Raw genomic sequence first — 42054 nt, forward strand, 5'->3', positions numbered from 1 at the left:
GACTCGTCAGCCCGGCCATGCTCGAAGCTGCCACGTCGACGATGTCGACCCCGGCATCGACTGCGCGCGCGTACGTATAGATTCCGTTCCCGCTCGCGTCGTGCGTATGGAGGTGGATCGGGATGTCAACCGCGTCTTTCAGTGCAGACACGAGGGCGTATGCCGCTTCCGGCTTGAGCAGTCCTGCCATGTCCTTGATCGCAAGGATATGCGCACCGCTCGCCTCAAGCTGCTTCGCGAGCTTGACGTAGTATGGCAGATGGTATTTCGGCCGGTTCTGATCGAACAGATCACCCGTATAGCAGACGGCCGCTTCTGCGACCTTCCCCGTCGGCAACACGGCGTCAATCGCAAGTTGGATCGATTCCGGGTTGTTCAGACTGTCGAAGATCCGGAAGACATCTACCCCCGCCTGCGCAGCTTCCTTGACGAATGAATGGACGACGTTGTCAGGATAGTTTTTGTATCCGACCGCGTTCGCGCCGCGGAGCAGCATCTGGATGAGCACGTTCGGCATCTTCTCTCGCAGCTGCATCAGGCGTACCCATGGATCCTCAGAGAGGAAACGATAGGCGACATCGAACGTCGCGCCTCCCCATGCTTCGACCGAGAACAGCTCAGGCATGAGCTTCGCAGTCGGTTCTGCGATCGCCACGAGATCCTTCGTCCGCATCCGTGTCGCGAGCAGCGATTGATGCGCATCACGGAACGTCGTGTCCGTCAAAAGGACTTCATTCTGCTCCTTGACCCAGCGGGCGAGTGCTTCCGGACCTTCCGAATCAAGCAGGTTCTTCGTTCCGAGCGGAAATTCGCTCGGCAGGTCTTTCGGAATCCGAACCGCCCGTGCGAGCGGCTTCTCGACTTTCCCGATGCCCGGGAATCCATTGACTGCGACCTCACCGACGTAAGTCAAAATTTTCGTTCCCCGGTCTTGACGTTTCGGGAAAGCGAACAATTCCTGTGTATCGTCGATGAAGGACGTGTTGTACTCGCCCGAGATGAACGAGCGGTGTTTCAACACGTTGCTCAGGAACGGAATGTTCGTCTTGATGCCGCGAATCCGGAACTCGCTCAGGTTTCGGCTCATCTTCGCGACAGCCTGCTCGTATGTCAGGCCATGCGTCGAAATCTTGACGAGCAGTGAATCGTAGTAAGGGGAGATCTCTGACCCGACATATGCGTTTCCGCCGTCAAGTCGGACACCGAAACCGCCCGGCGAACGGTAAGCCTTGATTTTACCCGTGTCCGGCAAGAAGCCGTTCTCCGGATCTTCAGACGTGATCCGGCTTTGAATCGCATATCCGATCATCTTGATGTCTTCCTGCTTTGGAAGACCGATTCTGTCACCGTGCAGGTTCTCTCCTTCTGCGACGAGTATTTGTGTCTGCACGATGTCGATGCCTGTGATCATCTCAGTGATCGTATGCTCGACCTGGACGCGCGGGTTGACCTCGATGAAGAAGAACTCCTCATCCTGTGTCACGAGGAATTCGACCGTCCCTGCGTTCTCATAACCGACGTGCTTCATCAAATTGACGGCAGCGTCACAGATTTTCTTGCGCCCTGCTTCTGACAACGTCACGCAAGGCGCCACTTCGACGACCTTCTGATGGCGTCGTTGAACCGAACAGTCGCGTTCGAACAGATGAACGATGTTGCCGTGCGCGTCACCGAAAATCTGGATTTCGATGTGCTTCGGCCGTTCGATCAGCCGCTCCACGTATACTTCATCGGAACCGAACGCCTTGAGCGCCTCCGATTTCGCACGCTCGATCATGTCTGCAAGCTCATCTTCGCTTCTGACGACACGCATGCCGCGCCCGCCGCCGCCGAGAGCCGCCTTCACCATGAGCGGGTAACCGTTCTTACGGCCGAATTCGATTGCTTCCTCGACCGAACTGATCGGACCGTCCGTACCCGGAATGACCGGAATACCAGCCTCGATCGCACGTGTCCGCGCCCTTACCTTGTCTCCGAAGCTGTGCAGGTGCTCCTCACGCGGTCCGATGAAGATGATTCCTTCTTCCCGGCAGCGTTTCGCGAGTTCGATGTTCTCGGACAGGAAGCCGTATCCCGGATGGATCGCGTCGCACTCCGAGCGCTTCGCGATTTCGATGATTCCCTCGATATCTAGATATGCCTCGATCGGCTTCTTTCCTTCTCCGACACGATACGCCTCGTCCGCCTTGTAGCGGTGAAGCGAACTCATGTCCTCTCGTGAATAGATCGCGACCGTCCGAATCCCTAGTTCGGTCGCCGCGCGGAATACGCGAATCGCGATTTCCCCCCGGTTTGCAACAAGAAGTTTTTTGATTTTCGCCACCTGAAGTTCCCCCTTTGATCACTCTTATTGCGCCTGTGACTGCGCACGTCGTACTTCTTTATGATACGCCAAACGATGCTTATTTTGCATGGAAATGTTTGCCAACACGCCAAGCATCGCACTCATCATGATGAGCGATGATCCGCCGTAACTGATGAATGGCAAGGTCACACCTGTCCCTGGGAACAAGCCGGACATCGCACCGACATTGATTCCCGTCTGAATGACGATGATCGTCGTGATACCGAACGCAAGCAGCGTCGAAAAGAGTGAGACGGACTGCGTCGCGATTTTCATGCCTTGAAAAATCATGAAGAACAGCAAGGCAAGTACGGTCATCACACCGATATAACCGAGCTCCTCTGCGATGATCGCCATGATGTAGTCGGTCTCAGGCTCGGGCAAGTAGCCGTATTTCTGATAGCTGTTCCCGAGTCCGACCCCTGTCAATCCTCCGTGGGCAATCGAGATGACCGAGTTGATGAGCTGATAGCCCTTCCCCTCTTCATCAATGAACGGGTTGAAAATGACACGAATACGTTGCAGCTGATTTTCCGTGAATGTCGAGTAGAACCAAATACCGGCCGCCGGGAGCAAGACCAGTCCAAGGGCGACATATCCACGCGGTAATCCTGCGACGAACCACATCAGAACGAGGATTGACATGAAGATGAACAATGCCCCGACGTCGGGCTGCGTCTTGATGACTGCACCAAACGGGACGAACAGGACGAGCCCCGGAATCATGATCCAGTCCGATACTTTAAGTAAAAGAAACTTCGACGTGTTGTCCGGCTTGACGCGCGAATGCAGCGCTTCGTGCACGAACCCGATCAAGCCGTTGATTTGATAGTTTTTATTGTGATTAAACTGCTGAAGCTGATCGAAATAGCTGGCCAGACAGACGACGAAGACGAACTTGCAGAGCTCGGCCGGCTGAACCAGCATGAAGCCGAGATTGATCCATGCCCGCGCTCCGTTGAGAGGCTCTGCGAAGAGCGTGGCTGCGAGCAGCAAAAAACCAATCGTATAGAGCGTCAGTCGAACGACCGGATGCTTGTAGACCTGATGATTGAAGAATGCACAGAACATGAAGGTTGCTATCGCCATCAAGTCGAACCTGATCTGTTTGATAAAGAAGGAGGTATTCGCGTATTCCCCTCCGTTCCAGACACTCGCGCTATAGACCATGACCGTACTGACGCCCATCAATATGAGCATCGTGAAGAAAAGCGTATAGTCGAAGAACGCCCGCTTTTCCTTGAGATTCGATTGCATATGTACACTTCCTTTTTTCCTGTTCTAAAAAAAAATACCCAAACGCCACATTCCACGTTTGAGTAAAAAATCAGCATGCTCCTGCGTCATGCAAATCAGACAGCTGCTGTTCGAGTGAATCGAGCAAACGTTTCCCTTCTGCTGCTTCGATCAATTCTAAACGAACGGCAAAATCGATTTGCCGTGATAGGCCGAACATTTGTGTATCCAACACTTCCTCATATAGAGGACATTGTGGCATCGTTAAATTCGCAAGCTGGACCTCGATCAACCGGCGGATCTTATGTGCATCCGCTTCTAGTAGCTCAAGAGCGCGCTGGCGATGAACTGTCCCGATTTCAGTTGACAATCCAATCCCTCCTCATCGAATGACGCGTTCTCGTTATAGCTAAACTTTACCTTACTTTCGCCAACAATTCAACGTTTCGGTATAATGGATTTGTAGCATTCAAACATTTAGGGGGAGTAGACATGATTTTTCCGATTCGAGGTCTCGTCCGCTATCCATTGACGATCGATCCGACCGTCTGGATATTCGACGACCGAAAAATCCCGGTCGAGGAGATCGGGAAGGAACAGGCATTTGACGCATCAGAAGCATACTATGCCAAAATGGGGGCGGCATGGGATAAAGGAATCACGGAAGGGACGAGAACGGACCACAACAAGCCGATGACACGCGAAGAGAAGGACGCCGCGCTGACAGGATCGTTCGCAGTGCCGCTCGCACCGTTCGTCGGTAATGCCGAGCCTGCCGCTGAGGCACGCATGATCGTGTTCGAAGGCGAGGAGACGATCGAACTCCCGCTCAGCGAACTTTCCGCCTGTTATCTCCAGTTCTCACACGAAGGAAAGGTGCTATCTGACGGACCGGTCTATCTGATCCATGAAGGCTCCGTCACGAGAAGGATTTCTGCGATAACGCTCGTTTGATAAGATGAAGATAAGGTGTTCACTCCCATCGATGGAGCGAACACCTTATCTTTTTTCGTATATAGGTATCTAGAGCAGATCGGCAGCGAGACGGGCGAGTGACGATCGTTCGCCTTTGACCAATTTGACGTGTCCCGTCATCTTCTCAGCCTTCATCCGTTCGACTGCATAGGAGAGGCCGTTCGAGTATTCATCGAGGTAAGGATGATCGATTTGCTGCGGGTCTCCGACTAGAACGATCTTCGAGTTGTCGCCGACACGAGTCAGAATCGTCTTCACCTCATGCTTCGTCAGGTTTTGCGCCTCATCGATGATGATGAACTGATCCGGCATGCTTCTGCCGCGAATGTAGGTGAGTGCTTCGAGCTGGATCGACTTCATGCCGGCAAGGATGTTCCCGAGTTCATCCCCGGAACTCGTGTTGAACAGATACTCAAGGTTATCGTAGATTGGTTGCATCCAAGGGCGAAGCTTCTCCTCCATCTCTCCTGGCAAGTAACCGATATCATTGCCCATCGGCACGACCGGTCTTGCGACGACGAGCTTCTTATAACGGTGTTCATCCTCGACCTGGAGCAATCCTGCTGCGAGGGCGAGCAGCGTCTTTCCGGTTCCCGCCTTACCGACGAGCGTCACGAGCGGTACGTCATCCCGAAGCAACAGTTCGAACGCCATCCGTTGCTGGACGTTTCGCGGTGAGACGCCCCAGACTTGATCGACATCGATTGAAAGCGAACGGATGATCGGGAGCTCCTGGTCGACCACTGCGATCGCAGATGCTTTCGAGACGTTGCTCTTCAAAATGACGAACTGATTCGGATAGAGTTTTTCCGGTACGACATCGACAGATATCCGCTTGTCCTTATAGAAGGCATCGATATACTCCTGGTCGACCGCGATTTCGACGAATCCGGTATAAAGTCCTGTGATATCAGCGATGTGATCGGTCAAGTAATCCTCTGCGACGAGTCCGTACGCATCCGCCTTCACTCGAACGAGGATATCCTTCGAGACGACGAATACGTCCCGGCCCGACTCGAGTCGACCTTGTTCCTGCTGGATCGACCAGGCAAGCTCAAGGATGCGATTGTCATTCGTGTCATGTGTAAACGGAGAACCTTCCGCGATCTTATCCCCGATATCGACCCGGAGCGTACCGCCATTCCCGAGAGGCACACCTGTATGAAGATGCCCCGCCTCGCGAAGTTGGTCTAGAATGCGCGAGGTCTCCCGTGCGTTCCTTCCGACCTCGTCCATATTGCGCTTCTTGCCATCAAGCTCTTCAAGGACGATCGCCGGAATGACGACATCGTGCTCCTGGAATTGGAAGAGCGAAAGCGGATCATGCAACATCACGTTCGTATCGAGCACATATATTTTCTTCATCCAAGCTTCTCCCCTTATTAAGAAAGTGGGTGTTGAATGTCAGATGCGTTTCAGCGCTTCGTGCACCTGTTCGTCGAGCCGTTTCGCTGCTTCCTCATCGTATGCCTTGACGACTTCCGGACCTTCCTTGATTTCTGCCCCGTAAAACAGGATGTCCCTGACCTCTTCGACGTGACCTTCGAAGAACGCAAGTGCAAGGGGCAGGTCATTCTTCGGTTCGTAGCGGGTGACATCCGTACAAGTCAGGCTGTAGGCGGATTTCGTGGCGAAGAAGATCAGTGTGAAAATCGGGTGTGACTTCAGCGTCGAGACGAGATGAGACTCTTCCTCGATCGCGAAGCGGACCGTCTTCTCGTCCGCGGCATGGACCCAGCTGATCGCGTGGGTGATCGGCCACTGCTTCGAGCTGTCATGGGTGATCAAGAAGACGAGAGGCAAAGAAGAGAGCGCCCTCAGTTGCTCGTCGTTCAGGCGCTGCTCCATCTTGTTCGCCATGTTCACTTCCCCCTTTCATCTTTTACTATTTCTTACTTCGTGTTTACCTACTCAGTTCCCTTTTTTTCAGGCGGATAATCGCCCTGTATGCTATACTAAGAAAAAAAGAGGAGGGATGCCGGATGCGTGTTAAATGCACTATTTGCGACCAGCGTTACACGATCGACGACTGGTCTTTCGAGGCGAAACGCCTTCGCAATAAACCCGTCCGTGTCTATCTCTGCGATGAATGCCGAGCCCGAATCACTGAACGGACAGAGGCTCGTCAGAAGACCGGACACTTCCACCTCTTCCCGACTTGGGATTTGCCTAAGAGAAGATGGTAAGCTACTTCATATTCTGAAGTAGCTTTTTTAATCCTTCATCCGGATCAGCCGATCGTCGCCTCCTTTTGGAGAACCTCTTCCGTCCGTGTTGTTCGTGATGAAATAGACACCCTCGTCAACAAGGACGTCTCGGATTCGGCCATAGCCGTCTGTCAGGACATCTACCTTTTTGGTATTCAGGTCGATTTGTCTCAAGCTTTGCCCGACGAGCGTAGCGAACAGCAGCTTCCCATCCTTTGTGTCGATCCCACTCGGCGCCTTCGACTGTTCCCCGACCTCATACCAGGGAGTGACGAGCCCTTCCTGTTCTTGCTTCCCCTCGATCAGTGGCCACCCGTAATTTTTCCCTTTTTCGATCCGATTGATTTCATCGTGTCCGCTTTGGCCATGCTCAGAGGCGTAGAGCACATTCCTGATGAAGACGAGTCCCTGCGGATTGCGATGTCCATAACTGTATACGTATCCCTGCATGTTCCCTTCAGCCGGTCTTCCGTCAAGTTGCATCCGCAGTATCTTGCCAGCGAGCGACTCTGCGTCCTGTGCGAGGTCCGGATTTCCTGCGTCACCCGCCGTCGCGTACAATAAACCGTCCGGACCAATCTCGAGACGGCCGCCGTTGTGGATGCGCCCGCCGGGAATGCCCTCGAGAAGCGTCACTTTCTCCTCCCAGCTGTCTTGTTCCCGGACGATCGCGACGATCCTGTTCGCGATTCCCCTGTCAGTTCGATAAGAGTGATAGACATATGCCTGCTTGTTTTTCGTAAACCCCGGGTCGAGTACCATGCCGAGCAGCCCGCCTTCACCTTGCGCCGCTACGGGACGTGTCAGCTCGACTGGCAATCTCCTTTTCCTGTCGGCTCCTTCGACGATGTTCCCTTCACGTTCCGTAATATAGAACGTCCCCGCCTCCCTTATGACGTTCCAAGGGGTCCGAAGTCCATCGAAGACGACAGCGCTCGACACGTCACCTTCCCCATCGTCTTTTCCTTCCCGTTCCTTAGTCTGTTCCTGCTCCTCCGTACGTTCCTGCGTCCGCTCCTGATCCTCCGCTTCTTGTCCGTTTCCGCAGCCGAATAAGAAAATGAGACACGCGGCCATTATCGTCCTCCTCATTGTTCTCAGCCTCCTTTCTTTCTAGTTTCCCGGATTCAGCCGAAAGGAAAACAACGAAAAAACGTGCATCCCTTTAGAGGGACACACGTTTAATCAGGAAACCGTTTTTTCGCGTTCGCGGCGCACCATCCACATACGGGCACGGTAAATGCCGAGGATGAGCACCATCGCGATAAGCACTTCCGGAATCGGCATCATCCAGAATGCGAGTTCAAGCGATGCCGACAAGACGATCAGGAGGAGGTAGACGATGAGCGACTTCCACCAGGCAAGCTCCTTCGCGAATCCTAGTTTATAGACGACGAGCGTCAGGACGACGGTCGTAATCAACAGCGGCACGAAGCCGGCTTCGATATTGTTCGGGTCGGAACCGACACCGACCAATTTCGCGATTGCCGGAATGTCATACTTCGACAAATCGAGTGCCTCAGCGGCCTTTGCGTTCATTGCTATTCCCCCTAAAAGCTTGAGTTGTGCTTAGTCTTTGCCGAGCTTACGGCGTTTTTCTTGCTTTTCACGTTCGTTCTTGTTGAGAACCTGTTTACGGAGACGAACCGATTGCGGTGTGATCTCACAGTACTCATCCTCGTTCAGGAACGTCAATGATTCTTCAAGCGAGAAGACGCGCGGGCGCTTCAGGACGTTTGTAGAATCCTTCGCTGATGCACGCATGTTCGTCAATTGTTTCGCTTTGACGACGTTGACTGCGAGATCGACGTCACGGTTACATTCACCGATGATCATTCCTTCGTATACTTCAAGGCCTGGTTCGATGAAAATCGTACCGCGGTCTTCAAGAGCAGAGATCGCGTAAGCTGTCGCTTTACCAGTCTCGATCGAGACCATAACGCCGCTGCGGCGTCCGCCGATGTCAGCTTGGATGAACGGACGGTACTCTTCGAACGTATGGTTCATGATTCCGTATCCGCGAGTCGCTGACAGGAATTCGTTACGGTATCCGATGAGTCCGCGTGAAGGAACGAGGAACTCCATTTTCGTCTGACCGTTGTCTTGCGTCATCATGTTGATGAGTTCGCCTTTACGGAGACCGATCGATTCCATGACGCTGCCTGTGTATTCTTCAGGCGTATCGATGACGACGCGCTCGAATGGCTCGACTTTGATGCCGTCCTCTTCCTTGATGATTACCTGCGGTTTAGAGACTTGAATCTCGTAACCTTCACGGCGCATGTTCTCGATCAGGATACCGAGGTGAAGCTCACCGCGTCCTGATACGATCCAGCGGTCCGGCGAATCCGTATTCTCGATGCGGAGCGAGACGTCTGTCTCGAGTTCCTTCTCAAGGCGCTCTTCGATTTTACGTGAAGTGACGAGGTCGCCTTCACGTCCAGCGAACGGCGAGTTGTTGACGATGAACGTCATTTGGAGCGTCGGCTCATCGATACGGAGAAGCGGGAGTGGATCTTCCTTGCCAGTCGGGCAGACCGTCTCACCGACGTTGATGTCTTCCATACCAGCGATCGCGATCAAGTCGCCTGCTTTCGCAGTCTGGATTTCGATTCGTTTCAGTCCGAAGTAACCGAACAGCTTCGTTACGCGGAATTGTTTGACAGAACCGTCGAGCTTAGAGAGCGAGACGCTGTCGCCGACTTTGATTTCTCCGCGGAATACGCGTCCGACACCGATACGGCCCAAGTAGTTGTCGTAGTCGAGCATCGTCACTTGGAACTGAAGCGGTTCAGCCGAGTTGTCGACTGGTGCCGGTGTGTGCTCGAGAATCATGTCGAGTACGTTTGTGATCGTGTCTTGCTGGTTCTCAGGTTCTGGATCGAACGAGCTCGAGCCGTTGACTGCCGATGCATAAACGACTGGGAACTCAAGTTGGTCCTCATCTGCGCCGAGGTCGATCAGAAGGTCGACGACTTCATCGACGACTTCGAGCGGACGAACCATCGGCTTGTCAATCTTGTTGACGACGACGATAGGCTGGAGTCCTTGCTCGAGCGCCTTCTTCAAGACGAACCGCGTTTGCGGCATGCACCCTTCACGAGCATCGACGACGAGGATTACGCCGTCAACCATACGCATGATTCGCTCAACTTCTCCCCCGAAGTCAGCGTGACCAGGTGTGTCAACGATGTTGATGCGAGTGTTCTTGTAGTCGATCGCCGTGTTTTTCGCGAGGATCGTGATTCCGCGCTCACGCTCGATATCGTTCGAGTCCATTGCGCGTTCTTCGACTTGTTCGTTCGTCCGGAATGTACCAGACTGCTTCAGGAGTTCATCGACGAGTGTCGTTTTCCCGTGGTCAACGTGGGCGATGATCGCGACGTTGCGTAAATCGTTTCGTACTGTTGTCATAGGTGTGTACCTCTTTCTATTCATTTAAATAAAACCTTCATTACTTTCGGTCAACTTTATGAGTATAGCACAGGTTGAGCCGGAGTTGGCAACGACTTCGATTCAAGGCGTTTCGGAAAGCCTTTTCAACCTCGCGAAATAGCGGTAAACTGAAAGGGATTCCGGGTAACCGGCTGAAAGGAGCGTTCATAGTGCGTATCGTATTTTTACTTCTGGCTATTCTCGCCGTCGCTTCGATGGCATCAATCGGCATCTTCGTCGCAGAACAGAATGTGGTGATGATCATCCTTTCACTGCTCGTCATGACGGCAGTGATGGGAGCAGGCTTTGTCCTGAAGGGCAAACTGCGAAAGAACGTCTAAAACGCCTCTCAGGCGTTTTTTTCATCGCCTAGATACGTCAGCACGTCTTCGACGAACGTCCGGCTTCCAGCGAGCACGCTCGTCTGCCCCATGAAGTCCATCGGGGTTCCTTCGATCGAACCGACCACGCCGCCAAGCTCCTCGATCAACAACTGACCGGCCGCATAATCCCATGGCATGTTCCGCATCGTGATGTATCCGTCGACACGTCCGGCTGCAACCCAGGCAAGTTCGAGCGACGCGGCTCCGATGGCACGGCAACCGATCGAATCCGTCACGACCGGACCGAGCAACGACGGATCGATCCGCCTATTACGCGTCACCCAGGTCGCGTTCATGCAAAGCAGCGCGTCCTTGACCTCCTTCTCCTCAAGCCGCGCGAGCCGGACGCCGTTCATGAACGAACCGCCGCCGCGCCGTGCATGAAATAACTCGTCAGCCATGACGTCGTAGACGAACCCGAACATCAAGACCCCGTCGACCATGATGGCAATCGAGATGGCGAACAACCGCTTTTGCCGGATGAAGTTCATCGTTCCGTCGATCGGGTCGACGAACCATACTGTCCCGTCTAACGTCTTAGGACGTTCCGCCATCCCTTCCTCACCGAATATCCCGTGGTCCGGATATACTTCCCCGATACCCTTGATGAGCATCCGCTCGACTTCCTTGTCGATTTCAGTGACGAGATCACTCCGGTTCGTCTTCTCCTCGATCGCATATGCGTGATCGATCTCCTTACGAATATAGTTCCCTGCCCGCTTGATCAAATCGATCGCAAGCTCCTGCATCTCAATCATCCGTATCACCCCGGCTTCATTAATAGTCCAATGATATCATTCTGAACAAAAAAGAAAACCAGCGAAACGATCCGCTGGTCGCACTTCTTCCATTTTATTCCTTGTTTAAGCTTCGAGTCGCACCATCTCTTGCCGGTACTTTTCGAGGCGTTCCTTGCTTGCTCCTACAGCGTCATTGTCTTTCGCGACGATTGCATCATGGAGCGTCGCAAGCTCGTAGTCGATTTCTAAACGCAATACAGGAATGCGTTTTTCTGCATCTTTTCTTTTGAATGCTTCAATCACTTGTTTCACAGGTTCCACACTCCTTTGCGAGTTGAAGGGCATATGTTGTCAGATAATTATGAAAATTGTTAAGGTTTCATCTATATTAGTACTTTTGAAGTTAGATGTAAACCCTCCAATTTTTAAAAATGTGTTTTTGTTTTCTAGTGTTGTATGTAGTATATAGCCGTCATTCGAAATGTTTAAACTGAATTAAAGACAATTCATTACTTCAAGAAAGGATTTTTTCGATTCTTATATAAGAAAAGACGGCCCACCAATGGGAGCCGCCTCTTTCGTCCTCGTCTGTTGATCACTTCTTCAAGCGCAACTTTTCTGCGGAGCTGCTGCGAGCCTCCTGCACTGCCTTATAGCTTGAGCAGCCAGTCTCTTCATAATAGAACTGATCAAGCTGCTTCTCTTCCGACTTCGAGGTGACGATCGCCTTGAACGCACGATAAGCCTCGAGCAGTTCGGTACGCTTGACCCCTTCCTCGTAGGTCTGTTCGACTTTCCCGAAAAATTCGATGACCGTGACGATCTCATCGGTCGACCAATCCGGGTTGAGCGGATAATTGATTCTCACTCCAAAACACTTCCTTCCTCACTGAACATTTTCTATTCTACCCTGAACTTGAGACACAAAACAGTTGCAACCTTTCAGAAACTTGGTATAGTTAGCTTGTTTGATTGTTTTTTATTCGGTTTTAAGGGGGGAAATCTGGTGCAAACAAAAAGCTTAACACAGCTCGATACACCTCTATTCGATGCGCTGCTCGCGCATGCGAAACGTCAACCAATTCAATTTCATATTCCCGGTCATAAAAATGGTCAAGGGATGGATCCTGCGTTCCGTGACTTCATCGGTCAGAACGCACTCGATATCGATTTGATCAATATCGCTCCGCTCGATGATCTCCACCATCCGAAAGGAATCATCCGCGAAGCACATCAACTCGCTGCGAACGCATTCCATGCAGACGAGACGTTCTTCTCCGTCCAAGGGACCTCGACTGCCATCATGGCGATGATCATGAGCGTGGTCGGCCCGGACGATAAGATCCTTGTCCCGCGCAACGTCCATAAGTCGGTGATGTCGGCAATCGTTCTTTCTGGAGCGCACCCGATTTTCATTCACCCTGAATTCGACGAGACGTTCGGCATCGCTCACGGTATCACTCCGAGCGCCGTCGAACGGGCGCTCAGTCTCCATCCGGACACGAAGGCGCTCCTCGTCATCAATCCGACCTATTTCGGCGTCGCTGGCGACCTCGAGAGCATCGTGCGAGTGGCGCATAACAAAGGAATCCCAGTGCTCGTCGACGAGGCGCACGGCGTCCACATCGGCTTCCATGAGGGTATGCCGCTGTCTGCTATGCAGGCCGGCGCTGACCTCGCCGCGACGAGCGTCCACAAGCTCGGCGGGTCTCTGACAGGCAGCTCGATCCTCAACGTCCGGCGCGGCCTTGTCTCGCCTGATAAGGTGAAGGCCGTGCTCTCGATGCTGACGACGACTTCGACGTCCTATCTTCTGCTCGCATCGCTCGACTGTGCGCGACGTCACCTTGCCGTCAATGGTGAGGCGATGAACCGCCGATCGCTCGAACTCGCGACACGGATGCGCCTTGGTCTCGCGAAGCTCCCGTACCTCGCCGTCTTCGGTGAAGCGGACCTTCATTCGAGCGCGACGTTCGCGTTCGACCCGACGAAGGTGCTGATCTCGGTCAAGGGACTCGGTATCACTGGTCACCTCGTCGAGGAGTACCTGCGCGACGAACACCGGATCGAAGTCGAACTGTCAGACTTGAACAACATTCTCCTCATCATCACGTCCGGAGATTCGGAAGAGACGGTCGATGCCCTTTTGCAGGCGATGGCCGCTCTCGTCGAGAGATTCAAGGACTCTGGCGCACAGACGACAGATCACTCGATCGTGTTGCCGGACATCCCGGCCCTCGCCCTCAGCCCGCGTGACGCTTTTTATGAAGAGACGGAGACGATCCCGCTCATGAGCGCGGTAGGACGCATTTCAGCCGAGTTCATGATGGTCTATCCGCCCGGAATCCCGATTTTCATCCCGGGAGAGATGATCACGGCAGACAACCTCGCCTATATCAAGCAAAACATCGAAGCGGGTCTTCCGGTACAGGGACTTGAGGATCATACGCTTCAGACGATCAAGGTCATCCAGCAGTCAAACGCTATTCGTTGATCGACCAAAAAAAGGGCAGTGCTTCCATCTGGAGGCACTGCCCTTTTCGTCTTAGTCTGCCTGTTCGTAATGCGGGACGTACGGCAGTAGCTCGCTTAGGAACTCTCCTACGCTCTCCTCGTCGACTGCGGCGACGTCAAGCAGGCGAACGAGCGTCCCTTCCTCGAGCACGTCATCATGGTCGAGGAGTGCTGCCTTCCCGCTCTCGATGCAGACGACAAGTGTCTTGCCGAAAAATTGTGACGTGAAGACGATGCCAAAGTCATACCGCGAAAGTTCCGTCGTTATACCGATGAAGCGAACTTGATCCATCTCTGAGAAGGTGTACAGTTCCTCTAAGCCGATCTCCTCCATCGCGGCCATCTCCTCTTTTTTCTGACTTTTCCTTCTTTGAAGCATGTTGAAACCAGGCAGGAGAGCACACATGCCGTCACGAATGAGATGAACAGGACGTTCAATTGGAGGAATCATACATGCAATTCTATCGCGCTATGCAACATGATGCAGCAGACATCGCATCACTCGCGCTGCAGCTTTGGCCACACGCTTCCTATGATGAGCTGCTCGACGAACTAGACTTCGATGATCCGATGCAGAGCTACATCCTCGCCCGCGTCGACCTCGAAGCGATCGGTTTTTGTCACGTCGCGCTCCGCTTCGACTATGTCGAGGGGACTTCTTCATCTCCGGTCGCCTACCTCGAAGGAATCTTCGTCGTTCCACAGTGGAGAAATCAAAAGGTAGCGGCCGGCCTCATCGAGCAAGCAACCCGCTTCGGCCGTGAACAAGGATGTACCGAGCTCGCATCCGATACCGAACTTTCAAACACCGAGAGCCAAGCTTTCCATGAAGCACTCGGGTTCAAGGAAGCGAATCGCATCGTCTGCTATACGAAACGGATATGAACATGAAAAAAGCGTCGCTTCCCATGAGGAAACGACGCTTTTGTAAATTACTTGATGATGTGGATCGGGCTGCCGATCGCAACTTCTGCAGTTTCCATCGCGATTTCACCGAGTGAAGGGTGAGCGTGGATCGTAAGTGCGATATCTTCAGCAGTCATGCCTGCTTCGATGGCAAGGCCCATCTCAGCGATCATGTCTGAAGCGCCTGTACCAGCGATTTGCGCGCCGATCAGGAGACCATCTTCCTTACGTGTGATCATTTTCAGGAAGCCGTCCGGCTCGTTGAGTGCAAGAGCACGTCCGTTTGCAGCGTAAGGGAATTTCGACGCGACGTAGTCGAGTCCTTCCTCTTTCGCTTGTGCTTCCGTGTAACCGACAGTCGCGAGTTCAGGGTCTGTGAAGACGACCGCTGGAATCGCGCTGTAGTCGAGGTATGCAGGGTGTCCTGCAGCTGCTTCTGCAGCGATTTTCGCTTCGAACGACGCTTTGTGTGCAAGCGGCGGTCCAGGAACGATATCACCGATTGCGTAGACGTTCTCGTTCGACGTCTTGCACTGATCGTCGATTTCGATGAGTCCACGGTCGCTGACTTTGACGTCGCCCATCTCAAGGCCGAGGTCACCAGTGTTCGGACGGCGGCCGACAGTGACGAGGACGTAGTCCGCGTCGACTGATTGCTCTTCGCCATTCACTTCGAATGTGACTTTCACGCCAGTTTCCGTCTCTTCGACACCTTTAGCAAGTGCTTCGGTATGGATCGTGACGTTGCCTTTTTGCTTGATTTTCTTTTTGACGACTTGCGTCATCGCTGGCTCGAAACCAGACAGGATGTCTTTCATACCTTCAAGGATGACGACTTCCGTGTCGAAGTTCGCGTACGCCGTACCAAGTTCCATACCGATATATCCTCCGCCGATGACGACGAGTTTTTTCGGGATTTCAGGAAGGTTGAGCGCGCCTGTAGACGAAAGGACACGTTTCGACCATTTGAAAGCTGGAAGTTCGATCGGAGTCGAACCTGTCGCGATGATACATTTCTTGAATTTGTATGGTGTAGACGTTTCGCCGCTGATGACGCGTACTGTGTCTTCCGATTGGAAGAAAGCTTCACCGCGAACAGTCTCGACTTTATTTCCTTTGAGGAGACCTTCGACTCCGCCAGTCAACTTGTTGACGACGGATTGCTTCCAAGCTTGGACTTTAGAGAAGTCGACTGAGACGTTCTCAGAAGTGATTCCCATCGAGTCTGAACCTTTAGCGTGCTGGAAGTTGTGTCCAGCCGTGATGAGCGCTTTCGACGGAATACATCCGACGTTCAGGCAGACCCCACCGAAGTTCTCGCGTTCTACGATCGTTACTTTCATGCCGAGCTGTGCGCCGCGGATTGCTGCGACGTAACCACCAGGACCTGCTCCGATTACGAGCAAATCTGTTTCTGTTGCGAATTCACCTACTACCATTTCTTATCCCTCCATAATGAGAAGTTGTGGGTCGTTCAACAAGCGCTTAACGAGGTTGAGCGCGTTTTGAGCTGTTGCGCCGTCGATGAGACGGTGGTCGAAGCTGAATGAGAGCGCGAGGACTGGTGCGACGACGATTTCGCCGTTTTTGACGACAGCCTTCTCAGCGATACGGCCGATACCGAGGATCGCGACTTCCGGATGGTTGATGACCGGTGTGAACCACTGGCCGCCAGCTGAACCGATGTTCGTGATCGTGATCGATCCGCCTTTCATCTCGTCTCCAGACAACTTGCCTTCACGCGCTTTGCCCGCGAGGTCGTTGATGTTGTCAGCGAGAGCGAAGATCGACTTGCGGTCAGCATCCTTGACGACTGGGACGACGAGTCCGTTGTCCGTGTCAGCAGCGATACCGATGTTGAAGTAGTTTTTGTAGACGATTTCTTCGTTGACATCGTCGATCGACGCATTGATTGCAGGGTACTTCTTAGCCGCAGCAGTCAAAGCCTTGACTACGAACGGAAGGTATGTCAGCTTCGTACCTTGTGCAGCAGCGACTTCCTTGAAGTTCTTGCGGAGTGCGACGAGATTCGTGACATCCACTTCGTCCATGAGTGTTACGTGTGGAGCAGTATGTTTCGAGTTGACCATCGCTTTTGAGATCGCTTTGCGGATCCCTTTGATCTTCTCGCGAGTCTCCAGCTCAGGTTGTGCAGCGACGTAAGGTTTGACTTCCGTCTTAGCAGCAGATGCAGCAGGAGCTTTCGCTTCTTCAGCAGCAGGAGCAGCAGATGTTTGACCACCGTTTGCGAATGCATCGATGTCTTCACGGACGATGCGGCCGTTGTCGCCAGAGCCCTGTACCTCGCGGATGTCGATGCCTTTTTCACGTGCATACTTACGTACTGAAGGCATTGCGATGACGCGCTCTGATTTATGGAGTTGAACACCTTGTGGACGGTCTTCGACTTTCTTCTCTTCAGGAGCCGCTTCTGCTTTTGCTTCTTCTTTTGGTGCTTCTTCAGTCGGTGCAGAAGCAGAACCTTCGCCCTCGACTTCGAATGTGATGAGGACGTCACCAACGACAGCTACTACGCCTTCGCCGACTTTGACTTCCTTGACAGTACCGTCGACTGGCGACGGGATTTCGACGACCGCTTTGTCGTTTTGTACTTCAAGCAATACGTCGTCCTCTTTTACTGTGTCTCCTGCTTTGACGAACCATTTTACGATTTCGCCTTCGTGAATGCCTTCACCGATGTCCGGCAGTGTGAATTCAAATACTCCCATTTGAATATGCCTCCTTTTATTTCACTCTTCGCTGGGTGCTGCTATCTTTAAAACGGAACAAGGAGAGAATTTCGCCCTCTCCCGTACCGAATCACTTTTTAGAAGTTGTAGACTTGTTTCACTTTCTCGACGATATCCTTGTGGTCAGGGAGCCATGCATCTTCACCTTGTGCGAACGGGAAGATCGTGTCTGGCGCTGCCACACGAAGGATTGGTGCTTCGAGGTCGAGGATCGCACGTTCTTGGATTTCAGTCGCTACCATAGCTGCGATACCAGCCTGCTTCTGAGCTTCCTGAACGACGACGACGCGGTTCGTCTTCTTGACCGACTCGACGATCGTGTCGATGTCGATCGGGCTGATCGTCATCAAGTCGATGATTTCGACGCTGATGTTCTCTTTTTCAAGTTCTTCAGCAGCCTTGAGTGAAGCGTGGACCATCGCGCCGTAAGTGACGATCGTGACGTCCGTTCCTTCACGTTTGATGTCAGCTTTACCGAGTTCGATCGTGTAGTCGCCTTCAGGAACTTCACCGCGGAACGAACGGTAGAGCTTCATGTGCTCGAGGAATACGACCGGGTCGTTGTCGCGGATCGAAGCGATCAAGAGACCTTTCGCATCGTACGGTGTCGAAGGGATGACGACTTTCAGTCCTGGCGACTGAGCCATCAATCCTTCGAGGTTGTCCGCGTGAAGCTCAGGTGTCTTAACGCCGCCGCCGAATGGTGAACGGATCGTTACTGGTGAAGAGTACACGCCGCCAGAACGGTAACGCATACGTGCGAGCTGTGCCGCGACCGAATCGAATACTTCGAAAACGAAACCGAAGAACTGGATTTCCATGATCGGGCGGAAGCCTGTCAATGTAAGACCGACAGCGAGACCGCCGATTCCTGATTCTGCGAGAGGCGTATCGAATACGCGATCTTCGCCGAACTCGTCTTGAAGACCTTCCGTCGCACGGAATACCCCACCGTTTTTACCGACGTCTTCTCCGAACAAGAGAACTTGTTCGTCGCGTTTCATCTCGACGCGCATCGCGTCAGTGATCGCTTGGATCATCGTCATTTGTGCCATGGGTTATTTCGACTCCTTTGCTGTATACTCTTCGAGTTGCTCTTGAAGGTTCTGTGGAAGCTTCTCGAACATCACGTTGATGAAATCAGTGACTTTTTGTTTTGGTTCTTTATCAGCTTGCGCGAGTGCATCCTTGACGTCTGCTTTCGCCTGCTCAATGACTTCGTTCTCTTTCTCTTCGTTCCAGAGGCCTTTTGCTTCCATGAAGAGGCGGAAACGGACGAGTGGATCTTGAGCTTGATACTCATCATCCATGTCCTTCGTACGGTAACGAGTCGGGTCATCCCCTGCGAGCGTGTGTGGACCGTAACGGTATGTGAGTGTCTCGATGAGTGTCGGAACGCCTTCAAGTGCTTCTACGCGCGCTTGCTTCGTTGCCGCGTAAACAGCAAGGACGTCCATACCATCGACTTGGATGCCGTTGATACCGGCAGCGACAGCTTTTTGAGCGATCGTTTTCGCCATCGATTGCTTCTCGACAGGTGTAGAGATCGCGAATCGGTTGTTCTGTACGACGAAGATCGCAGGAGCCTTGAAAGCACCGGCGAAGTTCATACCTTCGTAGAAGTCACCTTGTGAAGAACCGCCGTCACCTGTGTAAGTGATCGCGACGTTTTGTTTTCCGTTCTTTTTAAGACCGAGTGCGACACCAGCGGTTTGGACGATCTGTGCACCGATGATGATCTGTGGCATCAAGACGTTCACGCCCTCAGGCATTTTGCCGCCCGTGATGTGACCACGTGAGAACAAGAACGCTTTATAGAGCGGGAAACCGTGGAAGACCATTTGCGGGATGTCACGGTAACCAGGGAGGATCCAGTCTTCTTTGTCGAGCGCGAATTGCGTCCCGATCATCGAAGCTTCTTGACCCGCGACTGGCGCGTAGAAACCAAGACGTCCTTGGCGGTTAAGAGAAATGGCGCGTTGGTCCCAGATACGTGTGTATACGAGACGGCGCATGAGTTCAGTAAGTTCTGCATCAGACAATTCTGGCATCGCTTCTTTGTTGACGACTTCGCCCTTCTCGTTGAGAATGCGGAACGTCTCGAAGTTTTCTTCGACGTTTTTAAACATGTTTACGTTCATCTTTTCACCTCATCCTTTCACTGCTCACAGCGAAATATTCCTCTGACTGACTCGAACACATGAAAACAGTGTCCAAAAATGAAAGTCCTAATGACTAATCCTTGAACATGCAGTCTGTGTACCTATTCAGTTGAGTAAACTGTATTAACATGACCAGTCGACGCAATGTGTCCTGTTCATTACGTTACAAGTATAAAACTCTCTATCCTATAAAATCAAAGGAAAAGTTTTATTTTTTTAAACTCGACCCCTTGTGAATACACTCACAATCAAACGGTTCCATATCTTCTGTATCACCTGCTCTCCTCAAACTGTGTCAGTAGCAACCCTCCCAAGAAATTATGCTATAATTTTCTTAGTAGAAAGGGGTGTTATTCATGATCACCATGAATGAGATCATTCGGGAGGATATCGCATCGCTCCACGAACGTTCGGTAGATGTGTCCTTCCCGCTCTCGGAAGAAGACAAAGAGACAATGTACAAACTTCAAGAGTTTTTGCGCAACAGCCAAGACCCGGAAACCGCAGAAAAATATGACCTTCGCAGCGGCATCGGCATCGCTGCTCCTCAAATCGGCATCAACAAGCGGATGTTTGCTATCCGGCTTCCTGATGAGAACGATGAGATATTCGAGTTCGGAATCTACAACCCGAAGATCATCAGCCACTCGGTCGAACAGACCTACCTGACCGGAGGCGAAGGCTGCCTATCCGTCGACCGCGTCGTCGAAGGGCATGTGCCGCGCTATATGCGTATTACCCTAACTGGCATCGATCATAACGGAAATCCCGTAAAATTCCGCCTCAAGGGCATGAAGGCGATCGTCTGTCAGCACGAGTATGATCACCTTGACGGCATCATGTTCTATGACCGGATCGACAAGGATGACCCGTTCAAGGAATATGGGCCGGCCATTTGATGTTTTACTGCAAGAACCGCAAGAGCCGCATCGCCAGAGGAATCAATCCTTTGGTGACGCGGCTCTTTCCTTACTCCGTCCCTTTTCGGCCGACCTCATGCAGGCTCGAATTCATCGATGCGCCGATGTACCTCGACCCAGCTGAGCGAAGCGCGCAGAATATACTCGATAATCGCCATATCGATGTCGAACTCCTTTGCATAGGACGTCAAATCATCCCACTTCCCGCGTTCGGCAGCAATCGCGAAATCGAGCATCGCCCGAAGCGAGTTGCCTTGGCCGGTCAGCGCTTGGTGAATGCTCTCGTTCAGGGGAAGCTCACGTAAGATATCTTCCATCGGCATGTCGAGCAAGACATCGAGCTGTGACAGGATCCCGATCAGGAAACTGCTCGATTCATCGAATCTGCCCGTCTCGATTGCGAGCAGTTCACAGCATTTCGCCCTAAACAACGCCGATTGGGTGATTTCTTCCGACCACATCAGGTGGCTTGCTTCTCTCATTTCCCGAAGCATCAGGATATGGATCCACCGCTTCACTTCCTTGTATCCGAGCAGAATAAGCGCGTGCTTGATTGAGGATACCTCGTTCCTGACACCGACTCCTGGAGAATTTATCAGGCGCAGCAGTTGATAGCTCAGCTGTACCTGTTGCTCGATCGCAGCCGTGATGGCTTCGAGCGATGCCTCATCCTGTAGCAACCGCACGACGCGCAGGATGGATGACATCCGGACAGGCAGTGCCTTCCCGGTCAAAAGGAGCGGTTTCGCATAATAGTACCCTTGATAGAAATGATAGCCTCTCCGGTCGCAAAGAGCATGCACTTCATGCGTCTCTACCTTTTCAGCAAGCATGCGAATATGCGGATAGTTGCTCGAGACGACCTTGAGCAAAACTTGCTGGTGTACATCGTCCATCGCTGTCACATCGACCTTGATGAAATCGATCAAGTCAAACAGCTCACTGCCGAAATTGCGGATGAGGTCAAATTCGAAATCGTCGAGCGCAAGCATGAACCCTCGTTTCTTCCACAGTTCGAGCAAACTGAGGATGTGCGAATCGATCTCAATCGTCTCCAGTATCTCAATGACGAACTGACCCGGGTCGAGCTGATTGATCAAGTCACTTCTAAGCAGCCCTTCCGTGAAGTTGACGAACGTCTTTTTTTGGTTCGACACACGTTCAAGCCCGATATGGACGAGTGCATTCGTCAATACATCGATCGTTGCGAGGTCCCAGTCGACCTCGTTCATGGATGGATTCAAACGACGATAGAGCAATTCATATGCAACTACCTCTCCTGCCGCGTTCAATATCGGTTGACGCGCGATTCCTACCTCCATCAGGCTTCCCTACTTTCCATTTCCTGTTTTCACGTTTCTTTAGATTCATTATAGGAATATATATCCATTTTTTCAATAGTCATCAAAAAAAGCCTAGCAAGTTCGCTAGGCTTCAACCTTATACCTCCATGATGATCGGCATGACCATCGGATGGCGTTGTGTTTTTTCAGCAAGATACGGTGTGAGCGTATCGTTGACGATCTGCTTGATGTCCGTCCATTTCGTGTTGCGGTTCGAAAGAGCTTGATCGAGCGAGCGTTTCAACATACGTTCGGCATCTTTGATCAAATTGCCCGATTCACGCATGTAGACGAAACCGCGCGAGATGATGTCCGGTCCAGCGACAAGACGGTTCGTCTTCGAGTCGAGTGTTACCACGACGACGACGAGGCCTTCCTCTGACAGGATACGGCGATCGCGCAGAACGATGTTCCCGATATCTCCGATTCCCTTACCATCGACGTAGACGGCATTCGCTTGGATCTTGCCTGTGATGGCAGCGGCGTTCGCGTCGAGCGCGAGCACTTCGCCGTTATCCATGACGAAACAGTTATCCGGTTCGACACCCGCTTCGATCGCGAGCGACATGTGTTTCTTGAGCATCCGGTACTCTCCGTGAATCGGCATGAAATACTTCGGCTTGAGCAGGCGAAGCATGAGCAATTGCTCTTGCTGACTGCCGTGTCCAGAAGTATGGATGTCGTTCAACTTGCCGTACATGACGTCCGCACCGGCCTTGTAGAGCTGGTTGATCGTCTTGCCGACAGGGACGACATTCCCAGGAATTGGAGAAGACGAGAAGATGACGAGGTCGTTCGGGATGATCGAGATTTGACGGTGCGTACCGTTCGCGATCCGGCTGAGGGCAGCCATCGGCTCACCTTGCGAACCGGTACAAAGAATCGTCAATTCATTCGCCTTGTAGCGTTTCATTTCGTTCGGCTCGATGATCGTCCCCTTCGGTGCGTTGATGAATCCGAGGTCCTGACCGATCATCATGACCTTGTCCATGCTGCGTCCGAACACGACGATCTTACGCCCTGTCTCGACAGAGGCATCGACCACTTGTTGCAGACGATAGATGTTCGAGGCGAACGTTGCGAAGATGACTCGGCCGTCCGCTTTGCGGAACGTATCAGAAATCGTCTCCCCAACGACGCGCTCACTCATCGTGAACCCTTCGATCTCAGCGTTCGTCGAGTCGGACAGAAGGCAGAGTACGCCCTCTTTTCCAAGTTCCGCCATCTTGGCCAGGTCTGCCGGTTCACCGACAGGAGTGAAGTCGAACTTGAAATCTCCTGTATGAACGATGTTGCCTTGCGGCGTCTTGACTACGACACCGAGTGAGTTCGGGATCGAGTGTGTCGTGCGGAAGAATGAGATGCTCGTCTTGCGGAACTTGATGAGGGAGTCCTCATCGATCTCGTGAAGCTCTGCTTGGCGCAACAAGCCGTGCTCCTCGAGTTTCACCTTGATCAGGCCAAGTGCGATTTTCCCCGCATAGATCGGCAGGTTGACCTGTTTCAGGAGAAATGGCAAACCGCCGATGTGATCTTCGTGTCCGTGCGTGATGAAGACCCCTTTTACTTTGTCGCGGTTCTTGATTAGATACGTGTAATCCGGAATGACGTAGTCGATTCCAAGGAGCTCATCTTCCGGGAACATGACGCCCGCGTCGATGACGATGATTTCATCCTGGAATTGAACGACGTACGTGTTTTTCCCGATTTCGCCGAGTCCGCCTAAAGCGAAGACGGCTGCCTGGTGGTTCTTGACGAACTTCATTCGAACGTCGCCACGGCATAGTCAGGATTTTTTTGTTCATACGTCAGGAAATCGCCGCTCACTTCACGGATGAACTCGACATTGATTTCCTTTTGAAGATGGTCGATCGCCGTGCGCACGTCGCGAACGTCCTCCCCTTCGATATACATGACTTCCGTCCGCTCCCGAACCGGGGCTTCCGATCGTCTCGGCTGGTAAAATACTTTAAAAATCATTCTTCAGCAACTCCTTATCAGTCCATTGTTTTTCGTCCTTAGGTTATTATACACGAAAAGCGCATTTGTTTTCACCATTTCAAATCCCCGCTTCTGCTCACCGCTTCACGTTGTGCTATACTAGGTCGCGTAAGGGGGAAGATCCCCCACTATACAATGATAGAGAAGGTGAACCCATGGCAAAGCAGAAAGTCGTCTTTTTCGACATCGATGGAACATTGCTACATGACGGTGACTTCATTCCGGAATCTACGAAGAAAGCAGTCAAACAACTTCAGGAGAACGGGGTTTACGTCGCAATTGCGACGGGACGCGGACCAGCGATGCTCGCTGGCGTACGGGAGACACTTGGAATCGATACGGTCATCGGCTACAACGGTCAGATCGTCATTCATCAGAACGAGGTCATCTACAAACGTCCTCAACCGACGATGGAACTCGAGCATCTCACGGAACGGGCGAGTCGCAACGGTCACACCCTCGTCTTCCTCGGCGAGAAGGCGGGCTACACGACGAAGGCAGCGGATGAGAACGTCGCCGCTTCTCTAGGCGAGCTCGATATTCCTTTACCCGTATACGCACCAGACCATTACAAGACTGAAGATATTTTCCAGACACTCGTCTACTGCAAGCCGGAGGACGAGGCTGAATATACGAACAACTATGCCGCATTCGATTTCATCCGCTGGCATCCGCATGCGATGGATGCGATCAATGCCGGCTCCTCGAAGGCAGAGGGAATCAAACATTTCCTCAAGCTGACGGACATCAAGGTCGAGAATACATTCGCGTTCGGTGACGCGCTCAATGATCTCGAGATGCTGAAATTCGTCGGGACAGGAATCGCGATGGGCAACGGTCTCGAGGAGACGAAAGCCGCTGCCGACTACGTCACGAAACATATCCTCGAGGACGGCATCGCACACGGATTGAAGAAATTCAACCTGATCTGAGAAGAATGATTCATGAAACTTCATTTAGACACGGAAGAGGGTCACATCCACGGGTTTTAAACCGGAGCATGTGACCCTCTTTCGCTAATGCCCAAACGATTACAGGCGTTTGTAGTAGCCGATGCCGCTTCCCTCGAATCCGTTCCTCTCATAGAAGGAATGGGACTCGCCCCTGCGGTTTCCGGTATTGACGGCAATTTTCTTGATTCCTTGATCGGTAGCCCAGTCCTCGATTCCTTCGACCAGACATTTCCCAGCCTTCCTGTTCCGGAATGCTTTCTTGACTACGAGTGCGATGATCCGTACATACTTTTCATCGCTTTCGAAAGCCAGGCCGGCGAAGGCTCCTGCCATTCCAATCACTTCATCGTCCATTTCAGCAATCAACGTAAGATAGTTCGACTCACGATTGATGGCCTCGAGACGACCTGTCATTTGTTCCGTGGTCGCCGGATAACCGAGCTCCCCCATCAATTCGCCAAGTTCAGCGGCATCGTCTCCGGTCGCTCTCCTGATCACGAATGATCGTTCATAGTTCCCATGCCTGGTTCCATCTGACATCTTCATCGGCTCCCTTGATTCCCGCCTGCTTACGTCTTGTGGATCGCCCGCTCGAGCCGGTCGAGATTTTCGTTCTCTCCGATGACGACGAGGTAGTCCCCTTTCTCGATCAATTCATCCGCCTGAAGCGAGATCATGACGTTTTCGCCGCGTTTGATGGCAACGATATTCGCGCCATATTTGCTGCGAAGATCGAGATCGATCAAAGTTTGCCCTGCCATCCGGTCGCTCACCTTGATTTCGACGATCGAGAACTCTTGCGACAGGTCGAGATAGTCGAGGATATTCTGACTCATCAAGCCGTTCGCGATCCGAACGCCCATGTCACGTTCCGGATGGACGATGAAATCCGCCCCGATTTTCCGAAGGACTTTCTCATGGTAATCGTTCGTCGCCTTTACGGTGATCGATTGCACCCCGAGCTCCTTGAGAATCAAGGTCGTCAGGATGGACGCCTGGATGTTCTCCCCGATTGCTACGATGACATGGTCGAAGTTCCGAATCCCGAGACTCTTCAGTACGTTCTCATCCGTCGTATCCGCGATGACGGAATGCGTCGCAATCCCCATGAACTCATTGACACGTTCCTCGTCGGCATCGATCGCCAGTACGTCGTATCCATTCTTCGAAAGTTCCCGGACGATCGAACCTCCGAAGCGGCCTAGTCCGATAACTGCAAATTCACCATTCATTCCATAAACACTCCTTTGCCATCAACTTCAATATCAGTAGTAGTGTAACCGAAAAGACAACGAAATACTATGAACGAAAGAAGACAGGCCCTGCCCTCGAATCACTTCGATGGAAAAGGCCTGTCTTCTCTAATGAATTTATCTTCTTTAAAGCCTCATCATGCCTTTTTCGAGTGCTTGCCCGAGACATAATCGTTGTCGAACAGGAACAGCCGCAAAATCAGATAGAGTGCCGGAATCAGCAACAGCAATCCGAAGATGAAGACGACGACCAGTGCTGTCGCCATCGTTTCGTTGACGACAGCCTTGTTGATATCGATGTACGGATAGAGAATATACGGCAGATGTGTATATCCGTAACCGAACCATGCGACGGCATATTGAGCCATTACAGCAAGGAACGCCAGTCCGTAGTTCTTCTTCAGATAGACGAGCGTCACGGCGATGACGAAGAAGACGAAACTCGCCGCGAACCACCACCAGTTTCCGTTCAGGATGTTCTCATAATGCCATGCCGCCTGGTTCTTCAATCCGAAGAACACGAGCGCGCAAGCAAGGATGGTCGGACCGCTCCAGAAGAGCGCCCATTTGCGCACGAGGTCACGGGCCGGGTCATCCTTCGCCTTGTCCGCATAGTAGAGGAGGAACATGGCACTGATATAGAGCACCGAGACTACTGCGAGCAATACGACCGTCCACGAATAGAAGTTAGTGAAAAGTTTCGTACCGAGGAACGTCACCGTCTCTTCTGTCTTCCGCATGAATCCGCCTTGACTGATCGTAAGAGTCGTCGACATCGCGGCAGGAATCAACAGACCAGTCGCTCCGTAAAGGAACGTGTAGAACATGCTGTCATTCGACCCATAGTTCGCGAAAGCATAGAAACTTCCGCGAATCGCGATCAGGACGAGTACGATCGAGGCAGGGACGAGCAGCGCCGTGCCGTAGTAGTAAGCCGTGTCCGGGAAGAATCCGACGAGTCCGACGAAGAAGAAGACGAAGAAGACGTTCGTCACTTCCCAGACCGGTGAAAGATAACGGAAGATCAACTTGTTCGTCAAATGATCCCGTTTCGTGTATTTTGAATAGAATGCATAGAAACCAGCACCGAAGTCAATCGAGGCAACGACAAGGTATCCATAGAGGAATGTCCAGAGTACGGTTATTCCAAGCGTTTGAACGTCCATACCGTTCCCCCCTTATTTTTTATCGTCGGCGAACATCGCTTCACCACGTGTGTGATGCGCTTCCGCCAACTCTTTTCCAGCCGGATTGTTTTTGAACATGCGAATGAGGACGACCGAGCTCACCGTTCCGAGAAGCAGATAAAGCAGACTGAACAGGATGAGCATCGGTCCGACATGCGTCGATGTCGTCGCTGCGTCAGCCGTCCGCATGATTCCATAGAGCGTCCAAGGCTGACGTCCGATTTCAGCATACATCCATCCTGCTTCGATCGACAGAACCGCGAGCGGTCCGCCGATGAAGATGCCGCGGAGTATCCATTTGTTATACGGATTGAGGCGCTTCAGCCTGAAAGCGATCACGAAGAGCGCAGAGATCGCAGCGAGATACATGCCGATCGAGACCATCAGATCGAAGAAGTAATGGACGAAGAGCGGCGCCTGGTCCTCCTTCGCGAATTCGTTCAGACCGATGACTTCAGTCGAAGGCGCTCCTCCTGCAAGGATCGACAATGCATAAGGGACCTTAAGCGCACCTTTGATTTCGTAGCTTCCGTCAGCCTGTTCATCGAGATATCCACCAAAAATCAATTCGGCTTCATCCGTCGTCTCGAAATGCCATTCTGCGGCAGCGAGCTTTTCCGGTTGATACTTCGCCAGATACTTGCCTGAGAAGTCACCGATGAGCGCAGTCGAGAAGGCGAAAATCAATCCGGCGATGACGGTCAGGCGCAAGCCTTTCTTATGATACGTCACTTCAGCCGCACTGAGCGCCTTCTTCCGAAGGAGATGGAACGCCGCGATGGCGGCGAGGATGAACGCGACAGTCAGGTAAGCTGATACGATGACGTGTGAGACCTTCGTCGGCGTCGCTGTGTTGAACATCGCCTTCAGCGGCTCGATTTCAGTCAACGCGCCGTTGACGATCTTGAAACCTTCCGGCGAGTTCATGAACGAGTTCACCGTCGTGATGAAGAAAGCAGAGGCAGTCGCACCGATCGCGACCGGAATACCGATCAACCAGTGAAGCCAAGGATTTTTGAACCGATCCCACGTATAGAGGTAAATCCCGAGAAAAATCGCTTCAAAGAAGAAGGCGAATGTCTCCATGAAAAGCGGCAGCGCGATCGTTTGACCAGCCACCTGCATGAGAGAAGGCCATAACAGTGAAAGCTGAAGACCAATGGCCGTACCGGTGACGACACCTACCGCGACTGTTACGATATAACCTCGCGTCCAGCGACGAGCCATGAGAATGTAATGTTGATCATTGCGTTTGATACCGATGTACTCAGCAACAAGCACCATGAGTGGAACGCCGACACCGACGGTCGCAAAAATGATGTGGAACCCTAGCGTTAGCCCTGTCAAGATACGACTGAGCATGACGGGATCATTGAACATGCGTGTTGCCCCCTCTTCCTGTTGTGTCTATCTATAGTTTATATCCGTATCTTAAAGAACATAATCCTTTGTGTCTGTTCTCAAGCGTCGATGTAACAAATTGTTCACAATATTTTCGTGATTTTTTTCACAAAATGTTCGAAAAGTCGATCCTGCCATCAAAATGACAGCAGGACCGGCTAAATTCTATGAGATTAGACAAGCATCAAACATATTCCCGGAAGTAGTGATCGAGTATGTCGATCGCGAACGGAATTGCTGCTTCATCCGGGTCGAGTGTAGGCTGGTGAAGCCCTGAGGTCGGGTTGTCGATGCCGAGCCAAAACATCATTCCCGGGATTTCCTTCAGCATGAACCCGAAGTCCTCACCCGTCATCGCCGCGTCGCATTCGATGTAGCGGGCGTTCATCTTAACGAAAGCGGAAAACTTGTCTACTATATTTTTATCGTTGACCACCTCATAATAACGATTGCCGAAGTGAAGGTCGATCTTGACACCGAACGACGACTCGATGCCGCGAACGATTTCGCGAACGCGCAGTTCGAGCTTCTCCATGTCATCGCCGTTCAAGGCTCGCATCGTACCGTCGAGTTTCGCCCTGCCCGCGATGACGTTCTCGCGGATACCGGCATCGACTTTGCCGATCGTGATCACACCACAGTTCATCGGGTTGATCGAACGGCTGATGATCGTCTGAAGTTGCATGATGAGGGCAGCCTGCGCGACGACCGTATCGATCGTCAAATGCGGGAAGGCCGCATGCCCGCTCTGCCCATAGATCGTGATATGAACTTCGCGCGCGCTCGCGAAGAGGACACCAGGACGGCTAGCGATCGTACCGACCGGATACTCAGGCGCGACGTGCAAGGCATACATCTCATCTGGACGATATTTAGGGAAGAGAGGGCTTTTCAGCATCGGCTCCGCTCCTCCCGGTCCTTCTTCTGCCGGTTGGAAGAAGAAGACGATATCGTCCATCACCGGAAGCTCGACGACACGTTTGAGCAGCCCAAGGGCGATTCCCGTGTGGACGTCATGACCGCACGCATGCATGAAGCCCGGGTGTTCGGATTTGAAATCAAGTCCCGTCGCCTCCTCGATCGGCAAACCGTCGATATCCGCGCGGTATCCGATCGTCTTGTGCCCCGTCAACCCTTTTACCCTGACGAATACACCTGTCTCGAAGGTGTCATAGCTGACCCGGTCAGACGGGTAGCTTCTGATCTGACTGAGAATGAATGCCTGGGTCTTGAACTCCTTGTAGCCCGGCTCCGGAATCTTGTGAAGCTCGCGCCGCATCTCTACTGCATATTCCATCTTACAAAAATCCTCCCTCTTCCTTTACGATGTCCCAAAAGGCTTTCACTTGTTTCAACTCGAGCATCGACTCGGTCGACAAAATCCATGTATCCCGCTTCAACAGCTTTCCGGCCGAGGTTTTGAGCGGGATCTTCATCACGCCCTCGGCTTGATGGATCGTCGATTCCGGCAAAATCGCGAATCCGATGCCGTGTAACGCCATCTGTTTGCACGTCTCGATCTGATCGACGACGAGTGTCCTTGAAGGCGGACTCGCGAAGCGGTCCTGCCACCATTCAAGAATTTCTTGATAGTAGGTAGAATCGCTCTTGAACTGGACGAACGGGCGGTCCGTCTCACGCAATTGTTCGATTGAAGACAATTCACTGTCTACGAGATAAAGCGGGTCGGCGAAAAGCTTTTCCTTGACGCCCTTCCAATCTGGATTCCCCCGGATGATCCCGATATGGAAATGCTCCTCTAGCATATGGCGCATCATCTCACTCGACCATCCCGTGACGAGCTGGACGCGTACATGCGGATAACGCTCGACGAAACGTTTCAGCACTCTCGGAAGCCAGTACTGTCCCATGATCGAGGCGACTGCGATACGCAACGTACCGTAGACCTCCCCTTCTTCGGCAGTCAACTCGCTCCGCAGTTCGTGTTCCTTCCGGTTCATCTCCTTGGCGAGCGCAATGACCTTTTCGCCTTGCGGTGTCACGCTGAGTCCCCTCGATGAGCGGATGAAGAGCTTCGTCCCCCAGCGTCTTTCGATTGCGACTAACCTCTGGCTGAGTGCCGGTTGCGAGACGAACAGCCGCTCGGCTGCCCGGCGCATGTTCAATTCTTCGGATAACGTGATCAACATTTCCATTTCTGACACTTGCAATGTCTCATTCGACTCCTCATGATTAAGATGGCACTAGTTTACCACGTCAGAGAGGAAGGGTTAAATGTCACGTCATCATTTCATGCTGATCATTTCCGTGGCTGCGACGATCGGAAGCCTATATTTCAGCGAAGTAAGAGGATTCATCCCATGTTCGCTTTGCTGGTGGCAACGCATATTCATGTATACGACGGCGATTTATCTGCTCGTGACGCTGTTCCGTTCACGTCCGGTCGATGTATTTTTCGTCCGCCTGTATGTACTGCTCGGGTTTTCGGTCTCTACATATCATGTCATCCTCGAGCGGATCCCGAATGGGGATGAACTCTGTACGAGCGGTTGTCTCATCAAGTGGGTCAACTACTTCGGTTTCCTGACGATCCCGCTCATGAGCTTCACTGCGTTCACGCTTCTCGCCATCCTTGCTTTTCTCCCGCAATCAAAAAACGATTGAACGGCATTGCCGCTCAATCGTTTTTTTGATTGTCCTGTTCCCCCGATGCTCATCGCCACCATGAGTCGTGCGGTGATGCCGGCATATGGTGCTTGTGAGCTGCGCGTTCATAGATGCCTTCGAGCTTACGCGCGATCTCAGGGTCGATCGTTTTCCCCTCGAGATAATCATCGATCTGTTCGTAGGTCATGCCCAGCGCCACTTCATCCGGAAGACCAGGCTTGTTTTCCTCAAGGTCAGCCGTCGGCACTTTGACGATCAACCGTTCAGGTGCACCGAGCTCACGTAACAGGGAGCGTCCTTGACGTTTGTTCAAACCGGAGAGCGGAGTGAGGTCACATGCTCCGTCACCATGTTTCGTATAGAAACCTGTGACGTACTCGGCCGCGTGGTCCGTTCCGACGACGAGACAGCCGTAATGGGCGGCAAGGTCGTACTGGACCTTCATCCGTTCACGTGCTTTCGTATTTCCCTTATGGAAATCGCTGATCGCCTCACCCGTCGCCTCGAGAAAGGCCGCAGCAGAGGCATCGACCGCCGCTTTGATGTTGACGCTAAGTGATTCGTCCGGACGGATGAAATCCAGGGCTTGCTGAGCGTCTTCCTCATCCTTTTGTTCACCATACGGCAGGCGCACAGCATAAAACGTGTAGTCGTCTCCCGTCTCCTCGCGTAACTCTTCAACCGCCAGCTGACAAATTCGCCCTGCGAGTGTCGAGTCCTGGCCTCCGGAGATACCGAGAACGAAACCTTTCGCCTTCGCTTTCGTCACATATTCCTTCAGAAAAGTGATCCGTTCACGAATCTCCTCTTTTGCATCGATGACGGGTTTCACACCGATCGCTCGGATGATTTCTTGCTGCTTCACGTCAAACTCCTCCTGTTTCCAGCGGTTACGCTGATCATTATCATTTCAGGTCGAAGGTCTGCGCCTCTCCTTCGATTGATTGTAGTACGACCTCTTTATACTGGCTCATCTCATCAGCAGTCATGTTCAGGCGTACTTCGAATGTTCCCGTGGTCGCCTCCATCGAACCTTGTTTATCCGTACCCGGAATCGACCATTCGAATTCGATTTGATCCGTTTTGCCGGTCACGAGGTATCCTTCACCATCTTTTTTGATGACGACATCACGGAAATCGCCCTTCGTTTGAGGAGCAGCAGCTTGCTCTTCCGTCTCTTCGACAGGTTGATCCGCTTCCTCGACGGGAGCTTCGACAACTTCCTGTTTCTCGACTTTGATCGTCTGACGATCGATCATGCTGATCTCCGGTGCACCTTCTGCTGCGGCGAGGCTCGTCGCCTCAAGCTGATAAACGCCCGGTTCGAAATCCTGCTTGATTTCGACGTCGTAGCTCTTCGCTTCACCTGCTTGCCATGTCTCTTCTTCAAGCGCTTGCGTGAATGATTGGTCTTTTGAATATAGATAGACTTCCTGTTCCTCTTCATCAAGCATGCGCAGTTCGAATCGTTGCGAGCTGTTGAACGTCACTTTCGTCTTTTTTTCATTCTCGTTCGTCAGCGTCACCTTCGCATCAATCGTGCCGTCTTCTTCAATAGAAGCAGCCACACTGATGGCGATCGGTTTTACGGGTTCGGACTTACCGGCCGTCTTCTCTTCAGTCTCCTTGCCGCATCCGACAGCAAAAAGCAGGCTGCTTGCGAGCAGCACACTCGTCAATCGTCTCATCCGCGTTCAACTCCTCAAAATGATATGTATACTTCTTCATTTTACCATAAAGAAAATGGAGCAAAGACAAGGATAACCTCGTCTTTGCTCCGTTCGGCCTATGAATACATCATTCGACCATCAAGTGTTCTTCAAGCGACCGGGACGTGATTCTCGATCATTTCCGGACAAGCTGCAAGTTCCGAAAGCCCGGTCAAGAATAATTCGTCACAGATGCAGTCGCCAGCGTTCGCCGGCGCCATCAGCGTCAGTGTACGGCTGTCGTTCGTTTCAATCGTGACGACGATCCCATATTCATTCCGTTCCTTGTAACCAACTGCAAATTCAGTCTCCGCAAATAGCATCATCACGCATATCCCCTTTTCCCGCTCGGCACGGTCCATTTCTCGCAGCCATCTATTTACGACTGCTTTCGTAATTTCAATGTACCAGCTGACAAAAAAAGAAGAGTTTTAATGATTCGACATTTCGTGTTAAAAATTTGTTTCAAACCACTTATCCAATAATCCCCATTAGAATAGATGTCTAAAATCAGGGAATTTGTTTCAATTTCCGGTTCATTTCAAGTTGATTTCAGTTGTATGACAAGAAATATAGGTCTTTTTTACAATTTTTTTACTGGGATGAGTCTTATATATATGCATTCGACAGCGAAAAAATTTGTCGAATGAAAGCGAAAAGTCAGTATTTTTTTGAGTTCTTATGAACTTTCATCCATCAAACGGTTTATTTGTTGCCACACCGTCCCTAAGGCTTCTTCCCCACTTTCTATTCGTGCGAGAGCGAGTTCTGCCTGCAAAGCTACCTCATATTCCTGATCACGGACTGCTTCCTTCAAACGTTTGACTGCCTTTTCCGTTCCGACATCGAAGAGGAAGCGTGCCGCCCGCCAACGAACGAGCTTATTCTTGTCCCGCAAAGCTTCGATCATCGCAGGCTCAGCTTCAGTCAACCCCCAGTCGGATAGCGTGTCTCCCGCGGTCCGTCTGACAATGCCTGAAGGATCATGTAGGGCGTTGGTCACATATTCAAGCAGCTCTTCACGCCCTTCTTCGAACATGCCCATTTTTACGATCGCCTGCCGCCTGATTTGCATTTTTTCATCCTGAAGAAGGCGGGAGAACGTAGGAATCTGTGAACGTTCGATCGGTAGTTCATCCAGAACCGCAAAACGTTCCTTCCAGTCCTTCGACTCTGCACCTTCACGTGCAATCGTTACGCTGTCACCTTGAGCAAGCTTCTTCAGTCGTTCAAGACGGTCTTCCGGGTACGCGATATCGATTTCCTGTTCCACTTCTGCCAGGACGGCATTGAGCTCGCCGTACCTCGGGGCCTGTTCGACCCACCGCCGGTCACTGATGACGTTCGTCACGAACGGTTGCACGTACAGGACCGTGTCACGGAAACGTTCCGGCAGCCCTTTTCGACGTTCCTCCGTCCCTTTGACAGCTTTGATCTGCATCGGGACACCGAGAATGAACTGTACGAATACATGTACCGCCTCGAATTCGGCACTCGGCGCATGGGTCTCAGCATCCGACAGTTCCTCGCCGAACGCACGTCTGATTTCGATGACGAGTGAACGCCAATCATACTTCGGAAAACGCTCGACCGCGAGGAAGTCGCTGACTTGATAGACTGATTTCACTCCCGGGATATCGAGTAGCTTCGCCACATGCTCAGGTGCACCCATCGCATGTTCGAATGTCTTTCCTTTTTCAGTGAACACTTCGTCGACGATGATTTTCATGTTATTCGGACTTGGTGTCGGTTCAATCGCAATTATCTTCATACTTATCCCCTCCATATCCATCATTAAGAAATATGACAGTGAATGCAAAAAAAAAGCTCCGCGAGAAGCGGAGAATATCATTTCGAAAGAAAACATCCCTCGATCGCTTCACAAAATGCATCCGGGTCTTCAAGCATCCCCATGTGACCGCTCTTCGTCACGACCTTTGTCAAGTGTTCGCCGTCAGGTGCGAAAGCACGCTCTTCTGGAATGAGGTCGTCTTCCTCCCCGCGTATCAACAGCCCAGGAATTTTTGCTTCACTCAAAGCATCGACATAGTCGTCCCGGTCCCGCATCGCCTTCAGCGCACGGATCGCGCCCTCTTCAGAAGTTTCATATCCGATGTCACGTGCATGCTCGACCACGGTCGCATCCGCGTCGTCTGCGAATAAACCGGGTATCATCCCGTCGACGAAAGGACGGATTCCCTGTTCTTGAATGATTTTGATGTTTGCATCCCTTTTTTGTTTCGCTTCATCGGTATCGGGTCTTCCTGTCGAATAGACGAGACCGAATCCGCTCAATTTTTCCGGATGGGATGCGACAATTGAAGCAGTGATATATCCGCCGAAAGAATGGCCGATCAAAACCGGCTTCTCATCCTCTTCACTGATACTCTCCAATACGCAGGCCGCAAACTCCTCGATCATCTCCGGTCCCGCATCGGCACCATCATGTCCAGGCAAAGTCAGGAGCGTGACGTCGAACGAACGTTCAAGTCTTCCTTTCACCTTGTCGAAATAGCCAGGTCCTCCGCAAAATCCGTGGATTAGGGTCAATCTTGTCTTAGTCATGAAATCAGCTTCCTCTCAATGTCATTTTCGTTCAGGACGATCACGCCACTCGGACGCGAGCATCCGGTACATCGTCAAGTCCATGAAGCGTCCATGGCTGTATGCATAATCCTCCAGCAGTCCTTCAGCCTGAAAACCGAGTTTCTGGACGAGAGCGTTCGACGCGACGTTTTCCGGAGCTACGAGCGCGCTGATCCGGTGAAGATCGAAATGATCGAATCCGTGTGTCAAAACGGCTCCCGCCGCCTCGTAAGCGACTCCTTTTTGCCACCACGTCTGACTCACTTCAAAACCGATTTCCGCGCGATGATATTGTGCGAGCCAATTATGATAGCCGATCGTCCCGATCAGTCGGTTCGTCTGACGGTCTGCGATCGCCCATCTGATCGCCTTTCCCTGCGCGAACTGCTCCTTGAAATAGCTGATGACGTTCTTCGCTTCATATACCGTGACCAGCGGATCGGAACCATAGTAATACATCACGTCGTCATCCGAGAGAATTTGGAACAGATCTTTCGCATCCCTGCTCTCGAGCTCTCGGAGCAAAAAGCGTTCCGTCGTCAGCTCCGGGAATGGTTTTCTAAGTCCCCACACCTCGTTCACCTCTTTTCCCTTCTATTTTACTTTATGCCCCTTTTCCTGAGGAAATATCCTTTTCGCTGCCGTTACCTTTTTGCTAGTATGGAAGAGACTAGGAAGTATTTGAAGGAAGGGGACCCTGCGGATGTCTAGATCTTTGCTCTACCTATATGAAGACACTGAGAATCAGCGGTTGACCATGGCTGGCGTCACATTGGCTGATTTCCTGGTGATGAATCCTATAAATCGTCCGCTGATCGTCTCAGGCGGAAAGTTTGAACAAGCCCGCCAATCGCTCCGGACACGCTTTTCCTACCTTGAGCCACATGAGCTGAAGAGCTTCGTCGCCTCTCAGGATGTCGAGAAGCAGCCTATCACTGCGATCGACGTCCGCTCCCTTCAGACGCTCGATACATTGACTGACGTCGAGATAGCAGAAATTCTCTTCCTTATGCATATGAAACGTGGGATGCCAAGTCCCTTCCTGAAGTCCGTCCAGAATGAAATCGCCTACTTCAGCGAAAAGAACGGCGCGCATTCCTTCCTCTATTTGCGTCACTGGGAACAACTCGAGCAAGCGGTCGCTAAATTGCTTCGCCATAAGCTCGTGATTGAAAGCAAATTGAGTCATATCGAGCCGGTCATTCCGGAAGTCGTCAGGAAGTTACGAGCGATGCTCCCATCTGGTATTTTGATAGATCTTGATAAAATCAGCCGATCCATTTTTTCACGCCAACTGACGTTGCCTATCTATGTCGCAGGGCGATATGAGGACATGGAGGTGCTATCTGAGGATTTCGAAGCCGGAAAAGAGTCAATCGTAAAGCGCGGAGCACTCATTTATCGAAAGAAGAATTGGATTTTCGAGGTGGAATGAACTTTCAACGTCGAGCGGGTTTCCGTTCAGACGTTTTTTTCATATCTCATTTTCTCGTTTTGTTCACCTATATTTCCAAAACGAGGCTATATGACAAAACCATTACCTATTTTTCTGAATTTTCTAATGAGATTGTCATGGCATCTTTCTGCAGCTTCGCTATAATAGGGATAACCTTTTTAGAAGAGGTCAATCCAGTCTGGTTTTTGAGAGGGAGGAACTCTAATGGAACAGCTGAAAGTGAACGGAATCGCCTCATTCACGAAGTTCGCGACGAACGGCAGCATCTTGAAATTGAAGGACGCAGCACTCGGCGAACGAAAGCTATCATTGAATGACGCAGGTTCGATGAGTATTTCACCAATCGATGAGGAGACGGGACTCTTTAAGATTCTCGGCCACTCACGAGAGACGCTAGTGGAGCTGACATTGCCCCGCCAGTCGTGTGAAGTCGTTCACGCTTGGCTACTCCATAAACTAAAACGGCAGAAGAAAAACAAGTCTTCATTCGCACAATGAACCAGGAGGATTCTTCGTCTTCGAGGCGGAGAGTCCTCTTTCCGTTCGTCATGAGAAAATTGTCGAAAAATTCTTTTTCCCTTCTTATGACGATGGTATAGTAAAGCAGGAATATTCAGAGAGAGGATTTTTAAGAATGATGAAACGTAAAGATATCACCGCGCTCGGATTCATGATTTTCGCCCTCTTTTTCGGGGCGGGCAACTTGATCTTCCCCCCGTCTCTCGGTGCGATGGCTGGGTATGAGTTCGTCCCCGCTATGTCCGGCTTCATATTGACCGGTGTCGGTCTGCCTTTCCTCGGACTCATGGCAATCGCCTGGGCAGACGGCGGCATCAGCAAACTGGTTTCACCGCTTCCGAAGAAGATTGCCTTCGTCCTGACATTCCTGCTCTATGTCGCGATCGGACCTTTCTTCGGGATTCCCCGGACGGCGGTGGTCACCTATGAGCTCGGAATATCGCCTTTCATGGCTGACTCCACGGCTTCCTTGTTCGTGTCATCGCTCATCTTCTTCGGATTGACACTGTATCTCGTCATGCGTCCCGGTAAACTTCTGGATGTCATCGGGCGCTTCATCACTCCGCTCCTGCTGATCGCTCTCTCGATCTTGAGCATCAGCAGCATTGTAAATCCTTTGTCTGCCGTCAGCTCTCCCCAAGCCGGTTACACAGACGCAACAGGCGCTTTCTTCGAGGGGTTCCTGCAGGGCTATTTGACGCTCGATGCACTCGGGGCGCTCGTATTCGGAGCGATCATCCTGCAGACGATCAGGGCGAAGGCGGTCACGCAATCGAAAGATCGACTGCGGATTCTGCTGCAGGCCGGTGGGATCGCTGCAATCGCGCTCGCACTCGTCTATACGGGTCTCGGTTATCTCGGCGCAAGCAGCTATCGAGCCGCCGGTTCACTTGACGGCGCTGCCCTGCTCAAACATTTCGCCGAGAACACGTTCGGTATGACAGGTATCATCCTGCTCGGGCTCGCCATCCTGCTTGCCTGCCTGACGACGTCCGTCGGGCTCGTCTCCGCTTTCGCTGAATATGCTGCTACGGCTTTTCCGCGCCTGTCGCTGCGTACGACGAGGATCACGACAGTAGCACTTGGATTGATCATTTCGATCGCGGGTCTTGAGACATTGATCGCTGTTGCGCTACCGACCCTGCTCTTCCTGTATCCCGTCGTCATCGGTCTCATCTTCCTGTCCTTCCTCAAGCCATGGCTGAGAGGACCAGAGGCCGTTTATCGCTGGACGCTCGGGACGATTTCGATGTTCTCGCTGTTCGGGGCTGTCGATAACCTCGGATATCTGCCAGAGATGTTCGAGACTGCCTTCGCCTCTCTTCCGCTCGCGAAAGAGAGCATGGCATGGTTGCTTCCCGCCACAATCGTCTTTGGCATAAGTTCAGGAATTGGACACTATTCCGAAGTCGAGAATGAAGAAAAACGGGCGGGCTAGTGTTTCCGCTTTCACTGTGTGATATGATGAGCTCGTTGCGAATTTTTTAGATAATGGAGGAACGAACGGTATGGATAAGATTGCTTGGGTTACCGACAGCATGGCCTTCTTCCCGAACGGGGAAGCGGAGAAGCTCGGAATCCATGTTGTACCGACACAGATCATCATCAAAGGTGAGGCTTTTCTCGAGTATGAAGATCTCTCGGTGGAACAACTATACGCGCGGATGGAAAAGGAGAAAGTCGTCCCAACGACATCACAGCCTTCGTTCGGCACGCTCGTCGAACTTTATGAACGTTTGAAAGCCGAAGGATACGACTACGCTTACGCAATCCACATCACGAGCGGGTTGAGCGGCACCTTTTCTAGTTCGGTCGCTGCAGCTGAGGCTGCCGATTTCAAAGTATACGCCCTCGATTCCTACACCGGCGCGGCCAACCAGCAAGAGCTGCTCCGCATTGCGATGGACCTCGCCTCGCGCGGCAAAAAACCGGCAGAGGTCATGCATGTGCTCGAGCAGTTCAAACACCATTCCCACTTCTACTTGATCATCGGGAATCTTGAAACGATGCGGCGCAGCGGGCGTGTATCTAGCAGCCAGTTCCTGCTCGCGAACATGCTGAACATCAAGCCAATCGTCAAATTCGACGAGAAAGGTGTTCTCGTCCCATTCAAGAAAGTCCGTTCGTTCAAGAAGGCCTTCAAGGAGATGGCGGATGAAATCGTCTCGCTCGTCGCCAAAAATGGCTTGCACGACAGAAGACTGCATATCAGTCAGACGATGGCACCCGAGGAGGCGGAGCAACTCAAAGCGATTCTGTCGCCCCGCTTGCCGGATGTCTCGATCGAGATCAGCCAATTCGGTCCGTCGATCCTGACGCACGCCGGTGCTGACACGGTCGGTGTCTACTGGTTCGACGACATCGCCTATTGAACAGCAGGAAAAATAAGAGAGTGGGCTCGTCAAATGACGATGCCCACTCTCTTATTTGATATTCTTAGCCTTTATTCTGCTGGAAGCGGTCATATACGGCTTGTAACAATACCTCACCCGTTTCCTCGACCGTCTCGAAGCGGTGACCGTCAATCGATGCCGCGACCCGGCTGCCGTGTACGATCAACGAATCAAAATCGAGCTGTTCCTTCAAATAGGTCACAGCCGCATCAAGATCTGCTGGAAGAGCATGTTGGCGAAGCCAGTTGTCGTATCGTTTGTCATGCTTGCCATCCTTCAGAATCGCGTTCCCCCAACCGATGATCGCCCATTTCGGCGGTGCATCGATTTGGAAGAGCTCGATTTTTTTATAGGATCCCTCATCAAGATCCGTCAGCGGGATGATCTGTTCTGCCTCAACGAGACGTTTCAGCCGGAGATGTCCGCGCATCGTCATGAAACGCTTTCGCTCCGTCCGATCGACGAGCAACGTCGGGACAGTCAGCCCGCTCACTTCCTGTTCACTGAGCAACAATGTATCTACATCTACGAGAAGCACTTATATCCTACCTTTCCTTCGATAAGGTTCTATGAACGCATAGGTCGAAAAGAGAAGGAACCCGGCGAACAGATAGCCTGCAATGACGTCCGACAAAAAATGGACGTTCAGGACGATTCGTGTCATCCCCATAGCCAAGACGAGCATGATCATCGCACCTGCGAGGATTTCTCTATACGACCGCTCGAGGAATCGCCAAGCGACCATCAGGAAAGCGATGTACAGACCGAACGCCATTGCAGCATGACCGCTCGGGAAACTGTATCCCACTCCTCCGACGAAGTCGTTAAGTGACGGGCGCTCACGTTGTAAAACCAGCTTTGCATATTCGTTGCCGAATGCGACAGCGCACGTTGCGAGAAATAGCCAAATCGAGCCAGCCTTGTCGCGCCACAGGAGATAGCTCGCTATAGAGAGTAGCGTCACGATGACGAACGTCCCTCTTCCGGAACCCGCAATCGTCAGCAAACTCACCCAAAACGCAGGATCCTCCTTCGCCATTTTGGCGGACAGTTGCCAGTCAATAAGAAAATGACCGTGTTCCCGCACCTGATAGGCGATAGTCAGAAGCAAAACGAGCAGCACGGCAGAAAGCGCCAGCCACTTCTTGTTCATCCTCATCAGTAAGTCCCTTTTCGCGTCTCAAGTTCTTCCGCCGTATAATCCATCTTGTCGCGCAGGCGGTGCGCGAGGCGCCCTGAGGCATTCGCCGCAATCGCCGCGACGATGTCGTCCATGAATGTATTGACTTTTCCATCGTCGAGTTTCGTGTCGAGTTCCTTGATGATACCGACCTTCGCCTTATCGAGATATCCGAACGTCGTCACGGCAATCGATCCGTATGTGTTGACCGCACCGATCGCAATCGTCTCGTCGACCCCGAACAGTCCTTCGTCGGAACGAATGATCGACAGGAGTGGTTCCGAGAGAAGACCTTTCTCAGCCAGGATATCGAGTTCCGCACCGACGAGGATCGCATGTTGCAACTCCCGTTTCTCAAGGACGCGTTCCACTGAGGACATGCAAGTCTCGAGCGTCAAGTCGATCGTATAGGGTGCTTGCATCTGATAGACGATTTCAGCAATCGCGTGCATCGTCACGCCACGCTCGTGCAACTTCTCGATTGCCGCCTGTTTCACTTCTTTCGAATGTGCTTTTTTCTTCATTACCAATCCACCTCTTTCAAAAGTACATCACAAGTATACACGCTGCCACTAAAAACATATACGGACGTGTTCACGTCCTGTCTTAGATAAGTTCCTGCTTCGTCCTATGTCTCTCCTGTGAGAGTTTTCTCCATAGTCCACAGGCGTAGATTCCGATGTAGCCCACCGTATGTGAAGCCGTATATGTTGCGTTGTATTACCAGCAGTTACGCTCCCTTTTTTACACCAACACCGTGTATTCTTTTGAGTTCTGTAAGTTGATCGCTGCGTTCAAATCTCGGTCCAAGCTGTTTCCACAGTCATCACAGTCGTACGTTCTTACATGCAGGGGCATTTTCTTTCTGGATCC

Annotated in this window: 47 protein-coding genes (1 of these 47 only partly in view); 12 read left to right on the top strand and 35 right to left on the bottom strand. The window is 52.0% G+C overall.

Going from position 1 to position 42054, the window contains the following annotated elements:
- From pyc to DFG60_RS07815, 3 genes are all read right to left on the bottom strand, one after another.
- Window positions 1-2323 carry the 5' portion of a pyruvate carboxylase gene (gene pyc, locus DFG60_RS07805; protein ID WP_114571189.1) on the bottom strand. The gene continues 1112 nt to the left of window position 1, outside the view, so the window shows 2323 of its 3435 coding nt (coding positions 1-2323); it begins with the start codon at window positions 2321-2323; its stop codon lies off the left edge, out of view.
- Window positions 2324-2347: 24 nt separating this feature from the next.
- On the bottom strand, window positions 2348-3601 hold the full coding sequence (locus DFG60_RS07810) for an FtsW/RodA/SpoVE family cell cycle protein (protein WP_114571190.1): 1254 nt from the start codon (window positions 3599-3601) through the stop codon (window positions 2348-2350).
- Window positions 3602-3671: 70 nt separating this feature from the next.
- Window positions 3672-3950 carry a YlaN family protein gene (locus DFG60_RS07815; protein WP_114571191.1) on the bottom strand — a complete coding sequence of 93 codons (279 nt, stop codon included), beginning with the start codon at window positions 3948-3950 and terminating at the stop codon, window positions 3672-3674.
- Between the two features lie 122 nt (window positions 3951-4072).
- Here DFG60_RS07815 and DFG60_RS07820 point away from each other — a divergent pair, with 122 nt between their 5' ends.
- Window positions 4073-4534, top strand: a complete 462-nt coding sequence (locus tag DFG60_RS07820) for a hypothetical protein (RefSeq protein ID WP_114571192.1) — start codon at window positions 4073-4075, stop codon at window positions 4532-4534.
- Between the two features lie 69 nt (window positions 4535-4603).
- Here the strand turns inward: DFG60_RS07820 and DFG60_RS07825 are convergent, their stop codons facing one another.
- Both DFG60_RS07825 and DFG60_RS07830 read right to left on the bottom strand, forming a co-directional pair.
- The gene (locus tag DFG60_RS07825; RefSeq protein ID WP_114571193.1) at window positions 4604-5920 is read right to left on the bottom strand and encodes a PhoH family protein; all 1317 of its coding nucleotides are present in this window, start codon (window positions 5918-5920) and stop codon (window positions 4604-4606) included.
- Between the two features lie 39 nt (window positions 5921-5959).
- Window positions 5960-6415: a PNPOx family protein gene (locus DFG60_RS07830; protein ID WP_114571194.1), complete on the bottom strand. Its 456-nt coding sequence runs from the start codon at window positions 6413-6415 to the stop codon at window positions 5960-5962.
- Between the two features lie 122 nt (window positions 6416-6537).
- On the opposite strand from DFG60_RS07830, the gene DFG60_RS07835 reads away from it, so the two are divergent.
- Complete coding sequence (locus DFG60_RS07835; protein WP_114571195.1) at window positions 6538-6741, top strand: YlaI family protein; 204 nt, start codon at window positions 6538-6540, stop codon at window positions 6739-6741.
- Between the two features lie 27 nt (window positions 6742-6768).
- On the opposite strand, the gene DFG60_RS07840 is transcribed toward DFG60_RS07835, so the two are convergent.
- The 3 genes from DFG60_RS07840 to typA form a co-directional block, all read right to left on the bottom strand.
- On the bottom strand, window positions 6769-7854 hold the full coding sequence (locus DFG60_RS07840) for a PQQ-dependent sugar dehydrogenase (RefSeq protein ID WP_114571196.1): 1086 nt from the start codon (window positions 7852-7854) through the stop codon (window positions 6769-6771).
- Between the two features lie 93 nt (window positions 7855-7947).
- Complete coding sequence (locus tag DFG60_RS07845) at window positions 7948-8301, bottom strand: YlaH-like family protein (protein ID WP_114571197.1); 354 nt, start codon at window positions 8299-8301, stop codon at window positions 7948-7950.
- 30 nt (window positions 8302-8331) lie between these two features.
- Window positions 8332-10176: a translational GTPase TypA gene (gene typA / locus DFG60_RS07850; protein WP_114571198.1), complete on the bottom strand. Its 1845-nt coding sequence runs from the start codon at window positions 10174-10176 to the stop codon at window positions 8332-8334.
- 191 nt (window positions 10177-10367) lie between these two features.
- Between typA and DFG60_RS13635 the strand changes: the two genes are divergently transcribed.
- The gene (locus DFG60_RS13635; RefSeq protein WP_157964502.1) at window positions 10368-10538 is read left to right on the top strand and encodes a DUF5325 family protein; all 171 of its coding nucleotides are present in this window, start codon (window positions 10368-10370) and stop codon (window positions 10536-10538) included.
- 8 nt (window positions 10539-10546) lie between these two features.
- On the opposite strand, the gene DFG60_RS07855 is transcribed toward DFG60_RS13635, so the two are convergent.
- The 3 genes from DFG60_RS07855 to DFG60_RS07865 form a co-directional block, all read right to left on the bottom strand.
- The gene (locus tag DFG60_RS07855; RefSeq protein ID WP_114571199.1) at window positions 10547-11338 is read right to left on the bottom strand and encodes an inositol monophosphatase family protein; all 792 of its coding nucleotides are present in this window, start codon (window positions 11336-11338) and stop codon (window positions 10547-10549) included.
- A gap of 105 nt (window positions 11339-11443) precedes the next feature.
- Window positions 11444-11632, bottom strand: a complete 189-nt coding sequence (locus DFG60_RS07860; protein WP_114571200.1) for a hypothetical protein — start codon at window positions 11630-11632, stop codon at window positions 11444-11446.
- A 283-nt stretch (window positions 11633-11915) separates the two neighbouring features.
- Window positions 11916-12188, bottom strand: a complete 273-nt coding sequence (locus tag DFG60_RS07865) for a UPF0223 family protein (protein ID WP_114571201.1) — start codon at window positions 12186-12188, stop codon at window positions 11916-11918.
- A gap of 138 nt (window positions 12189-12326) precedes the next feature.
- Here DFG60_RS07865 and DFG60_RS07870 point away from each other — a divergent pair, with 138 nt between their 5' ends.
- A complete protein-coding gene (locus DFG60_RS07870; protein ID WP_114571202.1) occupies window positions 12327-13814 on the top strand; it encodes an aminotransferase class I/II-fold pyridoxal phosphate-dependent enzyme in 1488 nt (495 codons plus the stop codon).
- Window positions 13815-13865: 51 nt separating this feature from the next.
- On the opposite strand, the gene DFG60_RS07875 is transcribed toward DFG60_RS07870, so the two are convergent.
- Entirely contained in the window at window positions 13866-14168 is a 303-nt protein-coding gene (locus DFG60_RS07875; protein ID WP_232818665.1) for a DUF3055 domain-containing protein, read from the bottom strand.
- Between the two features lie 119 nt (window positions 14169-14287).
- Here DFG60_RS07875 and aac(6') point away from each other — a divergent pair, with 119 nt between their 5' ends.
- On the top strand, window positions 14288-14719 hold the full coding sequence (gene aac(6') / locus DFG60_RS07880; RefSeq protein WP_114571203.1) for an aminoglycoside 6'-N-acetyltransferase: 432 nt from the start codon (window positions 14288-14290) through the stop codon (window positions 14717-14719).
- Window positions 14720-14766: 47 nt separating this feature from the next.
- Here aac(6') and lpdA read toward each other — a convergent pair whose 3' ends face one another.
- The 4 genes from lpdA to pdhA all read right to left on the bottom strand — a co-directional run bounded on the left by lpdA (window position 14767) and on the right by pdhA (window position 19631).
- Window positions 14767-16179 (bottom strand): dihydrolipoyl dehydrogenase, encoded by a 1413-nt coding sequence (gene lpdA / locus DFG60_RS07885; RefSeq protein WP_114571204.1) that lies wholly within the window; start codon window positions 16177-16179, stop codon window positions 14767-14769.
- A gap of 3 nt (window positions 16180-16182) precedes the next feature.
- Window positions 16183-17469 (bottom strand): dihydrolipoamide acetyltransferase family protein, encoded by a 1287-nt coding sequence (locus DFG60_RS07890; RefSeq protein ID WP_114571205.1) that lies wholly within the window; start codon window positions 17467-17469, stop codon window positions 16183-16185.
- 98 nt (window positions 17470-17567) lie between these two features.
- On the bottom strand, window positions 17568-18545 hold the full coding sequence (locus tag DFG60_RS07895; protein WP_114571206.1) for an alpha-ketoacid dehydrogenase subunit beta: 978 nt from the start codon (window positions 18543-18545) through the stop codon (window positions 17568-17570).
- Window positions 18546-18548: 3 nt separating this feature from the next.
- Complete coding sequence (gene pdhA / locus DFG60_RS07900) at window positions 18549-19631, bottom strand: pyruvate dehydrogenase (acetyl-transferring) E1 component subunit alpha (RefSeq protein ID WP_114571207.1); 1083 nt, start codon at window positions 19629-19631, stop codon at window positions 18549-18551.
- A 377-nt stretch (window positions 19632-20008) separates the two neighbouring features.
- Between pdhA and def the strand changes: the two genes are divergently transcribed.
- Window positions 20009-20551 (top strand): peptide deformylase, encoded by a 543-nt coding sequence (gene def / locus DFG60_RS07905; RefSeq protein ID WP_114571208.1) that lies wholly within the window; start codon window positions 20009-20011, stop codon window positions 20549-20551.
- 95 nt (window positions 20552-20646) lie between these two features.
- On the opposite strand, the gene DFG60_RS07910 is transcribed toward def, so the two are convergent.
- The 3 genes from DFG60_RS07910 to DFG60_RS07920 form a co-directional block, all read right to left on the bottom strand.
- On the bottom strand, window positions 20647-21894 hold the full coding sequence (locus DFG60_RS07910; RefSeq protein ID WP_114571209.1) for an EAL and HDOD domain-containing protein: 1248 nt from the start codon (window positions 21892-21894) through the stop codon (window positions 20647-20649).
- A gap of 118 nt (window positions 21895-22012) precedes the next feature.
- Window positions 22013-23680 (bottom strand): ribonuclease J1, encoded by a 1668-nt coding sequence (rnjA, locus tag DFG60_RS07915; protein ID WP_114571210.1) that lies wholly within the window; start codon window positions 23678-23680, stop codon window positions 22013-22015.
- Window positions 23677-23895: a DNA-dependent RNA polymerase subunit epsilon gene (locus DFG60_RS07920; protein ID WP_114571211.1), complete on the bottom strand. Its 219-nt coding sequence runs from the start codon at window positions 23893-23895 to the stop codon at window positions 23677-23679. The genes rnjA and DFG60_RS07920 overlap by 4 nt, the downstream gene beginning before the upstream one ends.
- 176 nt (window positions 23896-24071) lie before the next feature.
- Here DFG60_RS07920 and DFG60_RS07925 point away from each other — a divergent pair, with 176 nt between their 5' ends.
- Window positions 24072-24848, top strand: coding sequence for a Cof-type HAD-IIB family hydrolase (locus DFG60_RS07925; RefSeq protein WP_114571212.1), 777 nt, complete (start codon window positions 24072-24074; stop codon window positions 24846-24848).
- A 99-nt stretch (window positions 24849-24947) separates the two neighbouring features.
- Here the strand turns inward: DFG60_RS07925 and DFG60_RS07930 are convergent, their stop codons facing one another.
- From DFG60_RS07930 to DFG60_RS07955, 6 genes are all read right to left on the bottom strand, one after another.
- Entirely contained in the window at window positions 24948-25409 is a 462-nt protein-coding gene (locus DFG60_RS07930; protein WP_157964503.1) for a GNAT family N-acetyltransferase, read from the bottom strand.
- A 29-nt stretch (window positions 25410-25438) separates the two neighbouring features.
- Entirely contained in the window at window positions 25439-26101 is a 663-nt protein-coding gene (locus DFG60_RS07935; protein WP_114571214.1) for a potassium channel family protein, read from the bottom strand.
- Window positions 26102-26259: 158 nt separating this feature from the next.
- A complete protein-coding gene (locus DFG60_RS07940) occupies window positions 26260-27288 on the bottom strand; it encodes a cytochrome d ubiquinol oxidase subunit II (protein WP_114571215.1) in 1029 nt (342 codons plus the stop codon).
- A 12-nt stretch (window positions 27289-27300) separates the two neighbouring features.
- Window positions 27301-28689 (bottom strand): cytochrome ubiquinol oxidase subunit I, encoded by a 1389-nt coding sequence (locus DFG60_RS07945; RefSeq protein WP_114571216.1) that lies wholly within the window; start codon window positions 28687-28689, stop codon window positions 27301-27303.
- A gap of 205 nt (window positions 28690-28894) precedes the next feature.
- Window positions 28895-30007, bottom strand: coding sequence for an N-acetyldiaminopimelate deacetylase (locus DFG60_RS07950; RefSeq protein WP_114571217.1), 1113 nt, complete (start codon window positions 30005-30007; stop codon window positions 28895-28897).
- 1 nt (window position 30008) lies between these two features.
- Window positions 30009-30881, bottom strand: a complete 873-nt coding sequence (locus tag DFG60_RS07955; protein WP_114571218.1) for a LysR family transcriptional regulator — start codon at window positions 30879-30881, stop codon at window positions 30009-30011.
- 64 nt (window positions 30882-30945) lie between these two features.
- Here DFG60_RS07955 and DFG60_RS07960 point away from each other — a divergent pair, with 64 nt between their 5' ends.
- Window positions 30946-31335 (top strand): disulfide bond formation protein B, encoded by a 390-nt coding sequence (locus tag DFG60_RS07960; RefSeq protein ID WP_114571219.1) that lies wholly within the window; start codon window positions 30946-30948, stop codon window positions 31333-31335.
- 49 nt (window positions 31336-31384) lie between these two features.
- On the opposite strand, the gene nadE is transcribed toward DFG60_RS07960, so the two are convergent.
- The 6 genes from nadE to DFG60_RS07990 form a co-directional block, all read right to left on the bottom strand.
- Window positions 31385-32203: an ammonia-dependent NAD(+) synthetase gene (nadE, locus tag DFG60_RS07965; RefSeq protein WP_114571220.1), complete on the bottom strand. Its 819-nt coding sequence runs from the start codon at window positions 32201-32203 to the stop codon at window positions 31385-31387.
- A 40-nt stretch (window positions 32204-32243) separates the two neighbouring features.
- Window positions 32244-33026 carry a BsuPI-related putative proteinase inhibitor gene (locus DFG60_RS07970; protein WP_114571221.1) on the bottom strand — a complete coding sequence of 261 codons (783 nt, stop codon included), beginning with the start codon at window positions 33024-33026 and terminating at the stop codon, window positions 32244-32246.
- A 131-nt stretch (window positions 33027-33157) separates the two neighbouring features.
- Window positions 33158-33373: a hypothetical protein gene (locus tag DFG60_RS07975; RefSeq protein ID WP_114571222.1), complete on the bottom strand. Its 216-nt coding sequence runs from the start codon at window positions 33371-33373 to the stop codon at window positions 33158-33160.
- Between the two features lie 353 nt (window positions 33374-33726).
- Window positions 33727-34818 carry a conserved virulence factor C family protein gene (locus DFG60_RS07980; protein ID WP_114571223.1) on the bottom strand — a complete coding sequence of 364 codons (1092 nt, stop codon included), beginning with the start codon at window positions 34816-34818 and terminating at the stop codon, window positions 33727-33729.
- 77 nt (window positions 34819-34895) lie between these two features.
- A complete protein-coding gene (locus DFG60_RS07985; RefSeq protein ID WP_114571224.1) occupies window positions 34896-35612 on the bottom strand; it encodes an alpha/beta fold hydrolase in 717 nt (238 codons plus the stop codon).
- A gap of 21 nt (window positions 35613-35633) precedes the next feature.
- Window positions 35634-36215: a GNAT family N-acetyltransferase gene (locus tag DFG60_RS07990; RefSeq protein WP_232818666.1), complete on the bottom strand. Its 582-nt coding sequence runs from the start codon at window positions 36213-36215 to the stop codon at window positions 35634-35636.
- Between the two features lie 121 nt (window positions 36216-36336).
- On the opposite strand from DFG60_RS07990, the gene DFG60_RS07995 reads away from it, so the two are divergent.
- From DFG60_RS07995 to DFG60_RS08010, 4 genes are all read left to right on the top strand, one after another.
- Window positions 36337-37068, top strand: coding sequence for a hypothetical protein (locus tag DFG60_RS07995; RefSeq protein ID WP_114571226.1), 732 nt, complete (start codon window positions 36337-36339; stop codon window positions 37066-37068).
- 225 nt (window positions 37069-37293) lie between these two features.
- Window positions 37294-37587, top strand: a complete 294-nt coding sequence (locus DFG60_RS08000) for a hypothetical protein (RefSeq protein WP_114571227.1) — start codon at window positions 37294-37296, stop codon at window positions 37585-37587.
- Between the two features lie 136 nt (window positions 37588-37723).
- Window positions 37724-39046 (top strand): branched-chain amino acid transport system II carrier protein, encoded by a 1323-nt coding sequence (gene brnQ / locus DFG60_RS08005; RefSeq protein ID WP_232818667.1) that lies wholly within the window; start codon window positions 37724-37726, stop codon window positions 39044-39046.
- Window positions 39047-39116: 70 nt separating this feature from the next.
- Window positions 39117-39980: a DegV family protein gene (locus DFG60_RS08010; protein ID WP_114571228.1), complete on the top strand. Its 864-nt coding sequence runs from the start codon at window positions 39117-39119 to the stop codon at window positions 39978-39980.
- Window positions 39981-40044: 64 nt separating this feature from the next.
- On the opposite strand, the gene DFG60_RS08015 is transcribed toward DFG60_RS08010, so the two are convergent.
- From DFG60_RS08015 to DFG60_RS13810, 4 genes are all read right to left on the bottom strand, one after another.
- On the bottom strand, window positions 40045-40539 hold the full coding sequence (locus tag DFG60_RS08015; protein ID WP_114571229.1) for a hypothetical protein: 495 nt from the start codon (window positions 40537-40539) through the stop codon (window positions 40045-40047).
- Window positions 40540-41160, bottom strand: coding sequence for a phosphatase PAP2 family protein (locus DFG60_RS08020; protein WP_114571230.1), 621 nt, complete (start codon window positions 41158-41160; stop codon window positions 40540-40542). It lies immediately after the preceding gene.
- Complete coding sequence (locus DFG60_RS08025) at window positions 41160-41705, bottom strand: phosphatidylglycerophosphatase A family protein (protein ID WP_114571231.1); 546 nt, start codon at window positions 41703-41705, stop codon at window positions 41160-41162. The genes DFG60_RS08020 and DFG60_RS08025 overlap by 1 nt, the downstream gene beginning before the upstream one ends.
- Window positions 41706-41925: 220 nt before the next feature.
- Window positions 41926-42039 (bottom strand): zinc ribbon domain-containing protein, encoded by a 114-nt coding sequence (locus tag DFG60_RS13810; protein ID WP_114571232.1) that lies wholly within the window; start codon window positions 42037-42039, stop codon window positions 41926-41928.
- Between the last annotated feature and the right edge of the window lie 15 nt (window positions 42040-42054).

Source organism: Exiguobacterium flavidum (assembly GCF_003344535.1).
Taxonomy (GTDB): Bacteria; Bacillota; Bacilli; order Exiguobacteriales; family Exiguobacteriaceae; genus Exiguobacterium_A; species Exiguobacterium_A flavidum.

What these genes read in the sequence shown, in the direction of transcription:
- DFG60_RS07810 (WP_114571190.1), bottom strand. Translation starts at nt 3,601, where the DNA reads ATGCAATCGAATCTCAAGGAAAAGCGGGCGTTCTTCGACTATACGCTT.
- DFG60_RS07820 (WP_114571192.1), top strand. Translation starts at nt 4,073, where the DNA reads ATGATTTTTCCGATTCGAGGTCTCGTCCGCTATCCATTGACGATCGAT.
- DFG60_RS07825 (WP_114571193.1), bottom strand. Translation starts at nt 5,920, where the DNA reads ATGAAGAAAATATATGTGCTCGATACGAACGTGATGTTGCATGATCCG.
- DFG60_RS07830 (WP_114571194.1), bottom strand. Translation starts at nt 6,415, where the DNA reads ATGGCGAACAAGATGGAGCAGCGCCTGAACGACGAGCAACTGAGGGCG.
- DFG60_RS07835 (WP_114571195.1), top strand. Translation starts at nt 6,538, where the DNA reads ATGCGTGTTAAATGCACTATTTGCGACCAGCGTTACACGATCGACGAC.
- DFG60_RS07840 (WP_114571196.1), bottom strand. Translation starts at nt 7,854, where the DNA reads ATGAGGAGGACGATAATGGCCGCGTGTCTCATTTTCTTATTCGGCTGC.
- DFG60_RS07845 (WP_114571197.1), bottom strand. Translation starts at nt 8,301, where the DNA reads ATGAACGCAAAGGCCGCTGAGGCACTCGATTTGTCGAAGTATGACATT.
- typA (WP_114571198.1), bottom strand. Translation starts at nt 10,176, where the DNA reads ATGACAACAGTACGAAACGATTTACGCAACGTCGCGATCATCGCCCAC.
- DFG60_RS07855 (WP_114571199.1), bottom strand. Translation starts at nt 11,338, where the DNA reads ATGATTGAGATGCAGGAGCTTGCGATCGATTTGATCAAGCGGGCAGGG.
- DFG60_RS07875 (WP_232818665.1), bottom strand. Translation starts at nt 14,168, where the DNA reads ATGGAGGAGATCGGCTTAGAGGAACTGTACACCTTCTCAGAGATGGAT.
- lpdA (WP_114571204.1), bottom strand. Translation starts at nt 16,179, where the DNA reads ATGGTAGTAGGTGAATTCGCAACAGAAACAGATTTGCTCGTAATCGGA.
- DFG60_RS07890 (WP_114571205.1), bottom strand. Translation starts at nt 17,469, where the DNA reads ATGGGAGTATTTGAATTCACACTGCCGGACATCGGTGAAGGCATTCAC.
- DFG60_RS07895 (WP_114571206.1), bottom strand. Translation starts at nt 18,545, where the DNA reads ATGGCACAAATGACGATGATCCAAGCGATCACTGACGCGATGCGCGTC.
- pdhA (WP_114571207.1), bottom strand. Translation starts at nt 19,631, where the DNA reads ATGAACGTAAACATGTTTAAAAACGTCGAAGAAAACTTCGAGACGTTC.
- def (WP_114571208.1), top strand. Translation starts at nt 20,009, where the DNA reads ATGATCACCATGAATGAGATCATTCGGGAGGATATCGCATCGCTCCAC.
- DFG60_RS07910 (WP_114571209.1), bottom strand. Translation starts at nt 21,894, where the DNA reads ATGGAGGTAGGAATCGCGCGTCAACCGATATTGAACGCGGCAGGAGAG.
- rnjA (WP_114571210.1), bottom strand. Translation starts at nt 23,680, where the DNA reads ATGAAGTTCGTCAAGAACCACCAGGCAGCCGTCTTCGCTTTAGGCGGA.
- DFG60_RS07920 (WP_114571211.1), bottom strand. Translation starts at nt 23,895, where the DNA reads ATGATTTTTAAAGTATTTTACCAGCCGAGACGATCGGAAGCCCCGGTT.
- DFG60_RS07925 (WP_114571212.1), top strand. Translation starts at nt 24,072, where the DNA reads ATGGCAAAGCAGAAAGTCGTCTTTTTCGACATCGATGGAACATTGCTA.
- DFG60_RS07930 (WP_157964503.1), bottom strand. Translation starts at nt 25,409, where the DNA reads ATGTCAGATGGAACCAGGCATGGGAACTATGAACGATCATTCGTGATC.
- DFG60_RS07935 (WP_114571214.1), bottom strand. Translation starts at nt 26,101, where the DNA reads ATGAATGGTGAATTTGCAGTTATCGGACTAGGCCGCTTCGGAGGTTCG.
- DFG60_RS07940 (WP_114571215.1), bottom strand. Translation starts at nt 27,288, where the DNA reads ATGGACGTTCAAACGCTTGGAATAACCGTACTCTGGACATTCCTCTAT.
- DFG60_RS07945 (WP_114571216.1), bottom strand. Translation starts at nt 28,689, where the DNA reads ATGTTCAATGATCCCGTCATGCTCAGTCGTATCTTGACAGGGCTAACG.
- DFG60_RS07950 (WP_114571217.1), bottom strand. Translation starts at nt 30,007, where the DNA reads ATGGAATATGCAGTAGAGATGCGGCGCGAGCTTCACAAGATTCCGGAG.
- DFG60_RS07960 (WP_114571219.1), top strand. Translation starts at nt 30,946, where the DNA reads ATGTCACGTCATCATTTCATGCTGATCATTTCCGTGGCTGCGACGATC.
- DFG60_RS07970 (WP_114571221.1), bottom strand. Translation starts at nt 33,026, where the DNA reads ATGAGACGATTGACGAGTGTGCTGCTCGCAAGCAGCCTGCTTTTTGCT.
- DFG60_RS07975 (WP_114571222.1), bottom strand. Translation starts at nt 33,373, where the DNA reads ATGATGCTATTTGCGGAGACTGAATTTGCAGTTGGTTACAAGGAACGG.
- DFG60_RS07980 (WP_114571223.1), bottom strand. Translation starts at nt 34,818, where the DNA reads ATGAAGATAATTGCGATTGAACCGACACCAAGTCCGAATAACATGAAA.
- DFG60_RS07985 (WP_114571224.1), bottom strand. Translation starts at nt 35,612, where the DNA reads ATGACTAAGACAAGATTGACCCTAATCCACGGATTTTGCGGAGGACCT.
- DFG60_RS07995 (WP_114571226.1), top strand. Translation starts at nt 36,337, where the DNA reads ATGTCTAGATCTTTGCTCTACCTATATGAAGACACTGAGAATCAGCGG.
- DFG60_RS08000 (WP_114571227.1), top strand. Translation starts at nt 37,294, where the DNA reads ATGGAACAGCTGAAAGTGAACGGAATCGCCTCATTCACGAAGTTCGCG.
- brnQ (WP_232818667.1), top strand. Translation starts at nt 37,724, where the DNA reads ATGATGAAACGTAAAGATATCACCGCGCTCGGATTCATGATTTTCGCC.
- DFG60_RS08010 (WP_114571228.1), top strand. Translation starts at nt 39,117, where the DNA reads ATGGATAAGATTGCTTGGGTTACCGACAGCATGGCCTTCTTCCCGAAC.
- DFG60_RS08020 (WP_114571230.1), bottom strand. Translation starts at nt 41,160, where the DNA reads ATGAGGATGAACAAGAAGTGGCTGGCGCTTTCTGCCGTGCTGCTCGTT.
- DFG60_RS08025 (WP_114571231.1), bottom strand. Translation starts at nt 41,705, where the DNA reads ATGAAGAAAAAAGCACATTCGAAAGAAGTGAAACAGGCGGCAATCGAG.
- DFG60_RS13810 (WP_114571232.1), bottom strand. Translation starts at nt 42,039, where the DNA reads ATGCCCCTGCATGTAAGAACGTACGACTGTGATGACTGTGGAAACAGC.